The following is a 54,402-nucleotide window of genomic DNA, read 5'->3' as shown; positions in this document are numbered from 1 at the left end:
CTGGACAAGGCGCCCGCTCCCGTCCGTGACTTCGTCATGGACAATCTGCGTCGCTCCACGCGCTGCGCCTCGGACCGCTTCGACCAGCACTTCGGGGTCGCCGGTTCGTTCGAGCGTCCCTGGGCGGTGAAGCAGGGCTGGTCCGGGAAGTACGCGAAGGGGACGTGCGGCGCCTCGGGAACCACGGCCGGGGCAGAACCGGCCGCCGCTCCCGCCGTCAAAGCCGCCAAGGCCGCCGCGGCCGTGGACCTCACCCGTCCCGCGCTGCACACCACCGGCACGGTGGGCGCGGACGACCGGGCGATCGTGGCCGTGCTGACGCTGCATCCGGTCGGGACGTCGTACGGGAAGGCCTACACCGACCTCGGCCGGCTGACCCGCTCGCTGAACGTGCCGGGCGGGGTGCGGCCCTCGGGGACGTGGTTCGGCACCTGGGGCGAGTTCGTGAACGTCCGCAAGGGTCCGGCCACGGGCGATGCCCGGGTCACCCAGCTCCCGGCCGGTGTCGAGGTGCTGGTGGGCTGTCAGGTCCGGGGCCAGGTGGTCAGCGTGCCGCCCTACACCAATGAGTGGTGGGCCTATCTGCCCCAGTACGGGGGCTACATCTCCAACATCTACGTCAGCTCGCCGGACAACCGGCTGCCCAACGTCCCGGAGTGCGGCTCGGCGCGGCCGTGACGGGAGCGGGGGACGAGCGGTGGGCGGGGCCCTGACGGGTCCGGCCCACCGCTCGCGTGTGCGCGGGGGTCAGCGCTCGTAGGCGTCGAGGTAGCGCAGCACCTTGTCCACGTGCGGCCGGACCCGGGCCGGAACGCCGCCCTCCTCGATGACCGTGCGGTCGCTGGTGCGGTAGCCGGCCGCGACCAGCGCGGGCAGGTCCTTCTTCGGCAGCCCGGCCTGTTTGAAGCGCTGGTCGAGCCAGCACACGTACAGGCTCATCGTGGCGATCGCGTCCGGCGGCGACATGTGGTCCTTGTCGCCGTCACCGTCCCCGTCCACGGCCCAGGCGCGGAACACCGACGGGGTCCACATGGCGATGCCGTACTCCTCGCTCTCCGGGCGGGACGCCTTCGTGTCGAAGCCGCTCTCGGCCTTGATCAGCGCGGCGAGCAGAACGGGCGTGATCTCCTCGTCGGTGCAGCGGTGGGCGGCGCGGGCGATGACGGGGCGCAGCGCCTCGGGTACGTCGGAGTCCGCGGGTATCTCACCCGGCACCGGTCTTCGCGCGCCGGTCGCGGCGGCGGAGACACCGTTGTCACCGTCCTCGTCCCGGGTGCCGATGCCTCCACCCAGCAGGGCCACCCCGGCGACCGCTCCGGCGGTCAGCACGACGAGCCCGGCCGCGAGGGCCGGCACCAGGCGTCCCCGACGGCGGCGTGGACTGCCGGTGATGTCCTCGATCCTGGCGGCGATGCCGGACGCGGTGTGCGGGAGCCGGGCGGTGTGGTCCGGCGCCAGGCAGTCGGCGATCAGCCGGCGCGTGTCGTCGGCGAGGCCGGCGTCGAGCCGCAGGGGTGCGGTGCCGCGTGCGTAGCTCTGGGCGGCGAGCGAGCGGGCCCGGGCCGTCGCGCCCGCGAAGGGGTGGAGTCCGCCGGTGAGCACCTGGTGGGCGAGGACACCGTAGGCCCAGATGTCGGCGGTGGGCCGGACGACGGCGCCCCGGGTGCCGGTGCGCTGGGACCACCATTCGGGCGGCAGATGGTCGAGGGTGCCGAGCGGCGGCAGATGGGCGTGGGTGCCGTCGAGTTCGGTGGCAAGACCGAAGTCCGCCAGCCACACCTGCCCGCCCGGGCCCAGCAGGACGTTGGCGGGTTTGAGGTCGCCGTGCACCCAGCCGGCGTCGTGCATATGGGCCAGTCCGGCGGCGACTCCGCGCAGGACGCGTTCGGCGCCGTCGATCGGCCGGCCGCTCCCCGCGGCGTCCAGTACGTCCTTCAGGCTCGCCTCGGCACGGTCCATCACCAGCGCGATCGCACCGTCCAGGGCGGGCAGCTCAGGGGCCTCGACCGTGCACACGGCGTGGGTCCTGACGAGGTGAGGGTGGTCCGCCTCGGCGCTGAAGCGGACCTCGCGTGCCACGAGTTCGCCGAGCGCGGCGCGCTGGCCGGGGCCCAGGGCACCGGTCGGCAGCACCTTCACCGCCACGGGCGTGCCGTCGGCGACCGTACGGGCCTCGTACACGGTCCCCCAGCCGCCGGAGCCGATGACCGCGCCGACCTCCCAGCCGTCGATCCGGAAGCCCTCGGGGAGGCAGGGGCGAGGCGCCTCCAGGTCGTCGTCCCGGAGATCCTGGGGATCCTGTGCGTCGGGTGTCGTCATGCGCCGGCCTCCTGCGGGGCGAGACGGCCTGCGCTGCGGGGCGGCAGCAGGCCGAGGTGCTCTTCGCGCACGAGGCCGAAGCGCAGGGCGACCGAGGCGAGCCGGGTGCGCTTGGCGCCGGTGCGGCCGCCGTCGGCTCCGGCCGTGCTCTCCTCGCCCAGATCCAGGCGCAGTTTGGCGAAGGCGAGATAGTCGATGTGGTAGTTGACCGCGGAGCGGGTCAGGTCCCGGCAGGACTCCAGGGGCCGCAGCCGCTCGACGATCTGCCCGACGCCGGGCAGCGCCGAGTCGGAGGGGTCACGCAGCCGCGGTTCGCAGAGGGCCACCAGGACGAGGAAGTACTTGGAGGTGGGGTCCAGGGCGAACGGGTGAACGGTCTGTTCCCCGCCGCCCGGCGAGGACCGCTCGCCGAGGTAGGCGTGCTGGGGTGCGAACACCTTGAAGGCGGCGCTGCCGGCCAGGGCCGGGAGCACCACCCGGGAGAACTCGAAGGGCACGGGCGCTCCGAGGCGCCCGGGGGCGACGGTGAGGTACTCGCCGGCTCCCTCGAGGTTCTCCACGACGTACGACACGCTGCGGCTGAAGTTGGACAGCCGCCAGTAGTCACCGGCCGCCTCGAGCTGCCCGGCGCGGCGGGAGACGCCGGGGTCGGTCAGGGTGATGCGCACCCCGGTGCCGCCGGGTGCGCCGCGCCCGAAGTCGGCGATGTCCCCGGGCCCCAGGTGGATCAGTTCGGGACTGCCCGTCTCGTCCCCCTCCCACTGCGTGGGACCGGGCAACTGCACGATGATCGTTTCCACAACGGATTCCCCCGATGCTGACGCCCCCGATTTGGTCGCGAGGATTGTACGGGCGGATTCCGGTTGCGCAGAGCCGGCGAGGCCGTCTCAGCGGGCGGATTCCGGACGTCGTGCGACGAACACGAGCTCCCTGCCCGGCCGGTCGGGCGCCTCGCGTACGTCCTCCACCACGAAGCCCCGCGCGACGAGTTCCGCCTCTACCTGCCGCCGCTCGCGAAAGCGCAGCGTCGACCGCGAGGTCAGCACCTGTCCGTCCGCGGCGAACCGATAGACCCCACGGAACGTCACCAACGGGCCGGACACGTCGAGCAGTTCGACGCAGTGCTCGACGGCGCCGGCTCCGGGGACGTCCGTCACGGTGTACGTGGCCTCGCGATTCCACTCCTCCCAAGCCCGGCGAGCCGGGACCCGGGTCTCGAAGACCAGGCGACCGCCCGGCCGCAGAGCTGCCCGGGCCCCTCGCAGGAACGCGTGCCAGTCCTCGGGGTCGGTGAGCTCCTGGGCCGCGTTGCCCGTCATCGTCGCGAGGTCGGCGGTCAGGGGCGGCAGGGCCGTCACATCGCCGTGGATCCACCGCACCCGCTCGCCGCCCGGCTTGCCGCGGGCCACGTCGAGGGACGCCCCGGCGGGATCGACGCCGACGACCTGGAGACCGCGTGCGGACAGCAGCAGCGCGAACACGCCTGTTCCGCAGCCGATGTCGAGCACCCGACGCGCCCCGAACTCCTCCGCCATGCGCAGATACGGGTCGAGGTCGCCGCGGTCGGGGTCGAGCCCGTCGTAGACCGCGGCGAGCCGCGGATGCCGGAAGCACTCGTCAGCCATGCGCCCGAAGGTACGGAGAGCGGGCCGGGGCCGGCCACCGGATTTCGGCGGCCGGCCTCCCGTCGTTCAGCCCAGGCAGATGACGAGCAGGCAGAGTTCCTTCGGCTTCGAGTCCGCGTCCGAGCCCGAGGGGGCGGTCGGGGTGGGGCTCGCCGCGGGCGGGGGTGTCGTGGGGGATGCCGGCTGCCGCGAGTCCGTGCCGTTCTCGGCGGCAGGCGGTGCCGTCGGTTCGGTGGTCTTCGACGCGGACGAACCGGCGCTGCCGGTGACCGTGTCGACGGCGTCCGGGACGGTGCTCCGCTGCGGCGGGGTCGTCAGTGGCAGCTCGCGGGGCGTGGCGGCCGCGTCCGTCCGGGTGTCCTTCGGCGTGGTGCGGGGGTCGGCGGCCCGCGGCTGCTGGTGGCGCGAGGCGCGGCCGGCCTGTGGCGGGGTGGTGGGCGAGGAGCGCGGGGTGTCGTACTGGCTCGACGTCGGTTCGGTGTACGTCGGGGCCTCTCCCCCGGCGCCGCCCATGGTCGTGTCCTCCGGCGCCGTGGCCGCCTGGACGCCGGGCTTGGCGTCCCCCTTCATGGCGGCGACGGTCAGACCGCCTCCGACGAGTGCGACGGCGGTCGCCACCACGGCCCGGCGCTGGTTCTTCTTCCAGCGCGCCAGCTGACGGCGCCGGGCCGCCCGTCCCTGCTGGGGGGCCTGGTAGTCGTCGGCCGCGGCGGGTTCGGCGGCCCCATGACCGTCGGACGGGCCCGCGTCCGGGAGTTCGTGGACACCGGCCGGGTCCGTGGCCGGGGTCTCGCGGCCTCCGAACGGCCCGGGGTAGGCGAGGTGGAGCTCCCGAGTGCGGGCGCGGTTCTCGTCCCACACGGTCCGGTCGTCCCACACGTTGCCGTCACGCCACGCAGGGGTCGCGGAGGGGTCTATGTCCGGGGCGTAGGCGCCGCACCCCGGGCAGACCAAGGCGCCGTTGAGGTGCCGACGGCACGAGGAGCAGTAGTCCATGTGTGGTCTTCCCGATCTGACTGGTGGGATCGAGCCGTAACGCTAACGAGACTTTGGAAGTGCCGTGTGCAGCCTGTGTGACACCCCTGCGCAGATCCTCTGGATCTCGCGTGTGCCCTAGGTGACTCGCGCATAAGGCCGTCGCCGTCCGGGCACACTCGGGCGCCGCCGGCTCCCCTCCCCCTCGGCTCACATCTCCCCGGAATTTCCTGTGAGTTGGCGCACAACCCTTTGAATCCCCCGCGGGTCACACCATGCAGGAGCAACCACCTCGAAGAGTTGCAAGGGGGAAATATGAGATTCATCCGTTCCGTCCTGGCCGCGTCCGCCGTCGCCGCGCTGTCGGCAGGGACCATGACCGCCCTGGCGTCGCCCGCCTCCGCCGCGCCCAACACCACCCCGCAGAAGGTCTGCGGCAGCGGCTACAAGACCGTGAACTCGGCGGCCGTCGGCTCGCTCGGCACGATCTACCTCACGTACAACGCGTCCAACGGGCACAACTGCGTCACGACCATCCGCAACAACCCGGGTACCGCCGTGGACATGTCCGCGTATGTCTGGGTCCCCGACACCGAGGAAGGCGACTCGGACGCGGGGCTCTTCAAGTCGTACGCCGGACCGACCTACGTCCGCGGCAAGGGCCTCTGCGTCGACTGGGGCGGCAACATCGCCAACGTGTACGTCCAGGTGGTCGGCTCCAACTGCGGCTCCCTGAAGGAACACCGGACCACCTTCACCCGCTGATCCCCCTCCAGCCGGGTCACCACTCCCCCGCCGCGCGTTCGCGGGGGACCGTGGTGGCCCGGTTCTTCATGCGGGGGCTCAGGCGCGTGAGGTGAGGATGCTGAGCGCGTTGGCGGCCACGATGGCCGCGACGGCCGCCGACTCGGTCCAGCCCAGGTTCTGGCCGAGGACGATCCAGCCGACCACGGCGGCCAGCACGGGGTTGACGCTCATGAAGAGCCCGAAGACCCGGGCCGGGACGCGGCGCAGGGTCAGGAGGTCCGCCAGATAGGGGACGGCCGAGGAGAGGACACCGGCCACGAGGGCGTAGGCCACGGACCCCGCGCTCGGCGGACGGTCGACGACGAGGACCACGCCGACCGGCAGGAACATCAGGGCGGAGACCCCGGCCGCGGCGGCCGATCCCTGCACTCCGGGGATGCGTCGGCCGACGGTGCGGTTGAGCAGGATGTACGACGCCCAGCAGACGGCGGCCAGCAGCCCGAGGCCCATACCCATGTAGTCGGCGGAGGGCTGCGGTCGCATCAGGGTGACGACGCCCGCCGCGGCGATCAGCGCGCAGCACGCGTCCACAGGGCGGCGCGACGCGGCGAGGGCGATGCTCAGGGGCCCGAGGAATTCCAGCGTCACCGCGAGGCCGAGGCCGATGCGGTCGATGGCGCTGTACAGGGACAGGTTCATCGTCCCGAACACCAGGGCCAGCAGCAGGACCGGCCACCATTGCCGCCTGGTGAAGGCACGCAGCCGGGGGCGGCCGACGGCCAGCAGGACGATCGCGGCCACGTACTGGCGTACGGCGACGACACCGACCGGTCCGAGGACGGGGAAGGCCAGGGAACCGATCGCGGCGCCGGTCTGATTGGACAGACCGCTGCCGAACATGGTGACCAGACCGGCGAGTCGCTTTCCACCGGGGTCCGGGATACCGGGTTCCCGAGTGCCGAGATCCCGAGTGCCGAGATCCGGAGTGCCGAGATCCGGGCCGGAGGACGCCGTGGCGGTTCCCTGCGCGGGCGCCGGCGTCGGTGCGGAGGCTGCGTGCATGACCCGATCCTGAGACGGTCCGGGAGTTGCGCAAAATGCATCCGCGGCGCCATCTATACGCTGGAGTCATGGATGTGGAGCTGCGGCAGTTGCGCTGCCTCGTCGCGATCGTCGACGAGGGCAGCTTCACCGACGCCGCCATCGCGCTCGGAGTCTCCCAGGCCGCCGTGTCCCGCACGCTGGCCTCCCTCGAACGCGCCCTCGGCGTACGGCTGTTGCGGCGGACCTCCCGTGAGGTGAGTCCGACCGGAACGGGGCTGCGCGTGCTGGGACATGCCCGGCGGGTGCTCGGCGAGGTGGACGATCTGGTCCAGGAGGCCGCCTCGGGACATGCCTGCCTGCGGGTCGGTTACGCCTGGTCGGCCGTGGGCCGCCACACGCTGGCGTTCCAGCGCCGCTGGGCGGACACGCGCCCGGAGACGGAGCTGCGGCTCGTCCGCGTCAACTCCGCCACCGCCGGGCTCGCGGAGGGGGCCTGCGACCTGGCCGTGGTCCGCAGGCCACTGGACGACCGCCGCTTCGACTCCGCGATCTTGGGCCTGGAAAGGCGCTTGTGCGCGATGGCGTCAGACGACCCCTTGGCCCGTCGCCGCTCCGTGCGGCTCGCCGACATCGGCGGACGCACCTTGCTGATCGACCGGCGGACCGGCACCACCACGACACAGCTGTGGCCACCGGACTCCCCTCCGGCGACCCGGGCCACCCACGACGTCGACGACTGGCTGACCGCGATCTCGCTGGGCCGCTGTGTGGGCATGACGGCCGAGTCGACCGCGCACCAGTACCCACGTCCCGGCATCGTCTACCGGCCGGTGCGCGACGCCGAGCCGATCGCGGTGCGCCTCGCCTGGTGGCGGGACGAACCGCATCCCGCCGCCCAGGCGGCGCTCGAACTGCTCACGACGCTGTACGGCACGGGATGACCGGCCGCACGTGCCGGAGGAGCGTCCCGGTTCCGCCGATGGTCCCTCCGGGTGACTCAAGGGCGCGCTGAAGCGGTGGCGGCCACCCGTCCGCGGTAGGACGGGACTGCCTCCCCCACCACCTCAGGGTGCCGTTTCCGCGGCTCGCTCCAGCCGCCGTGCGCCGCACCCGGGAAAGGACCCGCTGGTGTCTGCGCCCCACGGCATCGATCACTCCGTCACCGGATACAGCCTTCAGCACGCCTACTGGATGGCCAAGTCGTCCGACCTGGCCTACAAGGACCGGGCCACCATCGAGCGGCAGGCGCGGCAGTGGGGGTTCAACCGGGTGCTCCACCACGAGACGCGGTTCACGCCGCCGTTCCCGCTGGAGGACACCCAGGCGTACACGATGGCCAGTGACAGGATGATCATCATCGGTTTCCGCGGCACGGAACCGGTGCAGATCCGCGACTGGCTCACGGACGCCGTCACACCGCCCGTACCGGGACCGGCGGGCACCGGCTACATCCACCACGGCTTCGGCGAGGCCCTGGAGTCGATCTTCCCCACGGTCCGGGACGGGCTCGCCGACCTGCGCGACCAGGAACAGTCGGTCTGGTTCACCGGCCACAGCCTGGGCGGGGCACTCGCCATGCTGGCCGGCTGCCGGATGTATCTGGAGGAGCCGCAGCTGCGGGCCGACGGCGTCTACACCTTCGGCCAGCCGCGTACCTGCGACCGGCTGCTCGCCAAGGCCTGCAACAAGGGCTTCAAGGACCGGCTCTACCGGTTCGTCAACAACAACGACATCGTCCCGCAGATGCCCCCGGAGCCGGCCTTCACCCACGTCGAGGCCCTGCGGTACATCGACTCCCACGGCAAGGTGCACACCACGCTGCCCCTGGTCACCGGGCTCGTCGACCGTGTCGGCGGGATGACCGCCGACGCCTTCGCCCCGGCGAGCGACGGCGTGCGCGACCACTTCATGAACAACTACGTCACCGCCCTCGAACGCAACCTGGCCTGAATCAAGGGGACACCCCGGCTCAGTGCCCCAGCCCGGCGCCTCCGTCGACCGGGACGACGGCGCCGCGCACATAACCGGCACCGGCCAGGAACGCCACCGCGTCGGCGACCTCCTCGGGGCGGGCGAGGCGTCCGGCCGGGGTCCGGCGCAGCAGGTCCTCACGCTGCCGGGCGGTGAGGGCGCGGCTCATGTCCGACTCGGTGAGGCCGGGCGCCACCACGTTGCAGGTGATGTCCCTGGGGCCGAGCTCGTGGGTCAGCGACCGTGCGAATCCGACGAGCCCGGCCTTCGCCGCCGCGTAGTTGGTCTGCCCGGGGGCGCCGTGCAGCGCCGACGTGGAGGAGACCAGCACGATCCGGCCGTGGCCTGCGCGGAGCATCCCGCGCACGGCTCGCCGGGCGACCCGGAAGGCACCCGTGAGGTTGGTGTCGATGACGGAGGTGAAGTCGGCGTCGCTCATCCGCACCAGCAGGCGGTCGTTGGCGGCGCCCGCGCCCGCGACCAGGACGGTGACCGGACCGTGGGCTTCCTCGACCTCCGTGAAGGCCCGGTCCACCTGATCGCTGTCCGTCACATCGCACCGTACGGCGAGGAAACCCTCGGAAGCGGGCGGCTCCGCATCTCTGAAAGTGACCGCCACCCGGTCTCCCGCCGCCGCGAAGCGGCGGGCGACGGCCAGCCCGATCCCCCTGTTTCCCCCGGTGACGAAGACCGAACGGGTCGTCGACTGCGACGGCATGGGTTCCCTCTCCCGTCCTGCTGCTGTCCTGTGCGCGCTCACGTGGATTCCACCGGCTCGTCCCGTGCCCCTCGTTCCGGGACGTTCCCCGGTCGCGGTCCTCGGGTCCGCAGCCCCACGACGGCCACCGCGCAGCCGACGAGGGCCAGGGCGGCGACGGCGAGGGTGGCGGTGTACATCGCGTCGAGGAAGGCCCGGTCCGCGGTGACCGCCAGTTCGGGCAGGCGCAGTGAACCTGCCAGTGAGCGGGCCGCCTCGGCGGAGGCCCGGGCCTGTTCCTCGGCGGCCGGGGACAACCCCTGTGCGGTGCCGGGCAGTTCGGCGTCCGCCATCCGCTCCCGGTACACCCCGGAGAGGATCGAACCGGCCATCGCCACCCCGAGCGTTCCGCCCACCTGGCGGGTGACGCTGTTGACCGCCGAGCCCGCGCCCGCGAGATGCGGTGGCACCCCGCGCATCATCGCGGCCGTGACCGGCGTGCCGACCAGGCCCATCCCGAAGCCCTGGATCCACAGCAGCGTGACGATGACCGGCACCGGGGTGCGCCCGTCGAGCCAGGCGTAGGCGACGTAGGTGACCGCCGTGGCCAGGACGCCGGCCGCGACCGTCCACCGGGCCGACAGCAGCCTGCTCAGCGCCGGGGACGCCTGACTGCCCAGGACGATGCCGACCGCGGCGGCGATCATCACGGTGCCGGCCTCGGCGGGGGTGAGCCCACGGGGCCCCTGGAGATAGAAGGCGGCGTAGAACAGGTGCCCGGCCAGGGCCATGAACGCGATCAGCAGCACCACGCTCCCGGCTGTGAACCCCGGCTGCCGGAAGAGCCGCAGATCGAGGCTGGGCGCCGGGGACCTGCGCTGACCGGCCACGAAGGCGAGGAGCAGGGCGCCGCCCAGGGCCAGCGGGAGCAGGACGCGCGGCCCGTACCAGGCCTGTCCGTCCCCGGCTTCGATGATCCCGTAGACCACGCCGCCGAGGCCGAGCACCGACAGGGCGAGGCCCGGGAGGTCGAGTGGTCTGCGCCGGGGACTCTTCAACTCGGGTATGACGGCCGCGACTCCGGCCAGGCACAGGGCGACGATCGGCACGTTGACCAGGAACACCGATCCCCACCAGAAGTTGCTCAGCAGCGCCCCGCCCACCACCGGGCCGACGGCCACGCCCAGACCGCTGGAGGAGCTCCAGATCGCGATCGCCCGGGTACGTTTCGCCTCCGGGGTGCTCTGCACGATGACCGACAGGGTCGCCGGCATCAGCAGCGCGCTGCCCGCGCCCATGAACGCACGCGCCCCGACCAGCCACGCCGGGCTTCCCGCGAACGCTCCGGCGGCGGAGGCCACGCCGAACAGCGCGAGTCCGGCGAGGAGGGTGGCCCGGGGGCCGAACCGGTCGGCCAGCGCGCCGCCCGCGAAGAGACCACCGGCGAAGACCAGGGTGTAGGCGCTCGCCACCCACTCCAGTTCGGCGGGCGTCGCGCCCAGACCCTCGGCCGGGTCGGCCAGGGTGGTGACGGCGACGTTGAGGATCGAGGTGTCCAGCCAGATGAGCATCTGGGCGCAGACGACGACCAGGAGGACGGCCGCCGGCCGCGACGGGACGGCCGCCGGTTCGCCGGGCCCGGTCATGGCGTCCCCAGCCCGTCACGCCAGCTCGGCCGCAGCGGCTTCCAGCCCAGCGTCGTACGCGCCCGGTCGTTGGACGCGCCCCGCGCCGCGGTGAGCTGATGGGCCGTGAACCAGCCGAGCAGCCGGGCCGCCATCGCCGCCGGAACCGTGCGCGGGGCAGGGGCGCCCAGCGCACGGGCGTAGTGCGGCAGCCACTCGGCGGCCGGGGCCGGTTCGTCGTCCGTGATGTGGAGGACCCCGGTGGCCTCCGACTCGACGGCCGCCACGGCCGCTCGCACGGCGTCCTCCATATGCAGGAACGAGGTGATCCCCGACCCGCCTTCGGGCAGCGGGAGCTTCCCGGCCAGCACTCGCTGCCCCGTTCCGCCGGTACGGGCGTACGCGGTACCGGGGCCGTACAGGGTGCCGTATCTGAGGACCAGACCGCCCAGGCCCGTACCGTTCAGGACCAGCCGTTCCAACTCGGCGACGGCCCCTACGGTGGCGGCCCAGCCGGGGTCCGGGGCGTCCACGTACAGCGGTGCGTCCTCGTCGAGGACCGGAGCCCCGGCCGGGGCCGCGGCGAAGGCGATGGACTGCGCGACCAGCCGTCGCGCACCGGCCGCCCGGGCCGCCTCGACCAGGTGGGCGGAACCCTCGGTGCGCAGCCGCGCGGTCTGAGCGAAGGCGCCCGCGGGATCGTCGCGCAGCAGCCGCAGTGCCGTCATCTGGTGCACGACCACGTCGGGCCGGGCGGCCGCGACCGCCGGCAGCAGGGACGCACGGTCGAGGGCGTCGGCGACCACGGTCTCGTCCGCGTCCGGGGCCCGGGTGGCGTCCCGTACCAGGGCGCTCACCTGGTGGCCCCGCGCCCGCAGCGCGCCGACCAGCGGATGTCCGACCACGCCAGAGGCACCGGCAATGAGTACCCGCACCCGTCAGCCCTCCCTGTCCGGGGCGACCCGCATCAGCAGGCGGCACGCCTTGTCGCCGTCGCGCAGACAGCTCTCGGCCCGGTTCTCGGTCAGGGTCACGCCGAGCCCCTCGGACCAGCCCGCGTGGATGTCGGTGCAGGGGCACCGGTAGCCCTCCAGCGACCCGGCCATCCGCACCATGGTGATGGCGAAGTTCCGCCGCAGGGTGAGGACGATGCTGTCGTCGTCCTCGACCTCGGTGGAGGCGTTGCGCAGTTCCGGCGGGAACATGCGGTCCCCGCACTCGTCGTAGCGGCGGCGCAGTTCCTCCAGGTCCTTGCCGCTGTCACCGCTGTCGGGCAGCGGGCCCGACCGGCGGGCGACGCGCTGCCCGACGTGCACGGCCACCTTGCGCATCGCCTCCGCGTTGATCTCGTTCGCGGCCTCCTGCCCGAAGCGCCCGGCCACCCCCTGGTACCAGTGGGCGTCGTGCTGCCACCACAGCCGGTACGCGTCCACGGTCTGCGCGCGGTAGTTGCCCTGGTCGTTGCTCACTCCTGCCCCCTGGCGGCGAACCGGTCGCGCATCACGCGTTTGAGGACCTTGCCCGTGGCGCCCTTGGGCACCTCGTCGGGTTCCATCCGCAGGGCCCGGGCCACCAGGGGGAACCCGGCGGTCGCCAGGACCGCGTTGACCCGCCCGGTCCAGGACTCGCCGTCGCCTGCCGGGGCGTCGTCGTCCGCGAGCTGGAGCAGCGCGTACGCCTCGGCCTCTCCCCCGCCGTCCCAGTCAGCCCGTACCCCCTCGGGGGCCACCCCGACGACCGTGCAGTCGGCCAGTTCGGGCAGCTCCCTCAGGAGCAGTTCCTCGGTCCGGGTGCTGAACAGGATCCCGTCGCGGGTCCGGATCGCGTCGGGCGCCCGGTCGAGGTGGTAGAAGTTGCCCTCCTCGTCCTGGTGGGCGAGATCCCCGGTGAGCCAGTAGCCGCCCAGCCGCAGCCGGTTCCAGGTCAGTGAGTCGTTCCAGTAACCGGGCGTGAGGGTCGGCGACTTCAGGCCGAGGCGGCCGATCCGCCCCGGCGGCAGCGGGGTGCCGTCCTCGGCGAGCACGGCGGCCTCGGCGAAGCTGATCGGCTTGCCGACGCAGCGCGAGTAGGCCGAGGTGTCCTTGGTGTGCCGGTTGTGGAAGACGGAGTAGCCCGCCTCGGACGAGCCGAGCCCGTCCACGAAGACGGAGCCCTCGACCCGGGTACGACGCAGATCCCGCCCGATCCTCTCGTGGCTGCCGTACCGCACCAGGGCCCGAATGTGCGCCTCGTGCGCGGCGTCCCCGGTGTTGAACCACACCTGGACACTGTCCAGTCGGCGCTCGGTCAGGTCCTCCGCGGCCATCTCGCCGAAGGTCCCGGCGAAGGCCAGCACCGTGGTCGGCCGGAACTCCTCGATGGCGTCCAGCACATCGCTGCCGCGCCGGCTGGAGAGCAGCTTGATGTCCGTGCGGAGCAGCAGGCAGTACAGCAGTGTCGCCACCATGGCGTTGTGCGCGCCCGGCAGCCCGACCAGGGTGCGCTCCATGTCGGTCCCGGTGGAGTAGCGCAGCCGGTGCACCTGCGCGTACATCAGTGTCCGATGGGTGTGCGGAACCCCCTTGGGCATGCCGGTGGTTCCGGACGAGTGCGAGATGAGCACCGGGTCGGTGGGGTCGTGCCGGTACGGGTACGACGGCGGCAGGGCCGCGCGGTCCCCGGGGCGGATGCCGGTGGCGGTGACGCAGAACCCGAGCCCCGATCCCGACAGCACCGCCTGGTGTTCCGGGTCCGTGAAGGCGCCCACCGCGCCCTGTCCGCGCACGTACTCCCGGGCGGTCTCCGGGGCCAGGTTGCCGTTGACGAACGAGGGGATCGCGCCGAGGGAGGTCAGGGCCAGGAAGTTCACCGCGAACTCGGTGCTGGAGTGGGAGTGCACGGCGACCGGGTCGCGGGGCCGCACTCCTCGGGCCGCGTACCAACCCGCGTAGGTCTCGGCGGCCTCGATCAGCTGCCCGAGCGTCAGCACCCGCGGACGGCTGCCGTCCGGCGCCTGCCAGCTCCCGTCCGTGCGCAGCACCGGCTCGTCGAGCGGACGGCCGTACGCCGTCAGGCGCTCCAGGACGTTGCCTGCGCCCAGTTCGGGGTCGGAGCAGATCCGGGCGCGCTCCTGCCTACTGATGAGCATGGGTTTCTGTCGCCTTTCTTGCCTCGGAGTGGGTGGCCGCTCTTGCCTCGGAGTGGGTGGCCGCCAGATCGAAAAGGCCCTGGATGCTTCCGGGGCAGGCGGCGGTCCCGGTAGCCGAGTCGGGCGTCTCGTCCGCCGGGACCGTGACGGGGATCCCGGCGCCGGGACGGGCGAGCAGCAGCGCGGCCGCCCGGCCCGCGTTCGCGGGAAGGCCCGCCAACGGGGGCTCCCCGACGGCGAGTTCCCGGTACACGGCGGCGGCCCGCTCACCGCCGCCCAGCTCCACGCCCAGCACCAGCACCCGGTCCAGCTCCGGGTCCTCCAGCAGGAGATCCGCCATGGCCAGCAGTTCGGCGAGGGAGTCGTCGAAGGTGGAGAGGCTGAACACCTGGCCGGTGATCCGGAACTCCCGGCTCAGGTGGCCCAGTACGGAGTTGGGGGTGGCCTGCATGAACAGCAGCGGGTTGTGGACCCGCCCGGCGACCATACGGCGGCTGGCCAGATCGGCGGTGGTCGTGTCGCCCATCAGGCCGGCCAGCGCCACGGCGGTCCGGGAGTCTCCCTCGGCGGTTGCCCCATCGTGCCGTTCGGCCAGGCACCGCCTGGCGACCTCGTACGCCAGCGGGCTGAACGCCGACTCCACGAAGCCGGGCAGCCTCGGCAGCTCGATGTCGTCCGGGTGTCCGGTGCCATGGGTCGCGGTGGCGCTCGCCAGGATGCCGAGGGGGGATCGCGGTACGGGCTTGTCCGTCGTCACGGCCGCTCCAGCACGAGTGCGGTGTTGGCGCCCCCGAAGGCGGCGTTGATGGTGAGGGCCCGGCGTGAGTCGGCCCGGCGCGGACGGTTCGGCACGCAGTCGAGGTCGCACTCCGGGTCGGGCCGGGTGAACCCGGCGGTCGGCGGCAGCACACCGTCCGTCAGGGCCAGCATCGTGATGACGAACTCCACGATGCCCGCCGCCTCCAGGAGGTGGCCTGTGGTGCTCTTGGTCGAGCTCACCGGGATCGAGTCGGCCCGCTTCCCGAGGGCGGCTCGCAGCCCCCGGGTCTCGGCGCCGTCGTTGTACCGGGTGCCGGTGCCGTGGGCGTTGACATAGCCGAGGGCCGCCCCGTCCGGGTCGCCGGCCAGCCGCAGCGCCTGCCGAGCGGCCCGGGCCAGGCCGGCTCCCTCCGGATGCGGCTGGGCGATGTGGTGGGCGTCCGTCGCCGCGCCCCAGCCCGGCACGGAGGCCAGCGGCCGGGCACCGCGCCGCCGGGCGTGCTCGGCGGACTCCAGTACGACGGCCGCGACTCCGTCGCCGAGGAGCAGCCCGCTGCGGTCGGCGCTGAACGGGCGCACCATGCCGTCGCGGGAGAGTGCCCGGCCGGAGTCGAACTTTCCGAAGGTCTCCTCCTCCACGAGGTATCCGCCCGCGCAGACCGCCACGTCGATCCGGCCGGAGGAGATCAGCCGGCAGGCGTGGATGATCGCTGCCGCGGAGGCGACACAGGCGTTGGTGAACGTGAGCCGGGGCCCGGTCAGCCCGAGCTGACCGGCCAGCAACTCGGCGAGCCGCGCGGGCACCGCGTCGGCGAACCGCGCGGCGGCTCCGCCGCCCGGCTCGCCACCGGACCCGCCCCCGTGCGCGACACCCGCGTCGCGGCCCACGCCCTCACCGGCAGCACCGCTCCGGCCCACGCCCTCACCGGCAGCGCCGCTCGGAACAACGCCCCGGTTCCGCCAGTACCGCGTGACGCTGGTGTGGTCGCCTGCGACGCCGAGCAGGATCGCCGCCTCCGTGCCCGGGCCGAGGCCGGCCATGTCGAGGGCTTCGGCGCCGCAGCGGGCGAGTGCGTGGCGCAGGGCCCAGTCCTCGACCGCGTCGGGTCCGTCGGGGGCGGCGGCAGCCATGGGTGTCCGGTACGGGCCGGTGTCGAACCGCGTGGTGGGGCGGAACGCGGGGATCCCCTCGAAGACCCCGCGCCGCAGGGCACCGGCGCCCGTGCCGAACGCGGTACGCACACCGAAGCCGGTGATCGTCACGTCACCGCTCATCCCGGCCGCTCCCTTCCACCGGGCCGGTCTGCGCCGCGCGCAGGTATCCGGTGAGCCGCCGCAGTGAGGTCAGCCCGGCGATGTCCTCGTCGGTGGGCTCGACGACCAGGCCGTAGCGCTCCTCGACCACGTGGAGCAGCCACACCAGCCCGAGGGAGTCCAGCACCAGTTCGGCGTCCTCGCCGAGGTCGTCGGGCAGCCCGGGGAAGATCTTGCGGTCCGAGAGCAACTGCCGGACGGTGTCGGTGGTGATGGGGGACGGCGCTGCTTCCGTGCTCATGCCCGGGCACCCCGTCGGACGACCTCGGCGACGAGTCCACCGAGGGTCAGCGAGGCCAGGGGCTCGATGTCGGTGTCCGGGATCTCGACGCCGAACCGGGACTCCAGCCGCATCGTGAGCTCGATCAGGCTGAGCGAGTCGACGTCCAGCCCGCCGACGGTCACCGGGCTCTCGTCGGTGATGCCCTCACGGCTGGTCAGGATGTTCATCTCGTCGATGACCGCGGTCAGCACGAACTCGCGGATCTCTTCTTCCAGGGTCGATGTGCTCATGGTCGGAGAACTCCAGTGAGAGGTACCGGTGGGGTGAATCGGGGAAATCGGGGGTGCGGATGGTGTCCGGACGGCCGGGACCGGCCTATGACGTACCGCTCGCCGCCGCCCGCAACGCCGCCGCCTGGCGCAGCAGCTTCCCGTTGGACGTACGCGGCAGGGTCTCCAGCAGCCGGATCACCCGCGGCAGCTTGTAGTCGGCCAGCCGCTCCCGGCACCACCGCAGCAGTTCCTCCGCGGACGGCTCCTCGGCACCGGGGGCCAACGCGACATACGCCTCGGTCACGCCCTCGTGGACCAGGACCGCCTGCTCGACCGCCGGGTGCAGGAGGAGTACGTGCTCGACCTCGGTGAGATCCACCTTCAGCCCGCCGGTCACGACGAGCGAGTCGGCTCGGCCGTGGACGCTGACCGCCCCGGTGTCGTCCACGGTGGCCCGGTCCCGGGTGTGCAGCCAGCCGTCCGCGTACTGCGAGCCGCCCGAGTCGAAGAGATACGGGGACTCAGGCAGCGCCACGTCCAGTTCGCCCCGGTACTGCCGTACGACCAGGCCCGGTGCGGCCCGGCCGACCGAGGGCCGCAGCGCGCCGCCGACGTCGATGGCGACGATGCCGGTCTCGGTGGTGCCGTAGGCCTCGCCGACCGGGACGCCGTACCGTTCGGCGAATCGCGCGGCGACCGGCGGGGGCATCAGCTCGCCGCCCGACACCGCGATCCGCAGTTCGGGCAGGGCGGGGGGATCGAGGGCGGACGCGAGCAGTTCGTAGTGCGTCGGCACTCCGAACAGGGCGGTGACCCGGTGGTCCACGGCGGTTCGCAGGATGTCGCGGGCCGAGACGCGGGGCGCGAACACCACGGAGACGCCGGCCGCCAGCGAGTGCAGCAGCCCTCCGATCAGACCGAAGCTGTGCGCTGTCGAACTGAGCAGCAGCAGCCGGTCGCCCTCCCCCGGCATGCCCGGGACCGTGGCGAACGCGTCCACTTCGGCGGCGAGCGACCGTACCGTTCTGCCGATCACCTTCGGCCGTCCCGTGGAGCCGGAGCTGAACTGCACCAGCCGGTGCCCGGTGGCGGCAGGCCGGCCGGTCCTGCGGCACTCGGTGGTGATCTCGTACTCGGGCCGGAAACCGAACGCCGCCCGGACGTTGGACCCGGCGCCGACGAGGAACTGCGGCCGGCAGACCTCGCAGAGGGCCTCCACCTCGGCCGGTTTGAGCCGGAAGTCGAGGAGCAGCACCTGGGCACCCAGCCGCCACAGCGCGAGCAGCACCTCCACCTGGGTGAAGCTGGGCGGTGTCCGCAAGCCCACGGTGCTGCCAGGGCCGATGCCGTATCCGGCGAACACGGCGGCCTGTTTGGCCACCCGCTCACGTAACTCGCCTCGGCTGAGCGTCTCCTGGCGGTGTATCAGCAACGGCAGGCCGTCGTGCCGGGCGTCGAACAGCCGCTGGACGAGGGAGCCCATCGAGTCGGCCGTGTCCGGTACGAGTTCGCCCATGGGCCTCAGACCTCCTTGCAGAACTCGCCGATGGGCAGGCCGACATGGCGCTTGTCCGTGGCCAGGTAGCCGAGCAGTTCGTCACCGGTCCGCAGTTCGGTGACGTTCAGGACCTTTCCGCCCGGGCCGAGCACCCGTACGTGCCAGTCGTCCTGCACGGTCAGGCTGACCAGCCGTCCGTCCTCGGCGTGGGTGCGGATCTCCAGCAGCGGCCGGGACTCCAGCTTGGCGCGGCCGACGACGACCCGCCGGGTGCGGCCGTCGGCACCGACCGCCAGCAGGACGCTGCCGGAGCCCACCTCGCTCAGGTAGCTGGTGCGGTTGTCCGGTCCGAGCGTGTACGAGTGCAGCGCCCCGGCGTTGACCCGGAACGGCCGGGTCGGCATGTACGGCAGCGGGTGGGTCTCGCTGCAGCACAGGACGAAGCCGGACGAGTACGAGCCGACGAGGATGCCCTCGTCCTCCTCGAAGTGGGAGCAGGTGTCCACGCAGACCCGGTCGCCGAGTCCGACGTGCCGGATGCTCTCCACGGTCAGCGTGGACAGCTCGAGCTGGGGTGTCGTGGCCTCGAGCAGCCGTGCCAGCGCGAACACCTCGTCGGCGCCGCGGGGCGTGAACAGGATGCCGTCCGAGCCGCGTTCGAGGACGTCGAAGACGATCGCGGCCTCCTCCAGGCCGTCGACGACGGTCACCAGCTTGCCGTCGGCGGACTCGGCCGCGGCGAGCACGATCTCCAGCGGGATCTTGGTCGGGTCGGCGAAGTGGATGACGGTGTACGGCAGTTTCATGGCACCCGCGCACGACAGCTGGAGCGTGCGGTCGTCCCGTACGTCGACGATGCCGGCGGCGGGTGTGCCACCGGCGGCGCGGTTGCCGGCGGCGAGGGCGTCCAGCTCGTCCTCGGTGCCGAACCTCCGCAGCAGGACGTCGATCCCGGTGCCGGCCGGGGAGCCGCCGGTCCTGGACGCGGACCCGGCGTCGTCGGCTGCGCCCTTCGCCTCCTTGGCGCCGGTGCCCTTCCCCTCCTTGTCACCGGGCTTCTTCGGGGCGGCCGGGGCCCGGCCCTCGGGTGCCAGTACCCGGGTGACGGTCGGGGGCAGCGTCGCGAGCAGTTCGGCGTCGGCGGTCACGACCCCGGCCATCCGGGCGTGGACGGCCGCGTCCACCACCGCCTGGAGCTGCCGGCCGGGGACTTCCCGCAGATCGATCCATGCGAACCTCATGCGACTCCTGCCACGAACGTCGAGGGGTTGGTCATGCTCATGCCATGCGAAGCGCCGCCGTCGCCGTGCACGACGGCGGAGAGGCGGGACACCAGGGAGGCGGGCGAGGGGGCCGAGAAGATCCGGCGGCCGACGGCCAGGCCCCGGCAGCCGGTGGCCATCACGGCGGTGCCGTACTCGACGAGGTCGGAGCCGTCCGGCGGACCGCCCGCCGCGAGGACGGGGATGGGGCTGCCCGCCACCACCTCCGCCATCCGCTCGACCGGCAGGGCGACGGAGGTCTTCACCATGTCCGCGCCCAGGTCCGCGGCGACGTTGGCCAGGTGCGCCAGGAGGACGGGATCGCGCGGGTCCTCGATCCGGGGCCCGCGAGGGTAGACCATCGCGATCAGCGGCATGCCCCACGCGTCGCAGGAGCGGGCCACCGCCCCCAGGTCGGAGAGTTGCCGCGCCTCGGTGTCCGAGCCGATGTTCACATGGACGCTGACCGCGTCCGCGCCGAGCCGCAGGGCCTCTTCGACATCGGCGACCAGCACCTTGGCGTGGACGTCGGCGGAGCAGGCCGTACTGGCGCTCAGATGCACCACCAGCGCGCAGTTCTTGAGGATGTCCGGCGCGAAGGCGCGGGCGCGTCCCTTGTGGACGATGATCCCGTCGGCCCCGCCGTCCACCAGCGCCCGCAGCAGATCGTCCCACTGGCCGGCGGGGACGATCGGGCCGTCCGAAACGCTGTGATCGAGAGGAACAAGCAGATGCCGGCCGTCACCCGCCAGCGAAAGTCTTCTCAAGCGTAATAACTTGCCGGTTTTCAGCATGGGTAATACGCCTCCCCAGCCGGTGGCCGCATAAAGTCCGAAAAACGATGGTCGTAGAACTTTCAAGTTGCGCCGTTGTGAGCATTTCCCGTGTGGCGGGCGATTGGCAAGGTGTGATCAACGGTCAATATTTATGCGGCTCTCGGCATGAATATTGACAGCAATGTGACAGGTGCAGCGGGATTGACGACCGCATGAAGTGCTGTTCGTGGAGTCTCGGGCGCTTTTGTTGCGGATGCCACGTGTAAACGGTCCACAATTCTTCCGCCGACCCCCACGGAGTTGTTCGATAATTCGGACGACCGGATTTCCCCGACGCTTCCTTGTCGAATTCGAATTTCCGGGCCTAGGGTGACTCCCCATGCCCGAATCACTGTCCAAGACGACAGAGAAAGCCCCGACAAGGACCGAGGCCCCGCGAGTCGCCGTCGCGAGCCTGGTCGGCACCACGATCGAGTACTACGACTTCGCGGTGTACGGGACGGCTTCCGCGCTCGTCCTCGGCCCCGCCTTCTTCCCGTCCGGCGACCCCACCGTCTCCTCACTCGCCGCGTTCCTCACCTTCGCCGCGGCGTTCCTGTCCCGGCCCCTCGGCGTCGTCCTGTTCGGGACGATCGGTGACCGGCTGGGCCGCAGACAGGCCCTGGTCGCCTCCCTCCTGCTGATGGGCGTGGCCACGGTCGGCGTCGGGCTGCTGCCCACGTACGAGACCGCCGGACTCCTCGCTCCCGTCCTGCTGGTGACACTCCGTCTGCTCCAGGGCCTCAGCATGGGCGGCGAGTGGGGCGGGGCGGTGCTGCTCGCCGCGGAGCACGCACCGCCCGGCCGCCGCGCGCTGTACGCGTCCGTCCCGCAGGCCGGCCCCTCGCTCGGCTTCCTGCTGTCCAGCGCCGTCATCCTGCCCACGCTCGAGTTCGCCGGCCGGGACGGCTTCACCGACTGGGCCTGGCGCATCCCGTTCCTGCTCAGCACCGTGCTCGTGGTGATCGGCCTGTGGGTGCGTACGACGGTCTCCGAGTCACCCGTGTTCCGCGAGGCGGCTCATCGCACCGCACGGACCCCGGCCCAGGCGCCGGGGTCCCGCTTTCCGCTGGCCACGCTCCTCAAGCGGTACCCCGGCCGGCTGCTGCTCGGCACCGGGGCGGCGATCGGCGGTTCGGCCGTCTACTACCTGACGATCGTCTACAGCCTGTCGTACGGCCCGAAGGAACTGGGCATCCCCCAGAACACGATGCTGACCGCCGCGAGCGTCGGCGCAGCGGCCGGTATCGCCATCACCCTCCCGGTCGCCAGGCTGTCCGACCGGATCGGCCGCCGCCCGGTGATGCTGACCGGAGCCGTCGGCTGTGTGCTGTGGGCGGTACCGATGTACGCCTCCCTGAGTTCACGCGACGCCTGGCTGATCACCGGCGCCTACACGGTCGGCCTCATGCTGCTCGCGCTCATGTTCTCCCCGGTGGCCGCGTTCCTCCCCGAGCTGTTCCCCGCCCGGCTGCGCTACAGCGGAGCCTCCGCGGCCTTCATCCTCGCCAACACCCTCGGCGGCGGCTTCGCCCCACTGGCCGCCACCTGGCTGAACACCCACTGGACCTCCCCCCTCGTCCTTGGCTTCTACACGGGCGGCCTCTGCCTGCTGAGCCTGCTGTGCCTGCTGGCCCTCCCGGAGACCCGCGACCACGAGTTCGACACCTGACGGCTCATGCCTGCCACAACCCCGCCGAAGGAGCCCTCGGTCACCTGATGCCGCTCTGGTCGGGCGGCACCGCGACCGCGCCTGCGACACATCTCCTGTGGTCTGCGGTGCCCCGGACGGGGTACCCCGTGGCCCGGCAGGTCGTGGTGGAACGAGGACGGGAGTGAAGATGACCGAAGCCGCTGCTGGAGCACCGCGTCAACAGGCGGCGTCCCAGGGCCGGCCGGCCCGGGTGCGGCAGTGGCTCGGCCGGGCGGGTTCGGACGGGCACGAGCGGCACACCCTGGCCCTCATCGGCAAGAGCACCCTCGCGGCCGCGGTCTCATGGGTGATCGCGCGCGATGTCATGGTCGCGCAGTCGCCCGCGTTCGCGCCGTTCTCCGCGGTGCTGATCATGCAGGTCACCGTGTACCAGTCCCTGGTGCAGGCCCTGCGCTATGTCGGTGCGGTCGCCGTGGGCGTGGGACTGCAGGGAGTACTGGGCCTGCTGGCCGGCCCTCACCTGCTCACCTTCGTGTTGATGACACTGGCGGCCCTGGCCATCGGACGGTGGCGGCCCCTCGGCTCCCAGGGCTCCCAGGTCGCCACCGCGGCGTTCTTCGCCTTCTCCACCTACGTCGCCGCCACCAGCGACGCACAGCGCTGGTCCCAGCTCGGGCAGATCATCGTGCTCGTGCTCATCGGCTGCGGCATCGGCGTCGTGGTGAACACGCTGGTGCTGCCTCCGCTGCGCTACCGCAGCGCCGAGTACGGCGTCCACACTCTCGCCCATTCGCTGTGCGACCTGATCGGCGACATGTACCCGGCGCTGCGCGAAGGCAAGCTGGACGAAGAACGCACCCGGCACTGGCGCCGGCGCGCCTCCCACCTGGCACCGATCGTGCAGCAGGCCCAGTCCTCGGTCCACACCGCCTGGGAGAGCACGCTCTACAACCCCCGGCGCCTGTGGCGCCGCCATCGCCACCGCACGTCCTTCGACGGATACCAGGCCGTCGTGGACGCCCTGGAACGCGTCTCCCAGCAAGTGGCCTCGATGACCCGCAGCCTCGACCAGTGGCGCGATGCCGACGCCGACCGTGAGGGCGTCGGCTTCGCCCGCTCCTACGGAGACTTCCTGGCCTCACTCGCCTACATCGCGGAGTTGCTCAGCCAGGTCGACGAGGACCGTCTGCGAGACCAGGCCCAGCAGTTGTGCGAGGCCGCCGCGGAGGCTCAGCGGTGCCGCGACCGGCTGGAGGACGACGCCCGGGCCGGTTCCCTCCCGCTCAGCGACCCCGGCCAGCCGTACGGCATCCTCATGGCCGAAGCCACCCGGCTGACGGACGAGTTCCAGCACACCTGCGATGTGCTCAAGCACGGCGTCGACGAAGCCCACGGATGCGAGCAGGGCTGAGGCCGCCGCGTCCTGTGCACCGGCCAAGGCCAAGCCCTCACAGACGAGTTGTGAGCTGAGGCTCGGTCGCGGCGTCCGGCGAGACGAGGGGTGCGCACCCGTCCGGGCTAGGAGGTGTCCGCAGGAGAGTGTTTCTCCGGCCTCGTCGGGCAAGACGGACGCAGCCGCGGGAAGATCCACATATTGGTCGCGAAAGCGATGTTTGTGGCAGCCGAGGAAGGTCACCTGGCCTGAACGGGAGCGACAGGCTCCGGGCGTGGGCAGCGTGCCTCGTACGCCGCTGCTCCGCACGACGAAAGGCAGATTCATGACGGAGACCTCACCTGTCACCACGACCGATTCCGGCGCCCCGGTCGAGAGCGACGAACATTCGCTCACCGTGGGACCCGCCGGTCCGATCCTGCTGCAGGACGCCTATCTGATCGAGCAGATGGCGCAGTTCAACCGGGAGCGGATCCCCGAGCGCCAGCCCCACGCCAAAGGAAGCGGCGCTTTCGGCCACTTCGAGGTGACCCACGATGTCAGCGCGTACACCAAGGCGGCCGTCTTCCAGCCCGGCACACGCACCGACCTGGTCACCCGCTTCTCGACCGTCGCGGGTGAGCGCGGCAGCCCGGACACCTGGCGCGACCCGCGCGGCTTCGCGGTGAAGTTCTACACCAGCGAAGGCAACTACGACATGGTCGGCAACAACACGCCGGTGTTCTTCGTGAAGGACCCGATGAAGTTCCAGCACTTCATCCGCTCCCAGAAGCGCCGCGCCGACAACAACCTGCGCGACCACGACATGCAGTGGGACTTCTGGACGCTCTCCCCCGAGTCCGCCCACCAGGTCACCTGGCTGATGGGCGACCGCGGCATCCCGCGGACCTGGCGCCACATGAACGGCTACACCTCCCACACCTACATGTGGATCAACGCCGCCGGTGACCGTTTCTGGGTGAAGTACCACTTCAAGACCGACCAGGGCATCGAGCACTTCACCCAGCACGAGGCCGACCAGATGGCGGCCGCCGACACGGACTACCACACGCGTGATCTGTTCGAGCACATCCGCGACGGCGACTTCCCCAGCTGGACCCTGTACGTGCAGGTGATGCCGTACGAGGAGGCCGCGGGCTACCGCTTCAACCCCTTCGACCTCACCAAGGTGTGGCCGCACGGCGACTACCCGCTGATCCCGGTCGGCCGTATGACGCTCGACCGCAACCCGACCGACAACCACGCGGAGATCGAGCAGGCTGCCTTCCAGCCCAACAATCTCGTCCCCGGCATCGGCCCCAGCCCGGACCGCATGCTGCTGGCCCGGCTGTTCTCCTACGCGGACGCGCACCGCCACCGGATCGGCGGCAACTATCAGCAGCTTCCGGTGAACGCACCCGTCGTCGACGTCCACACCTACTCCAAGGACGGGGCGATGGCGTACCGCAACACCACCGACCCGGTGTACGCCCCCAACTCCAAGGGCGGCCCCGCGGCCAACAGCGCGCGCTACGCCCCGCCCAGCTGGGAGGCCGACGGCGCCATCACCCGTGCGGCCTACGTCAGTCATCCCGAGGACGACGACTGGGGCCAGCCCGGCACGATGGTGCGCGAGGTCCTGGACGACGCCGCGCGCGACCGTCTGGTCGACAACGTCGTCGGCCATCTCCTCAACGGTGTCTCGGAACCCGTCCTCAAACGGGCATTCGAGTACTGGTCGAACATCGACAAGACCATCGGGGAGCGCATCGCCCAGGGCGTGCGCGACAAGGCGGGCGAGAAGGACCCGAAGGCCGCCGAGCAGGGCAATCCCGCACGGCGCGACATGCAGCACAAGGCCTGACGGACCGGGCTCTCGTAGTGGGCTTCCGCGTCCCGGCGCTGCCGGCGCGGAGGCCCACGAGCAGTCGCCTGCCTGGACGGCACTGACCGCGCATCGATTCACATAACCATTCAAAATGGTAGAAAGAACGCCGAACACGCGGAGGCGTGGCGATGCGCGGCAACGCCGAGAACGACGACGAATCCGTCGAGGAGTACGACGACGAGTACACCGGTCCAGAGGCCTACGACGAGGAGGACGCGGCCGGCGAGAGCCCCGATGTCTTCCTCGACGTTCCGGTCCTGAAGGTCGACGAGATCGACCTGGACGTCGAGGATCTGCGGGCGCATGTCTCGCTCCAGGCCGAGGTACTGGATCTGCTCAAACTGAATGTGGGCGCCGACGTCACGCTCGGCAAGGTGCACCTGGGCATCTCGGGTGTCGAGGCCCAAGCCCAGCTCAGAGTGCGTCTCCATCACGTCGCGAAGATCATCGACCGAGTGCTCACCACGATCGACCACAACCCGGAGATCCTGCACGAGCTGGCGCGTGGGGTCGGGTCCGCCGTGCAGGATGTCGGCGGCGGAGCCCGGCAGGCCGTCGGGGAGGTGGGTTCGGGTGCCGGAAGAGCCGTCCAGGAGGTCGGCCGAGGCGCGGGGACAGCCGTACGGGACGTGGGCCAGGGTGCCGGAGCCGCTGTCCAGGACGTGGGCCAGGGTGTCGGCTCCGTGGCGCAGGATGTCGGTCAGGGAGCAGGGAGGGCCGTTCAGGACGTGGGAGCCGGTGCCGGGCGCACGGTGGAGGACGTCGGCCAGGGGGCGAGCCGGACCGTCGGAAGCGCAGGCGAGGTGGTGGGCGGCACCGCCGGGAGCGTGGCCGAACAGGCCTCGGGCGAGACGGATGCGGCAGGCGGCACGGCACGGGAGGGCGCGGAGGGAAAGCGGGGCCGGGCCGGCCGGAGCGAAGGCGGCACCCGCACGCGCCGGGTGCGCGGAGAGGACGGGAAGCTGCCACCGAGGTCCAGTCGCCGCCGTACCGCAAAGGAGCCCGAGGAGCCGCCCTGAACGCGAGGCCCGGAAGCCGGGAACCCGGTGGGGGACATCTCGTTCCGGTCGACGGTCCACGCCGAGCGGCTCCGCTTCGGGCGGGATCCACGGACAGCCGTCCGCTTCCCCGGCACCGGGGAGCGAGAGTCGACGAGCCACAGCGACCGCACCCACCTACCGGACCCGGTCGTCCCCGGTCAGGAGTACCAGGACGTCACCGTCGCCTACCACCTCGCCACCCGGCTGACCGGGGAGCCGACCCCCCGCCGCAGGTCAGGGACCGCTGGACGGTGAGGCCGTCGGTGAGCGCAACGCCTCACGCAGGAGCGCTACGGCCGCAGGGATCTCCATGTCGCTGATGTTGCCGTACCCGAGAACGAGCGCGGGTTCGGCCGGCCGGTGCGCGCGATAGTCGTCGAGGTCCGCCAGGCGCAGTCCGGCGGCGGTCGCGGCCCGCACCGCCCCCGGAGTGTCGGCGCCGTCCGGTAGGTGCAGCAGGATGTGCAGCCCGGCGGCGGTGCCGGCGACCCGGCCCTCCGGTACCTGGGTGCCGAGCGTCCGGACCAGCAGGTCCCGCCGGGAGCGGAACCGCCGCCGGGACGCGCGCAGGTGGGCGTCGTACCAGCCGCGGTCGATGAAGGTGGCGAGGGCCAGCTGGTCCAGCACCGGTGGCGCGGCGGCAACGAGGTTCGCTGCCCGGAGCGCCGGGGTCGTCGCGGCGGGCGCGACCAGCCAGCCCAGTCCGAGTGCCGGCGACAGGGTCTTGCTGACCGAGCCGAGGAGGAAGACCCGGCTCGGGTCCATCCCCTGCATGACCGCGACCGGGTGGTGGTCGTAGCGGAACTCGGCGTCGTAGTCGTCCTCGATGACGAAGCCGTCCACCTCGCGGGCCCAGCGCACCAGACGGGCCCTGCGTGCCGGGGAGAGCACCGTACCGGTGGGAAACTGGTGTGCCGCGCCGACGACGACGGCCCGGGCCGGAGTGCGGGCCAGATCGTCGACGCGCAGGCCGTCGTGGTCCACCCGCACCGGGTGCACGCGCAGGCCGGCACTCGTCGCGGCGTCCCGCAGCCGCCCCCAGCCCGGGTCCTCCACGGCCAGATCGGCGATCCCGACGGCACGCAGCACTCGGCACGTTCGTACCAGACCGTCGGTGACGCCGGCGCACACGGACACGCATTCGGCGTTCGTGTCCGCGCCGCGCGAGCGCCGCAGGTACTGCGCGACGGTGGTGCGCAGCACCGCGTGTCCGTCGGGGTCGGGCAGGCCGAGGTCATAGTGGACGGCCGAGCCGGTGACCGTTCGGACGGCGTCCGCCCAGCGGCGGCGCGGAAACGCCCGCAGGTCGGCAAGGCCGGGTGCGAGGTCGTACCGGATCGGTGTCCGCGCTGGTGGGCGCGGCACGCGAGAGCGCGGCGGCGAGGTGTCCGGTGACCACGAGACCCGCGTGGCCGAGCCCACCCGGGCGGAGAGGTAGCCCTCCGCGATGAGCTGCCCGTATGCCTCCGTCACGACCCAGCGGGAGCAGCCGAGTTCTTCGGCGAGCGCTCGGCTCGGCGGCACGGCGGCGCCTTCCGCCAGCCGGCCGCTACGGATGGAGGTGCGCAGCGCGTGAGCCAGACGATCGTGCAAGCGCCGCGCGCCGCGCTCCGTCGGACGGACGTCCAGCAGTGTCGCCCACGCGAGATTGGTCTGGGAATCGGCCACGAGATTGGAGCGTACCGCCGATCCGAATCTGCCTACCGTGATGAGCATGATTGAAAACCTGGCTCTTGGCGCCATGCTGTTCGGCACGGTGCAGGACGAGCGCGGCTCGTACGAGCTCCTTGATCGTTTTGTGGACGCCGGAGGCGTCTGGATCGACACCGCCAACTGCTATTCGTTCTGGGAGGACCCGAGCGGCTTCGGGGGACAGAGCGAGACGTTGCTCGGGCGCTGGCTGGCAAGCCGCCCCGGCGTCCGTGACCGCGTCAGGATCAGCACCAAGGTGGGCTGCGAGCCGACCGAGGCGGGCCGGTTCCCGGAGACCGCCGAAGGTCTCTCGGCCGGGGTCGTCAAGAGCGGGATCGAGGGCAGCCTCCGACGACTCGGTACGGACCACGTCGAGCTGTACTGGGCGCACAAGCCGGATCCGGCCACACCACTGGAAGAGACGGTCGCCGCCTTCGACGAGTTGGTGTCCGCGGGCACGGTCGGACGTCTCGGCTGTTCCAACTACCCTGCCTGGCAGATCGAGCGGGCCCGTCAGATCGCGCGCGCCGACGGCCTCGCCGGCTTCACCGCGGTGCAGCAGCACCACACCTACCTGCGACCGCGCCCCGCCACCCGGCCCACGGTGGTGCACCGGTTCGGTGCGGTCACCGACGAAGTGCTCCACTACCTCGAGCACCATCCGGACATGGCCCTGTGGGCCTACACGCCGCTGCTGAGCGGCCGTTACACCCGCGCGGACAAGCCGCTGCCGACGGAGTACGACCACCCCGGCACCGCCCGCCGCCTCGCGGTACTCGACGAGATCGCCGCCGAGACCGGCACGAACCGCAACCGGGTGGTGCTGGCGTGGCTGACCGGAGGGAACCCGGCTGCCACACCGATCGTCGGCGTCAGCACGGTCGAGCAGCTGGACGAGGCGGTCGCGGGGGCGTCACTGGAATTGACCGCCGATCAGCGCGAACGCCTGGACTCCGCGGTGTGACCTGCGGGACGGGGCCCGCGATCGCCGTCGTCCAGGGCGCGGCCGTTTGGCCGGGATGCGAGGTGGTTCCACCCGTTGGATGGTGGAGGCATGAACCACCACCAACCCCATCGGGTCATCGAGATCGACACCCGCCTCGTCAGAACAGGTGCCGTGCTCACCGCGGCCGGTGCCATGGTGGCGGGCGTCGGCATGGCCATCGGCGCCTTCGCCGTGTTCACGGCGGGCCGGCGCATGATCCGCGACATGGACGTGCCCCCGACCCAGCAGGCGGCCGCGAAGTGGCAGCAGGCCAAGGAGGCGTCCCGGGCGGGTGTGCGGGCGTGGCAGGACGCGTCCCACGCACAGAACGGGTCGCTCGCCCGCTAGCCCAGGTACGGCTGGGTGCGGGTCATCCCCAAGCCGTCACCGGCACGAACGAACTGTCCTGCCGGAAGAGGTCCGTTCCGTTCGAGCGTTCCACGCGGAGCTGGTAGGCGTAGTGGCGCAGGTAGTGACCCGGGTAGTTGTACGACTCGAAGCGGACGGAGCCCGACGCGGTGCCGGTCCGGAGGACGAACGTGGCGTCCTTGGCGAACGTGCTCGTGCCGTCGTTCGGGTCGAAGCGGGCGCGGAAGTCCCAGTGGCGCAGGTAGTTGCCGGCCGCGTCCCGGAAGGAGCAGCCGTTCGCGTCGGCGAGGCCCGCTACGACCGTGAAGGTGGCGGCCTGCTTCTCGGCGGTGGTGCTGGAGCCGCTGACCACCGGCAGGTCGAGGAGCGCGGACCGCTGCTGCCAGTAGCGGGTCGAGTAGTTGGCGGAGCGGAAGGAACGGGTGGTGTTCCTCGCCAGGCTCGGGCCGCCCGAGACCGTCTCCTTGACCACCGTGAAGTGCCGTGCGGTGCCGGAGATCGCGGGCAGTGCGGCCGGCGCCGACCAGGTGGCGAAGGTGTCGTGGCTGTCGCTGTAGTAGTAGTTCCCGTCGCCGTAGCCGTCGAAGAAGGCGCGCCAGCCGCCGTTGTCCAGCTGGACCAGCGCGGGACCCTCGCGGTAGCTGCCCCAGCCGGCCCAGTCGCCGGTCCTGCGGATCGTGTACGGGCCGGTGAGGTTCGACGCGGTGGCGTACTCGATGTACTTCGTCGTCTCGTTCTTGGGGAACGCGTGGTACGTCGAGCCGATCCTCACGATGAACGTGTCGATGTGGTTGGCGCCGATGCCGGAGAGCGCGACCGGCGCACTCCACGCCGTGAGGGCGGAGTTCGTGGCCCTCAGCCGGTACGGCGTGAAGATCCACTCGTCGTTCGTGGTGGAGCAGGACACGATGACGTTGACGCTGCCGTCGCTGTCGACGAACCATTCGGGCGCCCAGGCGCGGGAGAGGTTCGCGACGGGGACGGTGTGGTCGTAGAGGAACGTCCAGTTGACGCGGTCGGAGCTGCGGGCGAAGCCGATGGTCGTGCTGGTGTCCTGCCAGGTGTGCGTGGTGTAGGTGACGTAGTAGAAGCCGTCGGTGTGTCTGAGGACGCTCGCGTCGCGGATGCGGCCCGCCGGTGGCGTGTACGCGGAGGAGCGCAGCAGCCGGAAGTCGGTGGCGTCGTCCGACTGGTAGACGTTGACCGTGCCGTCGTCGCTGTTGAGGAACGGCACGATCGTGTAGCGGGTGGCCGAGCCGTTCGGGGGTGCGGCGGCCAGGGCGGTGCCGAGCAGTCCGGGGGTCTCGCCGAGCAGCAGCGCCGAGGCGGGCAGGGCGGCCAGGGCGCGCAGCAGGGTACGGCGGGACCGGGAGGCGGGACGGGGCGTCATGTGCGGCTCACTCTCGACTCAGCGGGTCGAAATACCGAACGAGGTTCGGAAAGTCGGTCAGAAGGTAGAGCTGAGGCAGAAGTGCGTCAATGGTTTTGTACGAGAGCCGCAGAGCCCTGAAGGGATCGGTGAACATCCACTTCCGTCGCCCCCGTTCCGTCACCGGCCACCGGACGTTACCGTTCGGTAGACCACCCGCTTCCGGAGGTGTCCGCATGACGCTCGACCGCGCCGCAGGCCTGGCGGAGACCGCCCGTGCGCTGGCCGCCGGGGAGGTGACGTCCCGCGCCCTGGTGGAACTCACGCTGGCGCGGATCGAGGCGACGCAGGGCAGCCTCAACGCCTTCCGGATCGTCCGGGCCGAGGCGGCGCTCGCCGAGGCCGAAGCCGCAGACCGGGAGCTGGCCACGGGCGCCCGCAAGCCGCTGCTCGGCGTCCCCGTGGCGGTGAAGGACGACATGGACGTGGCCGGCGAGCCGACCGCCTTCGGCTGCTGCGGGGAGTTCCCGCCGGTCGCCGAGGACGGCGAGGCGGTACGGCGGCTGCGCGCGGCCGGGGCCGTGATCGTCGGCAAGACCAACACCTGCGAGTTCGGGCAGTGGCCCTTCACCGAGGGGCCCGCCTTCGGCGCGACCCGCAACCCGTGGAGCACGGAGCACACACCCGGCGGATCGTCCGGCGGCTCGGCGGCCGCGGTGGCCGCCGGGCTGGTACCCGCCGCACTCGGCTCGGACGGTGCCGGCTCGGTGCGGATCCCGGCCGCGTGGACCCATCTGATCGGCATCAAGCCGCAGCGCGGACGGGTCTCCACCTGGCCGCGCGGTGAGTCCTTCCAGGGCATCACCGTCAACGGCACCCTGGCCCGTACGGTCGCCGACGCGGCCCTGCTGCTGGACGCGGCGAGCGGCAACCACGCGCTGGACCCGCACCGGCCCCCGGCCGTCGACGCCTCGGCGGCCGTCGGCCGCGACCCCGGGCGGCTGCGGATCGCGCTCTCCCTCAAGCCGCCGTTCACGGCGGTGCCCGCCCGGCTGCTGCCCGAGGTACGGACCCGGATCGTCGAACTCGCCGAGCGCCTCGCCGCGTTGGGCCACACGGTCGAGGAGGCGGACCCGCCGTACGGGCAGATCGGGCTGACCTTCGTGCCGCGCGCGACGGCCGGGATCGCCGAGCGGGTGGGCGAGGCGCCCTTCCCGGCGCTGCTGGACCGGCGCACCCGGGACGCGGCCCGGCTGGGCCGGCTGCTCGGCGGGGCCCCGCTGCGGGCGGCCCGGCGGGCGGAGGCCGTCCTGCACCGCCGTATCGGAGGGTTCTTCACCTCGTACGACGTCGTCCTCGCGCCCACGACCGCGGCTCCCCCGCCCCGCATCGGCGCCCTGCTCGAACTCAGCGGTTTCGCCACCGACCGCGCGATGATCGCCGCCTGCCCCTACGCCTGGCCGTGGAACGTGCTGGGCTGGCCGGGCGTCAATGTGCCCGCCGGGTTCACGGCGGACGGCCTGCCCGTCGGGGCGCAGTTGCTGGGGCCGGCCGACAGCGAGCCGCTGCTGGTGCAGGTGGCGGCGCAACTGGAGGCGGAGCTGCGCTGGTACGAGAAGTGGCCGTCGCCGCCGGTCACGGCACGTTCCGCTGCCGCCTGAGCGACCGTACGCTGTCGGGCATGGCGGACGCTTCGATGGTCGGGCTCATGGGGCGGGTCACCGGAACGATCGGGCCCGGACTGGTCGGCGAGGTGATCGTCCGGGTGCGCGGCGGCGCCGAGCACTTCCTCGCCCACCCCGCCACCGCGACCGACCGCATCGAGCCGGGCACGGTCGTGACGGTGGTCGAGTACCTGCCCCCGAGGACCGTCTACGTCATGGCGGCGTACGACAGTTGAGCCCGCTGCGACGCAGGTGAGAGCCGCACACGTCAAGGTTCGGGCAAGAATGCGCCGGTGTCTGTACCCGGGCCCCGCGCAGGAGCACACTCCCCTTCGTTCGGTGCCGAGAGGGCACCATCCCAAGGGGGCGAATGCCGATGGTCGTCGGCGTCGTGGCAGGGGCGGCGGTTGCCGCCGTGCTCGTTGTGATCGGTCTGTTCAAGGTGATGTGGCGGGTCGCGGAACCCAACGAGGCACTGATCATCTCGGGTTCCAAGCACCGCACGGAGGGCATCGAGGAGGGCATGGGGTTCCGCATCGTCACCGGTCGCGGCACGCTCGTGATGCCCGGTGTGCAGGCGGTGCGCAAACTCTCGCTCGACCTGAACGAGACCGAACTCCAGGTGGACTGCGTGACCCACCAGGGCATTCCGCTCAGGGTGCGGGGCGTGGTCATCTTCAAGGTGGGCGACGACTTCGTGTCGATCGCCAACGCGGCCCGCCGCTTCCTCGACCAGCAGAAGCTGATGTCGGAGAGGGTGCACAACGTCTTCGCGGGTCATCTGCGGTCCATCGTGGGCGGGCTGACGGTCGAAGACATGATCCGGGACCGGGAGAAGCTCACCGGGCAGACGCGGGCCGCGTGCGGCACCGAGATGGAGAAGCTGGGTCTGATCGTGGACTCGTTGCAGATCCACGAGATCGAGGACCCGACCGGGTACATCCGGAATCTGGCCATGCCGCACGCGGCGGCCGTGCAGCGGGACGCCAGGATCGCCCAGGCGGAGGCGAACCGGCTGGCCACGGAGGCCGAGCAGCAGTCGTTCGCCCGGATGGCGGAAGCCACCCGGGACAGCGAGATCCTCCAGGCCGGCTACCAGGCCGAGCGGGACAAGGCCGCCGCCAAGGCCCGGCAGGCCGGTCCGCTCGCCGAGGCCGGGGCGAGGCAGGAGGTGGTCGTCCAGGAGACACGGGTGGCGGAGCTGGAGGCGCACCGGCGCGAACAGCAACTCCAGGCCGATGTCCGCAAGCCCGCCGACGCGGCGGCCTACGAGACGCGCACCCTGGCCGAGGCGGAGCGCGACGCTCGCATCTCGGGGGCCGAGGCCCAGGCGAAGGAGACGGAACTGGCGGCCGGGGCCGAGGCGACCCGGGTCAAGACAGCAGCGGGTGCCGAGGCCGAGGCGACCAAGGCACGGGGTGAGGCGGCCGCGCAGGCCACCCGGGCGACCGGTGAGGCCGAGGCGGCCGCCGCGCAGGCCAGGGGGCTGGCCGCGGCCGAGGCCGCGAAGGCGAAGGGTCTCGCGGAGGCCGAGGCCATCAAGGCCCGCGCCGCCGCCCTCGCCGAGAACCAGGAGGCCGTCGTCGCCCAGCAACTCGCCGAGAACTGGCCGGAGATCGTCAAGGCCGGAGCGTCCGCCTTCGGCAACGTCGACAACATGGTGGTCCTCAACGGCGCCGACGGCATGGCGGACATGTTCGCCAAGGCGCTCACCATGGGCGGCACGGGCCTTGGCCTGGCCCGCCAGCTGCTCGCGTCGATGGACCGGAACGGGCAGGCGCCGCAGGGCACCTCACCCCTCAACGGGCAGGCCCAGAAAGTACCGGTGGACGACAAGTGACCCGCCGGGTGTGACCACGGGGGCAGCCTCTAGGGTGCCCCCGTGACCCCGTTTACCGATGAGAACGTCCCGGGCCGCCACGGCCCCTCCGCCACCGTCCAGGCCGACCCGCGCGAGGTGGGCCGGGTCCGCACGGAGTACTCCCCCGCGCACGACGGCGACCCGGACCCCGGGGAGATCGTCTGGACGTGGGTGCCCTTCGAGGAGAACGACGGGCGCGGCAAGGACCGCCCGGTGCTCGTCGTCGCCCGCGAGGCCGGCGGCACCTTCCTCGCCGTGCAGTTGTCCAGCCGGGAGCACGACGGCGACCGCGAGTGGGTGCCGATCGGCAGCGGGCCGTGGGACCGGTCGGGCCGGTTCTCGTGGGTCGGCGTGGACCGGGTGCTGCGCCTGCACGAGGACGGCATGCGCCGGGAGGCCTGCGCGGTGGACCGTATGCGGTTCAACCGGGTCAGGCGCCGGCTGCAGGAACGCTACGGCTGGACCTGAAAGGTCTTCTCGAAGGCGCCCAGTACCGCGCGGTCCCGGGTCCGGTCCAGGATCCCGAACGCCACGTGCTCGAAGGTCTCCGCGAACCGGCCGCCGGGCTCCAGCAGCGCCCGGAACGCCCCCGCCACCTGGGCCGGGTCGTTGCGGAACACCCCGCAGCCCCAGGCGCCCAGCACGAGCCTGCGGTAGCCGTGGGCGGCGGCCGTCTCCAGGACCCGTTCGGCCCGGACGGCCAGGGCCCGCGGCAGCTCGGCGGCCCGTTCGGGAGCCGTGCGCAGCACCACGCCCGCGTTGGGCGCGGGCGAGGTCAGGAAGCCGGCGGTGTACGGCTCGTCCAGCAGCCCGCCCCGGTCGTCGCGGAAGACGGGCACGGCGGGTGAGTGGATGACACGGTCCGTGTAGAACGGGTCGCGGTGGGCCCGGTGGTGGTCGTAGTACGCGCGGGCCTGGAGCAGGCAGGTGTACAGCGCGGAGGCCCGGCACAGGGCCTCCTCCTGGGCTTGGGCGCCGTTGAGGTAGCCGCCGCCGGGATTGCGGGCCGAGGCGAAGTTCAGCACGGCCACGTCCCCGCCGAGCCGGCGAGCGGCCTCCAGGCTGCTCTCGCCCGTGACCTCGACGAGCGTCCCGGTCACCCGAACGGAGGGCACCGGCACCGGTTCCGGCCCGTACAGACGCGTGCCCTCGCGCGCCGCCTTCAGTTCCCCGGCGATGGACACCTCGCGGCCGTTCGGCGCCCGGTAGGCCCCCGCCGCCACGATCTGCTCCGTCTGCCGCGCGATATCGCGCAGGCGCGCGCTCACGGCGCCACCCCCGTGCGCGCCGTGACCGCGCGCCCCGCGGTCTTCCTTGTCGTGCTCACGCATGCATCGTGGGTGATGCCGGATCCGCGGCGCAACGGAGTTTCCGCCGTCGGAGAAACGCCGGGGAAAGCGCCGGGAAACGCCCGGTCGGCCCGGATGACGGGCCCGGAACGCCCTGGTTCGCCCCCTTGTGCCGAGCGACGTGAAGGTCTTGGGTGGGACGAGTGATCCTCGGCCCGGGCCGCCAAGAGCCCGGACCGATGGCATGGTGGAATCTCAGGAGGATCCCGACATGTCCGATTCGGCGAGTGGCTGTACCGAGCCACATACCGCCCTGTCCGCAGCAGACGTCGAGGCCCTGGTCCGCGGCATCTGCTTCAAGACCGGCCCGCCACGCCGCCTCGGGGTCGAGGTGGAATGGCTCGTCCACGAGCTGCGCGCACCGCAGCTCCCCGTCACACCCGAACGACTCGAAGCGGCCTACGCCGCAGTGCGGAACCTGCCTCTGAGGTCGGCGCTCACCGTGGAGCCCGGCGGCCAGCTGGAGCTGAGCTCGCCCCCCGCCGACTCGCTGACGGAGTGCATCGGTACCGTCTCCGCCGACCTCGAAGCCGTACGCACGGTTCTGCGCGAGGACGGCCTCGCGCTCGTCGGCCTCGGCCAGGATCCCTGGCACGAACCCCGCCGCTTCCTGCGCGAACCGCGCTACGACGCCATGGAGCGCTGCCTGGACCGCACGGGCCCCTCCGGCCGCGCCATGATGTGCACCTCCGCCTCCGTGCAGGTGTGCCTGGACGCCGGCCACGAGGAGCCCGGGCCGCTCGGCCTGGTGCGGCGCTGGTGGCTCGCCCATCATCTGGGCCCGGTCCTGGTGGCCGCGTTCGCCAGCTCCCCGCTCGCCGGTCACCGGCCGACCGGGTGGATGTCCACCCGGCAGCTGCTGTGGACGCGGATCGGCGCCGGCCGGGCCGGAGCACCGCCGCTGGACACCGATCCGCGCGGCGCCTGGGCCCGGCATGTGCTGGACTCCCCCGTGATGTGCGTCCGGCAGGACAGCGGGCGGCCCTGGGACGTCCCGGAGGGGCTCACCTTCCGGGAGTGGATCGAGACGGGGGTGCCGAGACCACCCACGCGGGAGGACCTCGACTACCACGTCACGACACTGTTCCCGCCGGTCAGGCCACGCGGCCATCTGGAGCTGCGCATGATCGACGCGCAGCCGGGGGACGACGGCTGGATCGTGCCGCTGGCCGTGACGGCGGCGCTGTTCGACGATCCGGAGGCCGCCGAGACCGCCTACCGGGCCGTGAAGCCGCTGGCTGAGCGGACACTGGGGCTGCCCGCGCCGCACAACCCGCTGTGGCTGGACGCCGCCCGCAGCGGGCTGGCCGACGCCGAACTGCGCGAGGTGGCCGTCACGTGCTTCACGACCGCGCTGGACGCCCTGCCCCGGCTCGGCGCCGCGCCCGAGGTCATGGAAGCCGTCTCGGCCCATCTGGACCGCTATGTCGTCCGGGGCCGCTGCCCCGCCGACGACCTGCTCGACCGACAGCGCGGCACGGACGGTCGCGCCCACGGGAAGGACATCCGCCCATGACCGACACCGATCCCGCCGTCGACATCGACACCGTCGACCCCGAGATTCTCCGCGAGCGCGCGGTCGCCTCGCTGGTCGTCGCGCGCGACCGCACCACCCTGCTGACGAGCTGTGTCGAGGAGCCCGACCTGACCGCGCAGCACTCGCCGCTGATGTCGCCGCTGGTGTGGGACCTGGCGCACATCGGCAACCAGGAGGAGCAGTGGCTGCTGCGGGCCGTCGCCGGGCAGGAGGCGATACGGCCCGAGATAGACAGCCTCTACGACGCCTTCGAGCACCCGCGGGCCGAGCGGCCGAAGCTGCCCCTGCTGTCGCCCGGGGAGGCACGCGCCTACGCTGCCGACGTCCGCGGCCGGGCGCTGGACGTGCTGGAGCGGGCGGCGTTCCACGGAACGCGGCTGACGGAGGCCGGGTTCGCCTTCGGGATGATCGCGCAGCACGAACAGCAGCACGACGAGACCATGCTGATCACGCATCAGCTGCGCAGGGGCCCGCAGGCCCTGACCGCGCCCGATCCGGAGCCGGCGCCGCTGTTCACCGGCCCGTCCGAAGTACTGGTCCCGGGCGGCCCGTTCACGATGGGCACCTCCGGTGAGCCGTGGGCGCTGGACAACGAGCGTCCCGCGCACCGGCGCGAGGTCGCGCCGTTCCACATCGACACCACGCCGGTGACGAACGGCGCGTACCAGGCGTTCATCGAGGACGGCGGCTACGACGACCCGCGCTGGTGGACGGCGGACGGCTGGGCCCACATCCGCCGGAACTCCATCGCGCACCCGCTGTACTGGCGGCGGGACGGCAGGCAGTGGCTGCGCCGGCGCTTCGGCCTCACCGAGGTCGTACCGCCCGACGAGCCGGTGCTGCACGTGTGCTGGTACGAGGCCGACGCCTACGCCCGCTGGGCCGGACGCCGGCTGCCCACCGAGGCCGAGTGGGAGAAGGCGGCCCGGTACGACCCGGCCGGTGACCGTTCCATGCGCTACCCGTGGGGCGACGCCGACCCGGGGCCCGAGCACGCCAACCTCGGCCAGCGGCACCTGCGTCCGGCGCCGGCCGGGAGCTATCCGGACGGTGAGTCCCCGCTCGGCGTACGGCAGTTGATCGGCGATGTGTGGGAGTGGACGGCGAGCGACTTCCTGCCGTACCCCGGGTTCCGGGCGTTCCCGTACAAGGAGTACTCGGAGGTCTTCTTCGGGTCCGGCTACAAGGTGCTGCGCGGCGGCGCGTTCGCCGTGGACGCGGTGGCCTGCCGGGGCACGTTCCGCAACTGGGACCACCCGATCCGGCGGCAGATCTTCTCCGGGTTCCGCACGGCCCGCTCGGAGGACGTCTGATGTGCCGTCATGTGGCCTACGTGGGGCCCCAGGAGCCGCTCGGACGGCTCCTGGTGGATCCTCCGCACAGCCTGTACCGGCAGTCGTGGGCGCCCAGGAGGCAGCGGTACGGAACGGTCAACGCCGATGGCTTCGGCGTCGGCTGGTACGCCGGGGGCGACCCGGTGCCGGCCCGCTACCGCCGGGCCGGGCCGATCTGGGCGGACCTGTCCTTCGCCGATCTCGCCCGGGTCGTACGGACCCAGGCGCTGCTCGCGGCGGTGCGGGACGCGACCCTGTCGGGCGCGGACGCGGAGGCCGCGGCGGCGCCGTTCGCCGCGGGGACCTGGCTGTTCAGCCACAACGGCGCGGTCAAGGGCTGGCCGGGTTCGCTCGCGCCGGTGTCCCGGAGCCTGCCACCTCAGGACCTGCTGTCGCTGGAGGCCCGCAACGACTCGGCGCTCGTGTGGGCACTGGTGCTGGCCCGGCTGCGCGGCGGTGACGAGGAGGGCCAGGCGATGGCCGACACGGTCCTGGAGGTCGCCGCCGCGGCGCCCGGTTCACGGCTCAACCTCCTCCTGACCAACGGCGACACCATCACGGCGACCGCCTGGGGCGACACCCTGTGGTACCTCACCCGGCCGGGCGGCGGCACGGTCGTGGCCTCCGAGCCCTACGACGACGATCCCCACTGGCGGGAGGTCCCCGACCGCACCCTCCTGGCGGCGAGCCGCACGGACGTGCTGCTCACACCACTGAAGGAACCGGCCGACCCCTAGAAGCCCCCTGACCCCCGCACCACCGAAGGAGCCCCGTACGTGAGCCCGTTCCGCCTCACCCGCACCCTGCCCGAGGACGCCACGGACGCCGCGCTGCGCGCCGACGTCCACCGGGGTCTGACCGGCACCCCCAAGACACTGCCGCCCAAGTGGTTCTACGACGCGCACGGCAGCGACCTGTTCGAGAAGATCACCGAACTGCCCGAGTACTACCCCACGCGCGCCGAGCGGGAGATCCTGCTAGGACGCTCCGGCGACATCGCCGCGGCGACCCGGGCCCGCACCCTGGTCGAGCTGGGTTCCGGCTCCTCCGAGAAGACGCGGCACCTGCTCGACGCCCTCACGGAGCTGCACACCTACGTCCCCGTGGACGTCAGCGGGAGCGCCCTCACCCAGGCCGGGCAGGCGCTCGCCGCCGACCGGCCGGGGATCGACGTGCACGCGCTGATCGCCGACTTCACCGCGGAACTGACGCTGCCGGACACGCCGGGGCCCCGGCTGGTGGCGTTCCTCGGCGGCACGATCGGCAATCTGCTGCCCGCCGAGCGCGCCGCGTTCCTGGCGTCGGTGCGGGGCATGCTCGCCCCGGGCGACGCCCTGCTGATGGGCACGGACCTGGTCAAGGACGAGGAGACGCTGGTCCGGGCGTACGACGACGCGGCCGGGGTGACGGCCGCGTTCAACAAGAACGTCCTCACCGTGATCAACCGTGAGCTCCGCGGCGACTTCGAGCCCGCCGCCTTCGACCACGTGGCCGTATGGGACGCCGAGCACGAGTGGATCGAGATGCGGCTGCGGTCCCGTACGGCGCAGACGGTGAAGGTGCCGGCGCTCGATCTCGCCGTCGACTTCGCTGCGGGCGAGGAACTGCGTACCGAGGTGTCGGCGAAGTTCCGGCAGGAGGGTGTGCGCACCGAACTGTCGGCGGCGGGGCTGGACCTGGCCCACTGGTGGACGGACGGTGCGGGCCTGTTCGCGCTGTCGCTGAGCGTGGCGCGCTGACTTCCGGCGAGCCCTGGGACGGCGGCGGAGCGGGAGGCGACGCCTCGCGCTCCGCCGCCGCGTGGGGCACGGTGGAGTGACGCGTGACAGATCCCTCGACGGGAACCCCATGGGGAACGTCACTGGAAGAGGAGCAACGGCATGTCGAACCACACCTACCGGGTCACGGAGATCGTCGGGACCTCGCCCGAGGGCGTCGACGAGGCCATTCGCAACGGCATCGGCCGGGCCTCGCAGACCCTGCGCAATCTGGACTGGTTCGAGGTGACCCAGGTGCGCGGCCAGCTCGAGGACGGGCAGATCGCGCACTGGCAGGTGGGGCTCAAGGTGGGATTCCGGCTGGAGGAGGGCGAGTAGGCCGCCGCGGTCCGAACGGCGGCCTCAGTCCGGCAGTGGTGCCGAGGTGGAACGCCCCGGCTGCCTGCCCTCCGGCGGGTAGTCGCAGTCGATGCTCGCCACCTCCCGGTCGCCGTCCTCGGAGTCGACCACGGCCACGCCGGTGCAGGCGCGGCCGTGTTCGTCGGTCCAGGTGACGATCTCGCTCCGGTCGGGCTTCGCGCAGCCCGTGAGCAGCACGACGCCGAGGAGCGCGGCTCCCGCGAACGCGCCCTTGCGGCTTCCCTTCATGGCAACCCCCGTTTGTGTCCGCTGTGTCCTGACACGCGGGGAGTGCCCGGCGGAGGTGAACACTCCGCCAACGCGTGCTCTCAGGTCCGGCCTTCCCGCTCCTGAGCCGCCTTCAGTTCGGCGGAACGAGCGGCCCAGTCGGCCCGGAGAACGGTGAAGCCCGCGCCCCGGGCGTCCTCGCAGACGAGTTCGTCGTCGTCGACGAGGACGCGGACCTCGCGCGTACGGGCGAGCCGGCGCAGGATCTCCAGCTTGGTGAACCGGGCGGGCCTGCGGTCGGCGTTCGGCCGCATGTACACGCGCCCTTCGGGCAGCCCGTGCGCGGCCAGCCAGTCGAGCGTGTCGCGCCGGCAGCGCTCGGGCCGGCCCGTGAGGTAGACGATCTCGCACTCCTGCGCGCTCTGCCGGACCATGGCGATGCCCTCGGAGAGCGGCGGGTCCTGTGGCGCCGCCGCGAAGAAGCCGTCCCAGTCCCGCGGCCTGCGCTCCAGGAACCGCTGCCGGTGCGCGGTGTCGGCGAGGGTGTTGTCCAGGTCGAACACGGCCAGCGGGGCCTTGCTTCGGTCGTCTTTCACGCTGCCCACCCTAGGCCGGAGACGCCTTCCCGTCGCCCGGCAACCTTCACCCCCGTGGCGGCCACTGCTCTGCGACAGCACGCAGGCAGAGGCAGGAGGCCGTATGCGCAACACGAGGATCTGGTCGGCGGCGGTGACGGGGGCGGCGCTGGCCATGGCGCTGGGCGGTCCGGCGGGGCCGGCGGCCGCCGCGGGCACCACCCTGGTCGTGGCACCGAACGGGGACGACTCCGCCCCCGGCACGCCCGCCCGGCCGCTGAGGACCATCCAGCGGGCGGTGGACCTGGCGAAGCCCGGCGACACCATCAGCGTGCGCGGCGGGACGTACGCCCTCACGGACAACATCACCATCGCCACTTCGGGGACCGTCTCCCAGCCCATCACCCTCGCCGCCCACCCGGGCGAGCGTGTGGTCGTCGACGGCGAGAGACTGCCCGCGAGCCACACCCCGGTCGGCGGCAGCATCCCGCGCGGCGAGCGCGGGGCGATCCACATGGAGGCGTCGTACTGGCGGATCTCGGATCTGGAGATCGTCAACGGCCCCTACGGCGTGTACTGCGACGGGTGCGACGGCAACGTCTTCTCGCGCCTGAACACCCACGACAACTACGAGTCCGGCTTCCAGCTCCAGGGCGCCTCCAGCGGCAACCAGATCCTGAACCTGGACAGTCACGGCAACCGCGACCCGCGCAAGAACGGCGAGAGCGCCGACGGGCTGGCCGTCAAGGAGGGCAGCGGCACGGGCAACGTGGTGCGCGGCGCCCGGCTGTGGAACAACGTCGACGACGGCTTCGACGCCTGGGAGTTCGCCTCCCCGGTGACGATCGAGAACACGGTGGCGTACGGCAACGGGTTCAACCGCTGGAACTTCCCCGACTTCGCGGGCGACGGCAACGGCTTCAAACTCGGCGGTGGCAGCCCGGCCCCGGCGGTGGGCCACACCGTACGCGACAGCGCCTCCTTCAAGAACGCGAAGCACGGCTTCACCGACAACGGCAACCCCGGCTCCCTCGCCCTGAGCCGCAACTCCACGTACGGCAACGCCGGTACGGGTTTCGACGCCGACGTCCCGGGCGGGACCGCCCGGCTCACCGGCAACCTGTCCATCGCTGACCAGCGTGCGGCGGCCGTCGGGGCGAAGACGGTCGCCGACGGGAACTCCTGGAACATCGGCGGCACATGGAACGCCGCCTCGGTGCGGAGCACCGACCCGGCTCCGCTCACCGGCCCCCGGGCGGCTGACGGTTCGCTGCCGAAGGCGCCGTCGTTCCTCGTCCCACGGTCCGGCGCCGCCGTCGGCGCACGTTTCTGAGCCAGCTCATTTGAGACAGCCTGGCCGGATAAATGGTCCGGACTATTCGCCGAAAACTCATTTCACGCAGGCCGTCGCAGTACCCTCACCCCTTCGCCGGGGGCGTGAACGAGCCATGACCACAAGTCAATTGACCATCACAGTTGATGGCTCAAGCACGGCACTGACATACTCCGCTTTCAGCCTCGCCACCACCCGTGGCCGGGGCTGGTCGGGGATCTCCACACAGAACCCCGAGGCCGTCCGCGTGATTCCGAACTGCGAGTTTCTCGGTTTCACGAGCCCCCCACAGAGCCCGCACCCCCTCACCATGTCCGGCGCCCCTCCACCCTGCTCGGAGGCCGGGCGCGCCACTTGTCCGACGGGGTCGAGTGCGGGGCACGAAGCAGCGAAGAAGGTGCGCCTGTGCCCGAATTCCCACCGCGGCGGGAAGACACTCCCACATTCCCGCTTCCGCACATCGAACACACACCGCCGTCTCGTATAGCCGACCATCCCGAATTCCACTCACTGCGTCGCGCACAGCGCCGGTTCGGCACCCGGGCGACCATCTTGTCCGCCGGCGGATTCCTGCTGTATGTGCTGCTGTCGAGTTTTGTTCCCGCGGTGATGAACCAGCCGCTGTTCGGCCACCTCACGATCGGACTCACCCTCGGTCTCGGGCAGTTCGTCATCATGGGTGTGACCGCCTGGTGCTATGTCCGGCACATGCGCGGCCGGGTCGATCCGCTCGCCCGCGGCCTCAGGTCCCGTCAGTTCGAGCAGGACAACCGCCGCGCCCGTTCGGCCACGGCGCCCCAGGGCGCCGGGCAGCCCCTCCAGCACGGCACGAGGGGGTTCCGCACGTGGTGACGACCGCTGCCGCCATCGACGACAGCAGCCTGCAGCTGACGTTCGTCCTGTTCCTCACCGTCGTCGTGATCACCCTGTTCACGGCCCTGCTGACGGCCCCTCAGCGTGACGAGATCAGCGAGTTCTACCTCGGCAACCGCACCATGTCGCCGTTGCGCAACGGCCTGGCCATGTGCGGCGACTACCTGTCCGCCGCCACCCTGCTGGGCAGCACCGGACTGGTCGCCCTGACCGGGTACGACGGACTGATGTACCTCGGCGGCACCACCGTCGCCTGGATGATGGTGCTGCTGCTGATCGCCGAACCCCTGCACCGCACCGGCAAGTTCACGCTGGGCGACACGGTGGCGCTGCGCCTGCCGCGGCAGCAGCGGCCGGTGCGGGTCGCGCTCGCGGTCTGCATCCTGGCCATCGCGACGCTCTACCTGGTGGCCCAACTCGTCGGCAGCGTCGCGCTGCTGACGCAGTTCACGGGAGCGCCGAGCGCCACCACCCGCACCCTGTGCGTGGCCGTGATCGGAACGTTCGTGATCCTGTACGCCTCCCTCGGCGGCATGCCCGGCGCCACGGTCATCCAGATCATCAAGGCCGTGATGCTGGTGGTGGGCGTGCTGTTCACCGCGGGCTGGGTGCTGCACCACTTCGACTGGAACCCCAACGCCCTGCTGGAGAGGGCGTCCGAACGCAGCGGTGCCGGCCTGAGCTTCCTCGAACCCGGGCTGCGCTACGGCGGGACCGTCAGCAACAAGCTGGACTTCTTCAGCCTCGAACTGGCCATCGTCCTCGGCCTCGCGGCCCTCCCGCACGTGCTGATGCGGCTGCTCGCCCCGCGCAAGGTCGGCGTACTGCGCTCCTCCCTCCTCTGGGCCGTCGGCCTGGTCGGCGCGGTCTGTTTCGGGGCCGGCATCCTCGGCCTCGGCGCCACCGCGCTCCTCGGCCGGGACACCATCGAGAACACGGACCGCACCGGCAACGCCTCCGTCCTGCTGCTCGCCCACGAACTGGGCGGCAGTGTGCTCACCGCACTGCTGACCTGCCTGGCCTATCTGACCCTGCTCGCCGTGGCGGTGGGCCTCACCCTGGCCGCGGCCTCGTCCCTCGCGCACGACCTGTACAGCGAGGTGATCCGCAAGGGCCAGGCCAGTGAGACGGAGGAACTGACCGTGGCCCGGCTGTCCGGAGCGGTCATCGGCATCCTCGGCATCCTGCTGGCCCTCGTCGCCTGGGGGGCGAACACCGCGACGCTCGCCTTCCTCGCCTTCGCCATCGCGGCGTCCGCGATCCTGCCGACGATCATCTACACCCTCTTCTGGCGGCGCTTCACGGCGAAGGGGGCGCTGCTCAGCCTCTACGGCGGCCTGGCCTGCTCCGTCCTGCTCGCCGTGTTCTCCCCCGTCGTCTCCTCCGCCCCGGCCTCCTTCTACCCCGACGCCGACTTCGCCTGGTTCCCGCTCCAGAACCCGGGCATCGTCTCCATCCCCGCGGGCTTCCTGCTGGGCTGGCTCGGCACGGTGCTGGACAAGGGCCCGGCCGAGGAGAGCAGCGTGCACGAGGAGTTCGAGGTGCGGATGCTCGTGGGCGCCGACGACTGACCCGCCCTCGGGGACATCGGCGGACGGGCACCGGGGACGCACATTGTTAATGGGATCCATTTTCATGTAGCGTCCTCGGTGCCCGACCACCGAGGAGGAGTCCCATGGCTGTCCCGAAGCGGAAGATGTCCCGCAGCAACACCCGTCACCGTCGCGCCCAGTGGAAGGCGACCACGCCGGCCCTGGTCCCGGTCACGGTCGACGGCGTCCGCCACCTCGTACCGCAGAACCTGGTCAAGGCCTACGAGCGCGGGCTGCTACGCCCCGACGGCTGAGCTCCCGGCCGCCGTGTAGAAGTGCGCGCGGACCCGGCGCAGCCATGCCTCGACCGGCGCCTCGTCGGGTGCGTCCGGCAGCACCGTGGGGCCGGTGTCGAAGGCGGCCTCGTAGTGTCTGAGCAGGGGCAGCGCGGCCGACGGGTCGGCGGCGACGCGCTCCCCGAAGGCGTGGTACTCCTCCGGGTTCTCCACGCGGATCGTCAACCGCCCGGTGGTGTACAGCTCCAGGCCCTGCCCGCACAGCCGCTTGAGATGCCGGGCGTGCTTCGCGGTGCGCCTGCGGGTGTCCGCCGAGAACGAGCCGTCGCCGCGCGCCTCGAGCCGCCGGAACTGCTGGGTGGCGTAGCCGAGATAGGCGTCCCGGACGCGCTTGGCGCACAGAAAGGCCGTCCGGATGCCGATGAGCTCGTCGCCGAGCGGGGTCCGCACCTCGTACAGCTCGTCCGGGAGCCACACCAGCTCCATCGCGGTCGGATTGCCGCCCAGGGCGAGCCGGCACCATTTGGCGGCCTCGTGCAGCGTGCTGTCCGGCGCCGTGCTGACGTGGGACTCCTTCGGCCGGCGCAGACCGTGCAGCTCCGCGGTGGGCGCCGCGAACATGCCCAGGCGGTCGATGTCGGAGCCCTCCCGGGCGAGTCCGTACGCGGTCGAGCCGACGATGCCGGAGAGCAGGACGTTGGGGACGGTCACGGTCGGCCGCCTTTCACTACGGGATACCGGGCCATTGTCCTGACCTGCCAGGACACGGTCACCCGGTTTTCCGGAGGTGCTCCCCGCGCGGCGGCGGAATACCGGCGGCCCCGTGGGGCGTAGAACCTCGTATGGAACCAGTACGCCTGTCCGTCCTCGACCGCTCCCGCACCCGCGAGGGCCACACCCACCCCGAGGCACTGCGGGACACCGTGCGGCTGGCCGGGGAGCTGGAGCGGCTCGGGTACCACCGGGTGTGGGTGTCGGAGCATCACGGTGTTCCCGGGGTCGCCGGTTCCGCGCCGACCGTGCTGGCCGCCGCCGTGGCCGCCGCGACCCGGACGATCCGGGTGGGCACCGGCGGGGTGATGCTGCCCAATCACCGGCCGCTGGTCGTGGCCGAGCAGTTCGGGGTGCTGGAGTCGCTGTTCCCCGGGCGGATCGACATGGGTCTTGGCCGGTCCGTCGGCTTCACGGACGGGGTGCGCAGGGCCCTGGGCCGCGACAAGGACGACGCCGAGGACTTCGAGGACCAGCTGCGTGAGCTGCTCGGCTGGTTCCGGGGCACCTCCCCCACCGGGGTCCATGCCCGCCCCGCCGAGGGGCTGACCGTGCCGCCGTTCGTCCTGGCCATGGGCGAGGGCGCCGGCATCGCCGCCCGCGCGGGCCTGCCCATGGTCATCGGTGATCTCCGGAACCGGGACAAGATGCGGCGCGGCATCGACCACTACCGCGAGCACTTCCGCCCCTCCGCCTGGGCGCCTGAGCCGTACGTCGTCATCTCGGGCACGATCGCCGTGGCCGCCACCCCCGAGGAGGCCCGGCGGCTGCTGGTCCCGGAGGCCTGGGCGATGGCGTACTCCCGTACCCACGGCACCTTCCCTCCCCTGCCGCCCGCCGAGCGCGTGGAGGGGCTCACCATGACCGGCAAGGAGCGCGGCTTCTACGAGGCAGGCCTCGCCGGTCATGTCGCGGGAACCGAGGAGCAGGTCGCCGATGAGCTGGAGACGCTGCTGAAGGAGACGGGCGCGCAGGAGGTCCTGGTCACCACCAGCACGTACGACCGCGAGGCCCTGCTGGACTCCTACCGGCGGCTGGCCGCGATCACCGCCGGTTAGAGTCGTTTCCCATGCACGACCGCGACCCTCATGACCCGTTCGTCCGCGTCCGCGGCGCCCGCGAGCACAACCTCCAGGGCATCGACGTCGACATCCCCCGGGACGTGCTGGCCGTGTTCACCGGCGTGTCCGGCTCGGGCAAGTCGTCGCTGGCGTTCGGCACGATCTACGCGGAGGCCCAGCGGCGCTACTTCGAGTCGGTCGCGCCGTACGCGCGCCGGCTGATCCACCAGGTGGGCGCGCCGAAGGTCGGGGAGATCACCGGCCTGCCGCCTGCCGTCTCCCTCCAGCAGCGCCGCGCCGCCCCGACCTCGCGCTCCTCCGTCGGCACGGTCACCAACCTCTCCAACTCCCTGCGCATGCTGTTCTCCCGGGCCGGCGCCTACCCGCCCGGCGCCGAGCGCCTCGACTCGGACGCGTTCTCGCCCAACACGGCGGCCGGGGCCTGCCCGGAGTGCCACGGGCTCGGGCAGGTGCACCGTACGAGCGAGGAGTCGCTGGTCCCCGACCCGTCGCTGTCGATCCGCGAGGGCGCGATCGCCGCGTGGCCGGGCGCCTGGCAGGGCAAGAACCTGCGGGACATCCTCGACGCGCTCGGCCACGACGTGGACCGGCCGTGGCGGGAGCTTCCCGCCGCGGCCCGGGAGTGGATCCTGTTCACGGACGAGCAGCCGGTGGTCACCGTGCACCCGGTGCGGGACGCGGACCGCATCCAGCGGCCGTACCAGGGCACGTACATGAGCGCCCAGCGGTACGTGATGAAGACCTTCTCGGATTCCAAGAGCCCCACCCTGCGGACGAAGGCCGAACGATTCCTGATCAGTGCGCCCTGCTCGGCCTGCGGCGGGAGCCGGCTGCGTCCCGAAGCGATGGCGGTGACGTTCGGCGGCCGGACCATCGCGGAGCTGGCGGCGCTGCCGCTGGTCGAGCTGGCCGCCGGTCTCGACGCGACGTCGGAGACCGCCCGGGTCCTCACCGCCGACCTCACCTCCCGGATCGCGCCGGTCGTCGAACTGGGCCTCGGCTACCTCAGCCTCGACCGGCCCACCCCCACCCTCTCCGCCGGCGAACTGCAACGCCTGCGCCTCGCCACCCAGCTGCGCTCCGGCCTGTTCGGCGTCGTCTACGTCCTCGACGAGCCGTCGGCCGGACTGCACCCGGCGGACACCGAGGCGCTGCTCACGGTGCTGGAGCGGCTGAAGGCGGCCGGGAACTCGGTGTTCGTGGTGGAGCACCACCTCGATGTCGTACGCGGCGCCGACTGGCTGGTGGACGTGGGCCCCGACGCGGGCGAGCACGGCGGGCGGGTGCTGCACAGCGGCCCGGTGGCGGAGCTGGCCGCCGTCGAGGAGTCGGCGACGGCCCGCTATCTGTTCGACCGCTCCCCCGCCCCGGCCCGGGAGGTCCGCGAACCGAGCGGATGGCTGAGGACCGGCCCGGTCACCCGGCACAACCTGCGCGGCGTGACCGCCGACTTCCCGCTCGGCGTGTTCACCGCTGTCACGGGGGTGTCCGGCTCGGGCAAGTCCACGCTCATCGGCGAGATCACCGAGGACAGGGCGGACACGGCGGGGGTGGGCCGGCTGGTCTCGGTCGACCAGAGGCCGATCGGGCGCACCCCGCGCTCGAACCTCGCGACCTACACGGGACTCTTCGACGTGGTGCGCAAGGTGTTCGCGGCGACGGACGGCGCCCTAGAACGGGGCTTCGGCGTAGGCCGGTTCTCCTTCAACGTGGCGGGCGGGCGCTGTGAGACCTGCCAGGGCGAGGGGTTCGTCAGCGTGGAGCTGCTGTTCCTGCCGAGCACATACGCGCCCTGCCCGGACTGCGGCGGGGCCCGGTACAACCCCGGGACACTGGAAGTGACGTACCGGGGACGGAACATCGCGCAGGTGCTGGACCTGACGGTGGAGAGCGCGGCGGAGTTCTTCGCGGACACCCCGGGCGTGGCCCGCAGCCTCACCACCCTGCTGGACGTGGGGCTCGGCTATCTGCGCCTCGGCCAGCCCGCGACCGAACTGTCCGGCGGCGAGGCCCAGCGCATCAAGCTGGCGAGCGAGCTCCAGCGCGGCCGGCGGGGCCACACGCTCTACCTCCTCGACGAGCCGACCACCGGTCTCCACCCGGCCGACGTGGACGTCCTGATGCGCCAGCTGCACGGCCTGGTAGACGCCGGGCACACCGTGATCGTCGTCGAGCACGACATGTCCGTCGTCGCGCGCGCGGACTGGGTGATCGACCTCGGGCCGGGCGGCGGCGACGCGGGCGGCCGGATCGTGGCGGCGGGGCCGCCCGCGGAGGTGGCCCGGGCGGAGCCGGGCGCCACGGCGCGGCATCTGGGCCGGGCGCTCGGCGGAAGCCCGTCGTAGACGGCCGACGGGACCGGTCGTGGCCGGTCAGCGGGCGGCGAGCAGACCGGCGACGAGGTCCCGGGGCAGGCCGTGGGTGTCGTGGAGGTAGCCGTAGTCCTCTTCGCTGAGCGGTCCCCGGTATTCGGGCCGGGACAGCAGGCGCCTTCCCCGTTCGAGGAGCCTGCCGAACCGCTGTTCCTCGTCGAGGAGGACCTCCCGGACGAGGTCCCGGCCGAAGGGCTGGCGGAAGTGGTCGAGGGTGTGCTCGATCAGCTCCGGGGGGAGGTCGGCGAGGGTGCGGGAGGAGTCGCCGCGTCCGAGGGTGGTGAGGAGACGGCGGATCAGCCGGCGCAGGACGTAGCCGCGGCCGGTGTTCGAGGGCCGTACGCCGTCGCCGAGCACGACGATGCCGGCGCGCAGATGGTCGCTGACCAGGCGGGTCGACGGGCCGTCCAGGCCCCACAGCGAGGGCACGGTCCGCATCCAGGGTTCGAAGAGGTCCGTGTCGTAGACCGACCGGTGCCCCTGGAGGACGGCGACGAGGCGTTCCAGGCCCATGCCCGTGTCGACGCCGGGCTGTCCCAGGGGGACGAGAGTGCCGTCGGCGTGGCGCTCGTAGCGCATGTGGACGTGGTTCCAGAGTTCCGTCCAGCGGGGGTCGGTGGAGGGAGTGCCCTGGGGCGGGGTGCCGGGCTCGCCGGTCCAGACGAAGATCTCCGAGTCGGGCCCGCACGGGCCGGCCGGGCCGTTGGACCACCAGTTCTCCTCCCCGGCCCGTTCCACCGGCAGCCCCAGCTCCTCCCAGACGCGCAGCGATTCGGTGTCGGGGCCGACCTCGTCGGAACCGCCGAAGACCGTGACGTGCAGCCGCTCGTGCGGGATGCCGAATCCGTCGCGCAGCAGTTCGTACCCCCAGCGGAGCGACTGGGCGTGGTCGTAGTCGCCCAGTGACCAGGAGCCGAGCATCTCGAACACCGTCAGATGCGTGGTGTCGCCGATCTCGTCCAGGTCGGTGGTGCGCAGGCAGCGCTGGAGGTTGACCAGCCGCCGCCCCTGCGGATGCGGGCGGCCCAGCAGATACGGCGTGAGGGGCTGCATGCCGGCCGTGGTGAAGAGCACCGGGTCCGAGGGCGGGGGCAGCAGTGTGCTGCCTGTGACGAGCCGGTGCCCGCGCTCACGGAAGAAGTCGTTGAACGTCCGTACGGTCCGGTCCGTGTCCATGGCGGTCTCCTTGAGGTCAGGGTGACCGGAACGAACCGCGCGAGGGAAGCCGGAGAGTACGAGGGTACGGGGGTCCTGGCGGTCCGTTTCCGGCCGCCGGGAAGGGGTGACGAGGTCAGGCTTCGGCAGCCGGTGAGCTGGTCGCTCGCGCGGCTGCGGCTTCGGTGCGCTTGATGACCTCCATGGCTGCGACGGTAACAGCGGGCGCCGGGACGGTCGCGGGATTTTTCGTGCCGTCGTACGGCCGGGTCACCAGGGCGGCGTGTGTCCAGGCCGGCTGTGCGGGCCGCGCCGGCTGGGCGGCCCGGGCGAGCGAGCGCCGGTCGGGGTGGGCACCCGGGGGTATGACGGCCTGTACGTCCACGTCGGCCACCAGTCCGCGCGCCGACACCACACGCCAGACCGAGGCCGGCAGCGTGTCGTCGCCGACGAAGGCGGGCGCGGTGCTCGTGGAACCACCGGCGATCCGGTACTGGATGCGTACCGGCTGGACGGCGGCCCCCGCGTCCAGGGCGGCCTGGAAGACGGCCCGGCGGAAGATCCCCTGGGAGCGGCCGCACCAGGTGCTGCCCTCGGGGAAGACGCCGACGGCCCGGCCCTCGCGCAGCACCTCGGCGATCCGGGCGACGGTGCCCGGGAGGGCCCGCAGGCGGTCCCGGTCGATGAACAGGACGCCGCCGCGCGCGGCCAGCGGCCCGGCGACGGGCCACCGCCGCACCTCGGTCTTGGCCAGCATCCGGGCGGGACGTACGGCGGCCAGCAGCGGGATGTCCAGCCAGGAGATGTGGTTGGCGACCAGCAGCAGCCCGCCGGTGGGGGCGGTGGCGCCGGTGATGCGGACCTGGACCCCTGCGGCCCGCACGATCCACCGGCACCACCGCCGGACCAGGGACGCCGGTATACGTGCGCCGAACGGCGTCAGCACGATCCCGGCGAGGAGGAGCAGGACGACCGCGGCGAGCCGCAGCACGGCCCAGGGCACGGCCCTCGCCACCGGCTCGACACACGCCCGGGGCGTACATGGCGCGAGGGGCAGCCAGGCGCTCATCAGGCCGGCACGAGGGAGAGGAAGTGCCGCAGGTAGCGCGAGTTGACCCGGCTCATCGGCAGCAGCACGTACAGGTCGGCGACGCCGAAGTCCGGGTCGTGGGCCGGCTCGCCGCACACCCAGGCACCGAGGCGCAGATAGCCGCGGAGCAGGGCGGGCAGTTCGACGCGGGCGGCGGGGGCGGGACCCGGGATCCACGGCAGCAGCGGCTGGACGCGGTACTCCAGCGGCGACAGGTGCTTGTCGCTCACCCGGTCCCAGGTGGCGGAGGCGAGAGCGCCGCCGTCGGCCAGCGGGATGGAGCAGCAGCCGGCGAGCCACTCGTGGCCGCGGTCGACCATGTAGCGGGCGATACCGGCCCAGATGAGGCTGATGACCGCGCCGTCACGGTGGTCGGGGTGGACACAGGAGCGGCCGACCTCGACGAGTTCCGGCCGGATCCCGCCGAGGGAGGTCAGATCGAACTCGCTCTCCGAGTAGAGTCGCCCGGCGACCGCCGCGCGCTCCGGCGGCAGCAGCCGGTAGGTGCCGACGACCTGGCCGGTCGTCTCCTCGCGGACGAGCAGGTGGTCGCAGTACGCGTCGAACGAGTCGACGTCCAGGCCCGGCTGCGGGCCGGTCAGCAGGGCGCCCAGCTCCCCGGCGAAGACGTCGTGCCGCAGCCGCTGGGCGGCACGCACGTCCTCCTCGTTCCGGGCGAGGGAGACGGTGTAGCGGGTGGGGGCCGTGGGCTGCGCGGGGCGGTCGACGGTCAGTACGCCGGTCATGGCTCTCTCCTGGTCACGGGCCGGAGGCGGCGAGCGGTGCCGCCGCCCACTGTTGTGCCCATGCCGCCTGACCAACGAGTAACCACTGCCAGGATCGCGGATGCCAGGAGATTGAATGCCAGAAGTGTATCGCCCTGAAGGGGCGCGGGGAACTGCGCGCTCAACCCCCACGCACCCGCACCCGGCACCTACCCCTTACCCACCCGCCGAGTGGCCCGCAGCCACTCCTTGTTCATACTGGTGATGGACATCAGCGGAATCCCCTTGGGACAAGCCGTGGCACACTCCCCCGCGAGCGTGCACCCCCCGAATCCTTCCTCGTCCATCTGCTCCACCATGTCCAGGACACGAGTCTCCCGCTCGGGCGCCCCCTGCGGCAGCACATTGAGATGGTTGACCTTGGCGGACGTGAACAGCATCGCCGCCCCGTTGGGGCAAGCCGCCACACACGCACCGCACCCGATGCACTCGGCGTGCTCGAAGGCGAAGTCGGCGTCCGGCTTCGGTACCGGCGTGGCATGCGCTTCCGGAGCAGCGCCCGTCGGCGCGGTGATGTAGCCACCGGCCTGGATGATCCGGTCGAAGGCGGACCGGTCCACGACCAGATCCTTGATGACCGGGAAGGCCGACGCCCGCCACGGCTCGATGTCGATCGTGTCGCCGTCCTCGAAGGACCGCATGTGCAACTGGCAGGTCGTGGTGCGTTCCGGCCCGTGCGCGTCCCCGTTGATCACGAGGGAACAGGCACCGCAGATGCCCTCGCGGCAGTCGTGGTCGAAGGCCACGGGGTCCTCACCCCGCAGGATGAGCTCCTCGTTGAGCGTGTCGAGCATCTCCAGGAAGGACATGTCGGGCGAGATGTCGTCCACCTGGTACGTGGACATCGTGCCGTCGGCGTCGGCGTTCCGCTGCCGCCAGACGCGCAGGGTGAGCTTCATGCGTAGCTCCGCTGAGTGGGGTGGACGTACTCGAAGGCCAGGTCTTCCCTGTGCAGGGCCGGAGCCTCGCCGGTGCCGGTGAACTCCCAGGCGGCCGCGTACCCGAACTCCTCGTCCTTGCGGGCGGCCTCGCCGTCGGGCGTCTGGGACTCCTCGCGGAAGTGGCCGCCGCAGGACTCGGCGCGGTGCAGCGCGTCGAGGCACATCAGCTCGGCCAGCTCCAGGTAGTCGACGACCCGGTTGGCCTTCTCCAGCGACTGGTTGAACTCCTCGCCGGTGCCCGGCACCCTGATCCGCCGCCAGAACTCCTCCCGGATCTGCGGGATGCGCTCCAGGGCCTTGCGCAGCCCGGAGTCCGTGCGGGCCATGCCGCAGAACTCCCACATCAGCTCGCCGACCTCGCGGTGGAAGGAGTCGGGGGTGCGGTCGCCGTCGACGGACAGCAGCAGGTTGAGCCGGTCCTGGGTCTCGGCCAGCACCTCCTGGACGACGGGGTGCTCGTCGGTGACCGGGTCGTGGTGCGGGTTGCGGGCCAGATAGTCGTTGATGGTCGCCGGCAGCACGAAGTAGCCGTCGGCCAGACCCTGCATCAGCGCGGAGGCGCCGAGCCGGTTGGCGCCGTGGTCGGAGAAGTTGGCCTCGCCGATCGCGAACAGCCCGGGGACGGTGGTCTGGAGGTCGTAGTCGACCCACAGGCCGCCCATCGTGTAGTGCACGGCGGGGTAGATCCGCATCGGCACCCGGTACGGGTCCTCGTCGGTGATCCGCTGGTACATGTCGAAGAGGTTGCCGTACCTGGCCTCGACGGCCTTGCGGCCCATCCGCGCGATCGCGTCGGCGAAGTCCAGGTACACGCCCTGGCCTCCGGGACCGACGCCCCTGCCCTCGTCGCACACGTTCTTCGCGG

At 72.0% G+C, this 54,402-nt stretch carries 54 protein-coding genes (2 of these 54 running past the window's edge); 26 read left to right on the top strand and 28 right to left on the bottom strand.

Annotated features, from left to right (window positions below; genetic code table 11):
- On the top strand, window positions 1-678 hold the 3' portion of the coding sequence (locus ACIBK5_RS07745; protein ID WP_399017219.1) for a hypothetical protein. The gene continues 510 nt to the left of window position 1, outside the view; only the last 678 of its 1,188 coding nucleotides appear in the window; its start codon lies off the left edge, out of view; it ends in the stop codon at window positions 676-678.
- Window positions 679-747: 69 nt separating this feature from the next.
- On the opposite strand, the gene ACIBK5_RS07740 is transcribed toward ACIBK5_RS07745, so the two are convergent.
- From ACIBK5_RS07740 to ACIBK5_RS07725, 4 genes are all read right to left on the bottom strand, one after another.
- Complete coding sequence (locus tag ACIBK5_RS07740; RefSeq protein WP_399017217.1) at window positions 748-2,319, bottom strand: protein kinase; 1,572 nt, start codon at window positions 2,317-2,319, stop codon at window positions 748-750.
- Complete coding sequence (locus ACIBK5_RS07735; protein WP_399017215.1) at window positions 2,316-3,119, bottom strand: serine/threonine protein kinase; 804 nt, start codon at window positions 3,117-3,119, stop codon at window positions 2,316-2,318. The genes ACIBK5_RS07740 and ACIBK5_RS07735 overlap by 4 nt, the downstream gene beginning before the upstream one ends.
- Before the next feature lie 87 nt (window positions 3,120-3,206).
- Window positions 3,207-3,944, bottom strand: a complete 738-nt coding sequence (locus ACIBK5_RS07730) for a class I SAM-dependent methyltransferase (protein WP_399017213.1) — start codon at window positions 3,942-3,944, stop codon at window positions 3,207-3,209.
- Between the two features lie 66 nt (window positions 3,945-4,010).
- A complete protein-coding gene (locus ACIBK5_RS07725; protein ID WP_399017212.1) occupies window positions 4,011-4,940 on the bottom strand; it encodes a hypothetical protein in 930 nt (309 codons plus the stop codon).
- Window positions 4,941-5,234: 294 nt separating this feature from the next.
- Between ACIBK5_RS07725 and ACIBK5_RS07720 the strand changes: the two genes are divergently transcribed.
- Window positions 5,235-5,684 (top strand): spore-associated protein, encoded by a 450-nt coding sequence (locus ACIBK5_RS07720; RefSeq protein WP_399017210.1) that lies wholly within the window; start codon window positions 5,235-5,237, stop codon window positions 5,682-5,684.
- 78 nt (window positions 5,685-5,762) lie between these two features.
- On the opposite strand, the gene ACIBK5_RS07715 is transcribed toward ACIBK5_RS07720, so the two are convergent.
- A complete protein-coding gene (locus ACIBK5_RS07715; protein WP_399017208.1) occupies window positions 5,763-6,728 on the bottom strand; it encodes an EamA family transporter in 966 nt (321 codons plus the stop codon).
- Window positions 6,729-6,796: 68 nt separating this feature from the next.
- On the opposite strand from ACIBK5_RS07715, the gene ACIBK5_RS07710 reads away from it, so the two are divergent.
- Both ACIBK5_RS07710 and ACIBK5_RS07705 read left to right on the top strand, forming a co-directional pair.
- Window positions 6,797-7,651 (top strand): LysR family transcriptional regulator, encoded by an 855-nt coding sequence (locus ACIBK5_RS07710; RefSeq protein ID WP_399017207.1) that lies wholly within the window; start codon window positions 6,797-6,799, stop codon window positions 7,649-7,651.
- Between the two features lie 187 nt (window positions 7,652-7,838).
- Window positions 7,839-8,660 (top strand): lipase family protein, encoded by an 822-nt coding sequence (locus ACIBK5_RS07705; RefSeq protein WP_399017205.1) that lies wholly within the window; start codon window positions 7,839-7,841, stop codon window positions 8,658-8,660.
- A 19-nt stretch (window positions 8,661-8,679) separates the two neighbouring features.
- Here ACIBK5_RS07705 and ACIBK5_RS07700 read toward each other — a convergent pair whose 3' ends face one another.
- The 12 genes from ACIBK5_RS07700 to ACIBK5_RS07645 form a co-directional block, all read right to left on the bottom strand.
- Window positions 8,680-9,399 carry an SDR family oxidoreductase gene (locus ACIBK5_RS07700; RefSeq protein WP_399017203.1) on the bottom strand — a complete coding sequence of 240 codons (720 nt, stop codon included), beginning with the start codon at window positions 9,397-9,399 and terminating at the stop codon, window positions 8,680-8,682.
- Window positions 9,400-9,437: 38 nt separating this feature from the next.
- Complete coding sequence (locus tag ACIBK5_RS07695) at window positions 9,438-11,024, bottom strand: MFS transporter (protein WP_399017201.1); 1,587 nt, start codon at window positions 11,022-11,024, stop codon at window positions 9,438-9,440.
- Window positions 11,021-11,938: an NAD-dependent epimerase/dehydratase family protein gene (locus tag ACIBK5_RS07690; RefSeq protein WP_399017200.1), complete on the bottom strand. Its 918-nt coding sequence runs from the start codon at window positions 11,936-11,938 to the stop codon at window positions 11,021-11,023. Before ACIBK5_RS07690 ends, ACIBK5_RS07695 begins: the two co-directional genes overlap by 4 nt.
- Before the next feature lie 3 nt (window positions 11,939-11,941).
- Window positions 11,942-12,472: a hypothetical protein gene (locus ACIBK5_RS07685; protein WP_399017198.1), complete on the bottom strand. Its 531-nt coding sequence runs from the start codon at window positions 12,470-12,472 to the stop codon at window positions 11,942-11,944.
- Window positions 12,469-14,130, bottom strand: coding sequence for a class I adenylate-forming enzyme family protein (locus ACIBK5_RS07680; RefSeq protein WP_399017196.1), 1,662 nt, complete (start codon window positions 14,128-14,130; stop codon window positions 12,469-12,471). Before ACIBK5_RS07680 ends, ACIBK5_RS07685 begins: the two co-directional genes overlap by 4 nt.
- Complete coding sequence (locus tag ACIBK5_RS07675; RefSeq protein ID WP_399017194.1) at window positions 14,117-14,887, bottom strand: hypothetical protein; 771 nt, start codon at window positions 14,885-14,887, stop codon at window positions 14,117-14,119. Before ACIBK5_RS07675 ends, ACIBK5_RS07680 begins: the two co-directional genes overlap by 14 nt.
- Entirely contained in the window at window positions 14,884-16,164 is a 1,281-nt protein-coding gene (locus ACIBK5_RS07670) for a beta-ketoacyl-[acyl-carrier-protein] synthase family protein (RefSeq protein ID WP_399017192.1), read from the bottom strand. Before ACIBK5_RS07670 ends, ACIBK5_RS07675 begins: the two co-directional genes overlap by 4 nt.
- A complete protein-coding gene (locus ACIBK5_RS07665; RefSeq protein WP_399017190.1) occupies window positions 16,154-16,444 on the bottom strand; it encodes an acyl carrier protein in 291 nt (96 codons plus the stop codon). The genes ACIBK5_RS07670 and ACIBK5_RS07665 overlap by 11 nt, the downstream gene beginning before the upstream one ends.
- A complete protein-coding gene (locus ACIBK5_RS07660) occupies window positions 16,441-16,716 on the bottom strand; it encodes a phosphopantetheine-binding protein (RefSeq protein WP_391112863.1) in 276 nt (91 codons plus the stop codon). The genes ACIBK5_RS07665 and ACIBK5_RS07660 overlap by 4 nt, the downstream gene beginning before the upstream one ends.
- Before the next feature lie 85 nt (window positions 16,717-16,801).
- The gene (locus ACIBK5_RS07655) at window positions 16,802-18,214 is read right to left on the bottom strand and encodes a class I adenylate-forming enzyme family protein (protein ID WP_399017188.1); all 1,413 of its coding nucleotides are present in this window, start codon (window positions 18,212-18,214) and stop codon (window positions 16,802-16,804) included.
- A gap of 5 nt (window positions 18,215-18,219) precedes the next feature.
- A complete protein-coding gene (locus ACIBK5_RS07650) occupies window positions 18,220-19,437 on the bottom strand; it encodes a 3-dehydroquinate synthase II family protein (RefSeq protein ID WP_399017186.1) in 1,218 nt (405 codons plus the stop codon).
- Window positions 19,434-20,252, bottom strand: a complete 819-nt coding sequence (locus tag ACIBK5_RS07645; RefSeq protein ID WP_399017184.1) for a 2-amino-3,7-dideoxy-D-threo-hept-6-ulosonate synthase — start codon at window positions 20,250-20,252, stop codon at window positions 19,434-19,436. Before ACIBK5_RS07645 ends, ACIBK5_RS07650 begins: the two co-directional genes overlap by 4 nt.
- A 361-nt stretch (window positions 20,253-20,613) precedes the next feature.
- On the opposite strand from ACIBK5_RS07645, the gene ACIBK5_RS07640 reads away from it, so the two are divergent.
- From ACIBK5_RS07640 to ACIBK5_RS07620, 5 genes are all read left to right on the top strand, one after another.
- Window positions 20,614-21,945, top strand: coding sequence for an MFS transporter (locus ACIBK5_RS07640; protein ID WP_399017183.1), 1,332 nt, complete (start codon window positions 20,614-20,616; stop codon window positions 21,943-21,945).
- A 169-nt stretch (window positions 21,946-22,114) separates the two neighbouring features.
- Complete coding sequence (locus tag ACIBK5_RS07635) at window positions 22,115-23,338, top strand: aromatic acid exporter family protein (RefSeq protein ID WP_399017181.1); 1,224 nt, start codon at window positions 22,115-22,117, stop codon at window positions 23,336-23,338.
- Window positions 23,339-23,645: 307 nt separating this feature from the next.
- The gene (locus tag ACIBK5_RS07630) at window positions 23,646-25,163 is read left to right on the top strand and encodes a catalase (RefSeq protein ID WP_399017180.1); all 1,518 of its coding nucleotides are present in this window, start codon (window positions 23,646-23,648) and stop codon (window positions 25,161-25,163) included.
- Window positions 25,164-25,315: 152 nt separating this feature from the next.
- The gene (locus tag ACIBK5_RS07625; protein WP_399017178.1) at window positions 25,316-26,206 is read left to right on the top strand and encodes a hypothetical protein; all 891 of its coding nucleotides are present in this window, start codon (window positions 25,316-25,318) and stop codon (window positions 26,204-26,206) included.
- 27 nt (window positions 26,207-26,233) lie between these two features.
- A complete protein-coding gene (locus tag ACIBK5_RS07620; RefSeq protein ID WP_399017177.1) occupies window positions 26,234-26,482 on the top strand; it encodes a hypothetical protein in 249 nt (82 codons plus the stop codon).
- Here ACIBK5_RS07620 and ACIBK5_RS07615 read toward each other — a convergent pair.
- Window positions 26,462-27,895, bottom strand: a complete 1,434-nt coding sequence (locus ACIBK5_RS07615; RefSeq protein WP_399017176.1) for a PLP-dependent aminotransferase family protein — start codon at window positions 27,893-27,895, stop codon at window positions 26,462-26,464. The genes ACIBK5_RS07620 and ACIBK5_RS07615 overlap by 21 nt on opposite strands.
- 46 nt (window positions 27,896-27,941) lie before the next feature.
- On the opposite strand from ACIBK5_RS07615, the gene ACIBK5_RS07610 reads away from it, so the two are divergent.
- Both ACIBK5_RS07610 and ACIBK5_RS07605 read left to right on the top strand, forming a co-directional pair.
- Window positions 27,942-28,883, top strand: a complete 942-nt coding sequence (locus ACIBK5_RS07610; RefSeq protein ID WP_399017174.1) for an aldo/keto reductase — start codon at window positions 27,942-27,944, stop codon at window positions 28,881-28,883.
- A gap of 90 nt (window positions 28,884-28,973) precedes the next feature.
- Window positions 28,974-29,252: a hypothetical protein gene (locus ACIBK5_RS07605; RefSeq protein WP_399017173.1), complete on the top strand. Its 279-nt coding sequence runs from the start codon at window positions 28,974-28,976 to the stop codon at window positions 29,250-29,252.
- Between the two features lie 22 nt (window positions 29,253-29,274).
- Here ACIBK5_RS07605 and ACIBK5_RS07600 read toward each other — a convergent pair whose 3' ends face one another.
- Entirely contained in the window at window positions 29,275-30,663 is a 1,389-nt protein-coding gene (locus ACIBK5_RS07600; RefSeq protein WP_399017171.1) for a glycoside hydrolase family 43 protein, read from the bottom strand.
- 215 nt (window positions 30,664-30,878) lie between these two features.
- Between ACIBK5_RS07600 and ACIBK5_RS07595 the strand changes: the two genes are divergently transcribed.
- The 4 genes from ACIBK5_RS07595 to ACIBK5_RS07580 all read left to right on the top strand — a co-directional run bounded on the left by ACIBK5_RS07595 (window position 30,879) and on the right by ACIBK5_RS07580 (window position 34,635).
- Window positions 30,879-32,303, top strand: coding sequence for an amidase (locus tag ACIBK5_RS07595; RefSeq protein WP_399017169.1), 1,425 nt, complete (start codon window positions 30,879-30,881; stop codon window positions 32,301-32,303).
- Between the two features lie 20 nt (window positions 32,304-32,323).
- A complete protein-coding gene (locus tag ACIBK5_RS07590; RefSeq protein WP_399017168.1) occupies window positions 32,324-32,542 on the top strand; it encodes a hypothetical protein in 219 nt (72 codons plus the stop codon).
- A gap of 134 nt (window positions 32,543-32,676) precedes the next feature.
- Window positions 32,677-34,146 carry an SPFH domain-containing protein gene (locus ACIBK5_RS07585; protein WP_399017166.1) on the top strand — a complete coding sequence of 490 codons (1,470 nt, stop codon included), beginning with the start codon at window positions 32,677-32,679 and terminating at the stop codon, window positions 34,144-34,146.
- A 42-nt stretch (window positions 34,147-34,188) separates the two neighbouring features.
- Window positions 34,189-34,635 carry a type II toxin-antitoxin system PemK/MazF family toxin gene (locus ACIBK5_RS07580; protein ID WP_399017164.1) on the top strand — a complete coding sequence of 149 codons (447 nt, stop codon included), beginning with the start codon at window positions 34,189-34,191 and terminating at the stop codon, window positions 34,633-34,635.
- On the opposite strand, the gene ACIBK5_RS07575 is transcribed toward ACIBK5_RS07580, so the two are convergent.
- Window positions 34,620-35,435 carry a TIGR02452 family protein gene (locus ACIBK5_RS07575; RefSeq protein ID WP_399017327.1) on the bottom strand — a complete coding sequence of 272 codons (816 nt, stop codon included), beginning with the start codon at window positions 35,433-35,435 and terminating at the stop codon, window positions 34,620-34,622. The two genes, ACIBK5_RS07580 and ACIBK5_RS07575, sit on opposite strands and share 16 nt — an antisense overlap.
- Before the next feature lie 292 nt (window positions 35,436-35,727).
- Here ACIBK5_RS07575 and egtA point away from each other — a divergent pair, with 292 nt between their 5' ends.
- The 5 genes from egtA (at window position 35,728) to ACIBK5_RS07550 (ending at window position 40,483) form a co-directional block, all read left to right on the top strand.
- Complete coding sequence (gene egtA, locus ACIBK5_RS07570; RefSeq protein ID WP_399017162.1) at window positions 35,728-37,032, top strand: ergothioneine biosynthesis glutamate--cysteine ligase EgtA; 1,305 nt, start codon at window positions 35,728-35,730, stop codon at window positions 37,030-37,032.
- Window positions 37,029-38,366: an ergothioneine biosynthesis protein EgtB gene (egtB, locus tag ACIBK5_RS07565; protein WP_399017160.1), complete on the top strand. Its 1,338-nt coding sequence runs from the start codon at window positions 37,029-37,031 to the stop codon at window positions 38,364-38,366. Before egtA ends, egtB begins: the two co-directional genes overlap by 4 nt.
- A complete protein-coding gene (gene egtC / locus ACIBK5_RS07560; RefSeq protein ID WP_399017158.1) occupies window positions 38,366-39,124 on the top strand; it encodes an ergothioneine biosynthesis protein EgtC in 759 nt (252 codons plus the stop codon). Before egtB ends, egtC begins: the two co-directional genes overlap by 1 nt.
- A gap of 39 nt (window positions 39,125-39,163) precedes the next feature.
- Window positions 39,164-40,126, top strand: coding sequence for an L-histidine N(alpha)-methyltransferase (gene egtD / locus ACIBK5_RS07555; RefSeq protein WP_399017156.1), 963 nt, complete (start codon window positions 39,164-39,166; stop codon window positions 40,124-40,126).
- 141 nt (window positions 40,127-40,267) lie between these two features.
- Window positions 40,268-40,483 (top strand): dodecin, encoded by a 216-nt coding sequence (locus tag ACIBK5_RS07550; RefSeq protein WP_399017154.1) that lies wholly within the window; start codon window positions 40,268-40,270, stop codon window positions 40,481-40,483.
- Window positions 40,484-40,507: 24 nt separating this feature from the next.
- On the opposite strand, the gene ACIBK5_RS07545 is transcribed toward ACIBK5_RS07550, so the two are convergent.
- Complete coding sequence (locus tag ACIBK5_RS07545) at window positions 40,508-40,753, bottom strand: hypothetical protein (RefSeq protein WP_399017153.1); 246 nt, start codon at window positions 40,751-40,753, stop codon at window positions 40,508-40,510.
- Between the two features lie 80 nt (window positions 40,754-40,833).
- Window positions 40,834-41,328, bottom strand: a complete 495-nt coding sequence (locus ACIBK5_RS07540; RefSeq protein ID WP_399017151.1) for a hypothetical protein — start codon at window positions 41,326-41,328, stop codon at window positions 40,834-40,836.
- 103 nt (window positions 41,329-41,431) lie between these two features.
- Between ACIBK5_RS07540 and ACIBK5_RS07535 the strand changes: the two genes are divergently transcribed.
- From ACIBK5_RS07535 to rpmF, 4 genes are all read left to right on the top strand, one after another.
- Window positions 41,432-42,640: a right-handed parallel beta-helix repeat-containing protein gene (locus tag ACIBK5_RS07535; protein WP_399017149.1), complete on the top strand. Its 1,209-nt coding sequence runs from the start codon at window positions 41,432-41,434 to the stop codon at window positions 42,638-42,640.
- Between the two features lie 459 nt (window positions 42,641-43,099).
- Window positions 43,100-43,492 (top strand): DUF485 domain-containing protein, encoded by a 393-nt coding sequence (locus ACIBK5_RS07530; protein WP_399017325.1) that lies wholly within the window; start codon window positions 43,100-43,102, stop codon window positions 43,490-43,492.
- Window positions 43,489-45,084: a cation acetate symporter gene (locus ACIBK5_RS07525; RefSeq protein ID WP_399017323.1), complete on the top strand. Its 1,596-nt coding sequence runs from the start codon at window positions 43,489-43,491 to the stop codon at window positions 45,082-45,084. Before ACIBK5_RS07530 ends, ACIBK5_RS07525 begins: the two co-directional genes overlap by 4 nt.
- A gap of 104 nt (window positions 45,085-45,188) precedes the next feature.
- A complete protein-coding gene (gene rpmF, locus ACIBK5_RS07520) occupies window positions 45,189-45,359 on the top strand; it encodes a 50S ribosomal protein L32 (RefSeq protein WP_399017147.1) in 171 nt (56 codons plus the stop codon).
- Here rpmF and ACIBK5_RS07515 read toward each other — a convergent pair.
- Complete coding sequence (locus ACIBK5_RS07515) at window positions 45,342-46,052, bottom strand: DNA polymerase beta superfamily protein (RefSeq protein ID WP_399017145.1); 711 nt, start codon at window positions 46,050-46,052, stop codon at window positions 45,342-45,344. The two genes, rpmF and ACIBK5_RS07515, sit on opposite strands and share 18 nt — an antisense overlap.
- Before the next feature lie 131 nt (window positions 46,053-46,183).
- Here ACIBK5_RS07515 and ACIBK5_RS07510 point away from each other — a divergent pair, with 131 nt between their 5' ends.
- Entirely contained in the window at window positions 46,184-47,170 is a 987-nt protein-coding gene (locus ACIBK5_RS07510) for an LLM class flavin-dependent oxidoreductase (protein WP_399017143.1), read from the top strand.
- An 11-nt stretch (window positions 47,171-47,181) separates the two neighbouring features.
- Entirely contained in the window at window positions 47,182-49,539 is a 2,358-nt protein-coding gene (locus ACIBK5_RS07505; RefSeq protein ID WP_399017142.1) for an ABC transporter, read from the top strand.
- Window positions 49,540-49,566: 27 nt separating this feature from the next.
- On the opposite strand, the gene ACIBK5_RS07500 is transcribed toward ACIBK5_RS07505, so the two are convergent.
- From ACIBK5_RS07500 to ACIBK5_RS07480, 5 genes are all read right to left on the bottom strand, one after another.
- Window positions 49,567-50,742 carry an alanine--tRNA ligase-related protein gene (locus ACIBK5_RS07500; RefSeq protein WP_399017140.1) on the bottom strand — a complete coding sequence of 392 codons (1,176 nt, stop codon included), beginning with the start codon at window positions 50,740-50,742 and terminating at the stop codon, window positions 49,567-49,569.
- A gap of 115 nt (window positions 50,743-50,857) precedes the next feature.
- Window positions 50,858-51,790, bottom strand: coding sequence for a lysophospholipid acyltransferase family protein (locus ACIBK5_RS07495; RefSeq protein ID WP_399017138.1), 933 nt, complete (start codon window positions 51,788-51,790; stop codon window positions 50,858-50,860).
- Window positions 51,790-52,557, bottom strand: coding sequence for a GNAT family N-acetyltransferase (locus ACIBK5_RS07490; RefSeq protein ID WP_399017136.1), 768 nt, complete (start codon window positions 52,555-52,557; stop codon window positions 51,790-51,792). The genes ACIBK5_RS07495 and ACIBK5_RS07490 overlap by 1 nt, the downstream gene beginning before the upstream one ends.
- A gap of 188 nt (window positions 52,558-52,745) precedes the next feature.
- Window positions 52,746-53,495, bottom strand: coding sequence for a succinate dehydrogenase/fumarate reductase iron-sulfur subunit (locus ACIBK5_RS07485; RefSeq protein WP_399017135.1), 750 nt, complete (start codon window positions 53,493-53,495; stop codon window positions 52,746-52,748).
- Window positions 53,492-54,402, bottom strand: partial view of a fumarate reductase/succinate dehydrogenase flavoprotein subunit gene (locus ACIBK5_RS07480; protein ID WP_399017133.1) — the 3' portion only. 1,039 nt of this gene lie beyond the right edge of the window; the window shows 911 of its 1,950 coding nt (coding positions 1,040-1,950); its start codon lies beyond the right edge, outside the window; the stop codon is at window positions 53,492-53,494. Before ACIBK5_RS07480 ends, ACIBK5_RS07485 begins: the two co-directional genes overlap by 4 nt.

The sequence above is a fragment of the Streptomyces sp. NPDC050546 genome (genome assembly GCF_044457425.1).
In the GTDB taxonomy this organism is placed as follows: domain Bacteria; phylum Actinomycetota; class Actinomycetes; order Streptomycetales; family Streptomycetaceae; genus Streptomyces.
The sequence above is the reverse complement of the archived record's forward strand: the minus strand, read 5'-3'. Positions and strand labels throughout refer to the sequence as shown.

Excerpts from the sequence above, each read along its gene's own strand:
- ACIBK5_RS07740 (WP_399017217.1), bottom strand. The coding sequence starts at position 2,319 with ATGACGACACCCGACGCACAGGATCCCCAGGATCTCCGGGACGACGAC.
- ACIBK5_RS07730 (WP_399017213.1), bottom strand. The coding sequence starts at position 3,944 with ATGGCTGACGAGTGCTTCCGGCATCCGCGGCTCGCCGCGGTCTACGAC.
- ACIBK5_RS07725 (WP_399017212.1), bottom strand. The coding sequence starts at position 4,940 with ATGGACTACTGCTCCTCGTGCCGTCGGCACCTCAACGGCGCCTTGGTC.
- ACIBK5_RS07720 (WP_399017210.1), top strand. The coding sequence starts at position 5,235 with ATGAGATTCATCCGTTCCGTCCTGGCCGCGTCCGCCGTCGCCGCGCTG.
- ACIBK5_RS07715 (WP_399017208.1), bottom strand. The coding sequence starts at position 6,728 with ATGCACGCAGCCTCCGCACCGACGCCGGCGCCCGCGCAGGGAACCGCC.
- ACIBK5_RS07710 (WP_399017207.1), top strand. The coding sequence starts at position 6,797 with ATGGATGTGGAGCTGCGGCAGTTGCGCTGCCTCGTCGCGATCGTCGAC.
- ACIBK5_RS07700 (WP_399017203.1), bottom strand. The coding sequence starts at position 9,399 with ATGCCGTCGCAGTCGACGACCCGTTCGGTCTTCGTCACCGGGGGAAAC.
- ACIBK5_RS07695 (WP_399017201.1), bottom strand. The coding sequence starts at position 11,024 with ATGACCGGGCCCGGCGAACCGGCGGCCGTCCCGTCGCGGCCGGCGGCC.
- ACIBK5_RS07680 (WP_399017196.1), bottom strand. The coding sequence starts at position 14,130 with ATGCTCATCAGTAGGCAGGAGCGCGCCCGGATCTGCTCCGACCCCGAA.
- ACIBK5_RS07670 (WP_399017192.1), bottom strand. The coding sequence starts at position 16,164 with ATGAGCGGTGACGTGACGATCACCGGCTTCGGTGTGCGTACCGCGTTC.
- ACIBK5_RS07665 (WP_399017190.1), bottom strand. The coding sequence starts at position 16,444 with ATGAGCACGGAAGCAGCGCCGTCCCCCATCACCACCGACACCGTCCGG.
- ACIBK5_RS07660 (WP_391112863.1), bottom strand. The coding sequence starts at position 16,716 with ATGAGCACATCGACCCTGGAAGAAGAGATCCGCGAGTTCGTGCTGACC.
- ACIBK5_RS07655 (WP_399017188.1), bottom strand. The coding sequence starts at position 18,214 with ATGGGCGAACTCGTACCGGACACGGCCGACTCGATGGGCTCCCTCGTC.
- ACIBK5_RS07650 (WP_399017186.1), bottom strand. The coding sequence starts at position 19,437 with ATGAGGTTCGCATGGATCGATCTGCGGGAAGTCCCCGGCCGGCAGCTC.
- ACIBK5_RS07645 (WP_399017184.1), bottom strand. The coding sequence starts at position 20,252 with ATGCTGAAAACCGGCAAGTTATTACGCTTGAGAAGACTTTCGCTGGCG.
- ACIBK5_RS07640 (WP_399017183.1), top strand. The coding sequence starts at position 20,614 with ATGCCCGAATCACTGTCCAAGACGACAGAGAAAGCCCCGACAAGGACC.
- ACIBK5_RS07635 (WP_399017181.1), top strand. The coding sequence starts at position 22,115 with ATGACCGAAGCCGCTGCTGGAGCACCGCGTCAACAGGCGGCGTCCCAG.
- ACIBK5_RS07630 (WP_399017180.1), top strand. The coding sequence starts at position 23,646 with ATGACGGAGACCTCACCTGTCACCACGACCGATTCCGGCGCCCCGGTC.
- ACIBK5_RS07625 (WP_399017178.1), top strand. The coding sequence starts at position 25,316 with ATGCGCGGCAACGCCGAGAACGACGACGAATCCGTCGAGGAGTACGAC.
- ACIBK5_RS07610 (WP_399017174.1), top strand. The coding sequence starts at position 27,942 with ATGATTGAAAACCTGGCTCTTGGCGCCATGCTGTTCGGCACGGTGCAG.
- ACIBK5_RS07605 (WP_399017173.1), top strand. The coding sequence starts at position 28,974 with ATGAACCACCACCAACCCCATCGGGTCATCGAGATCGACACCCGCCTC.
- ACIBK5_RS07600 (WP_399017171.1), bottom strand. The coding sequence starts at position 30,663 with ATGACGCCCCGTCCCGCCTCCCGGTCCCGCCGTACCCTGCTGCGCGCC.
- ACIBK5_RS07595 (WP_399017169.1), top strand. The coding sequence starts at position 30,879 with ATGACGCTCGACCGCGCCGCAGGCCTGGCGGAGACCGCCCGTGCGCTG.
- ACIBK5_RS07590 (WP_399017168.1), top strand. The coding sequence starts at position 32,324 with ATGGCGGACGCTTCGATGGTCGGGCTCATGGGGCGGGTCACCGGAACG.
- ACIBK5_RS07585 (WP_399017166.1), top strand. The coding sequence starts at position 32,677 with ATGCCGATGGTCGTCGGCGTCGTGGCAGGGGCGGCGGTTGCCGCCGTG.
- egtA (WP_399017162.1), top strand. The coding sequence starts at position 35,728 with ATGTCCGATTCGGCGAGTGGCTGTACCGAGCCACATACCGCCCTGTCC.
- egtB (WP_399017160.1), top strand. The coding sequence starts at position 37,029 with ATGACCGACACCGATCCCGCCGTCGACATCGACACCGTCGACCCCGAG.
- egtC (WP_399017158.1), top strand. The coding sequence starts at position 38,366 with ATGTGCCGTCATGTGGCCTACGTGGGGCCCCAGGAGCCGCTCGGACGG.
- ACIBK5_RS07550 (WP_399017154.1), top strand. The coding sequence starts at position 40,268 with ATGTCGAACCACACCTACCGGGTCACGGAGATCGTCGGGACCTCGCCC.
- ACIBK5_RS07545 (WP_399017153.1), bottom strand. The coding sequence starts at position 40,753 with ATGAAGGGAAGCCGCAAGGGCGCGTTCGCGGGAGCCGCGCTCCTCGGC.
- ACIBK5_RS07535 (WP_399017149.1), top strand. The coding sequence starts at position 41,432 with ATGCGCAACACGAGGATCTGGTCGGCGGCGGTGACGGGGGCGGCGCTG.
- rpmF (WP_399017147.1), top strand. The coding sequence starts at position 45,189 with ATGGCTGTCCCGAAGCGGAAGATGTCCCGCAGCAACACCCGTCACCGT.
- ACIBK5_RS07510 (WP_399017143.1), top strand. The coding sequence starts at position 46,184 with ATGGAACCAGTACGCCTGTCCGTCCTCGACCGCTCCCGCACCCGCGAG.
- ACIBK5_RS07505 (WP_399017142.1), top strand. The coding sequence starts at position 47,182 with ATGCACGACCGCGACCCTCATGACCCGTTCGTCCGCGTCCGCGGCGCC.
- ACIBK5_RS07500 (WP_399017140.1), bottom strand. The coding sequence starts at position 50,742 with ATGGACACGGACCGGACCGTACGGACGTTCAACGACTTCTTCCGTGAG.
- ACIBK5_RS07495 (WP_399017138.1), bottom strand. The coding sequence starts at position 51,790 with ATGAGCGCCTGGCTGCCCCTCGCGCCATGTACGCCCCGGGCGTGTGTC.
- ACIBK5_RS07490 (WP_399017136.1), bottom strand. The coding sequence starts at position 52,557 with ATGACCGGCGTACTGACCGTCGACCGCCCCGCGCAGCCCACGGCCCCC.
- ACIBK5_RS07485 (WP_399017135.1), bottom strand. The coding sequence starts at position 53,495 with ATGAAGCTCACCCTGCGCGTCTGGCGGCAGCGGAACGCCGACGCCGAC.